A 56,341-nucleotide genomic window follows, 5' to 3' on the forward strand; every position below is an offset into this window, starting at 1 on the left:
GATGAAGCATTAAGCATAAAAAAAGCAATCAAACAAGGCGATATTAAAGCTGCTTTAAAAATTTTAGAAGAAGTCTTACAAAACAAACCAGAAAAAAACAAATGGAATGGAGTAAACAATCAAACTTCTTCTCGTGCCTTCTATGAAATTGGAGGATAGTTTGGAACTTGTTGAAAGTTTTTTAAGCATACAAGGTGAGGGAAAATATAGCGGAAGATTAGCTGTTTTTATGCGTTTTGCTGGATGTAATTTTAATTGTTGGGGTTTTGGTGTTAAAATATCAAAAGAGGGTAAAATTCTTACAGGATGTGATACTATAAGAGCTGTTTTTATCAAAGAATTTAAAAAACATTATGAACATTTAAATGCTAAAGAACTCTTTAATAAAGTTATAAAACTAAAAAAGAATTTTCATCCCATTGTAGTCATCACTGGAGGAGAACCTTTAATCCACCATAAAAATCCTGAATTTATCAATTTTATAAAAAGCTTACTCAAAGAAAAATTTGAAGTGCATTTTGAAAGCAATGGAAGTATAGAAATTGATTTTAAAAAATATCCTTTTTATAAAAAATGCATTTTTGCTTTAAGTGTGAAACTTCAAAATAGTGGGATTGAAAAAGAAAAGCGATTGAATTTTAAAGCCTTGCAAGCATTTAAAACCCACGCAAAAGACAGTTTTTATAAATTTGTTTTAGATTCTAAAACACTGGAAACTTCTTTTTTAGAAATTAAAGAAATCCTAAAAGAGGTCCCTAATCAGATTTTTTGTATGCCTATGGGCGAAAATGAAAAATATTTAAAAAAAAATGCACAAAAAATTGCTGAATTTTGCATTAAAAATGGTTATAATTATTCTGATAGAATTCATATTCGTCTTTGGAATGATAAAGAGAGCGTATGATTATAAGAAAATTATTTGAATTTGAAAATGCACATATTGTTAGATTTTGTTCTTCTAAGCGGTGTAAAAGCAGTATTCATGGACACTCTTATAAGGTAGAAGTTTTACTTGAAAGCAAATTTTTAGACAATGCTGGTATGGTTTATGATTTTGGTCTTTTAAAAACATACATACGCCAAATCATTGATAGTTTTGATCATACCATCACTCTTTTTAAATATGATGATAAAAGATATTTAGAAGAGATGAAAAGATACTCAAGCCGTTGGATTACTTTGCCTGTTAATGTTAGTGCAGAGAATTTTTGCCGTGTTTTTTTCATACTTATTGATGCTTTATTAAAGCAAACTCAAATGGTCAATGGAGAACAAGGTATCAATCTACAAAGCATCATCATCCATGAAACAAGAACAGGCTATGCACAAGGCTTTAGAGAAGATGCCTATAGCCCTAATATGCCAAAAATTTCTTTTGAAGATATAGAATTTTCACATGCTATTAAAGCAGAATGGAATGATATAGAATTTTATGAAAAGCTTAAAAATCAAGAGATTTTTATCAATCCAAAGGAGATTTAATGCAAAAAACTAAAATTTTAATAGTTTCAAGTTTTTTTTTGCTTTTTTTAATCGCTTGCTCTAATGATAAAAACAACACTTCCAAACCTCAAAACACAGATCAAGAAATAGTTCAAGTAGAACAAAATGATGAAAAAACAGAATTAAGCGATTCTAATTTACCCTTGCCTGTGGATGATGAAATTCAAACTTTAAAAAATAAATACGATGCTAATCCTAGCGTCATAAGCTCTTTATACAAACAAAAATGTGCTTCTTGTCATGGAGAAAAAGGAGAATTAAAACCTAACAATAGTGTAGCTATTAAAACTCTTAATAGTCAAATTTTTATACAAAAAATAAAACAAATCGAAGATAAAAACCATAGCTTTTTAAGCGAAGAACAGATTCAAAATTTAGCTGATTTTATGAGTAAAGGAAAATAATGGATCAAAGTTATGAATTTTTTTTGGCTTTACATCTTTATAGCCTTTATGCAAGTGGCTTTTTAATGCTTTTTTATCTTATACTGACACAAGGGAATTTTAAAACTGAATTTATTTTTATCCGTAGAATAAGATTATTTTTGCCAATTTATTATTTATTTTTAGCTTTGATGATTTTTACAGGCTGTTTACTACTAGTAATGAAACAATTACACATGAATTTTAACATTGCTATCATGATTTTTTCATGGATTTTAATCTTTGCTTTAGCCATTTTTCACTTCATTTGCTTTAAAAAAGCAAGAAGATTTAGAAGGTATACAAGCTTTAGGTGGCTTAGTTTTGTAATTTTACTTTGTGAAATCTTTATATTATTTTTACCTTTTTTAGCAAAAAGATATCTGTAAAATGCAATTTTTATACCATAAACAAGCCGGCCAAAACCTCATACAACTTAAAAATGAAAATTTCAATCATTTAAAAGTAAGAAGAGTAAAAGAAAATACAATAATAAAGCTAAGAAATCTAGAAGATAACTTCCTTTATGATTATAAAATCACCGATTTAAAAAGAACTTCTTGTACTTTGAGTTTATTAGATAAAAAATTACAAAGCACTAAACAAAGCCAATTGAATTTAGCCTTAGCTATTATAGATATTAAAATTTTAGAAAAAACCTTACCTTTTTTAAATGAACTTGGAGTAAAGACCTTGCATTTAATCTTTGCAGATTTTTCACAAAGAAATTTTAAAATCGATTTAAAAAGATTAGAAAAAATTATTATCGCTTCTTGCGAACAATGCGGTAGGAGTGCGAAAATGGAATTGATAAGCTACAAAAATACCAAAGAATTTATTCAAAAATTCCCCAATGCTATTATGGTTGATTTTCAAGGCAAGCAAGAAGATAATTTTAGTGAAAAACAGCTATATTTTATAGGCCCAGAAGGAGGATTTAGTGATAATGAAAGATTGCTTTTTGAGAAAAAAATAGGGCTTAAAAGTCCTAATATTTTAAAAAGTCAAAACGCCATTATCGCAATAGCTGCAAAAATTTTGCTTTAATTTTTCTTAAATTAATCTATTTTTTATATTAAATAATTTATAATTTTAGCTTATTGTTTTAATTTTTTAAGGAAAATCTATGAAAAAAGAAATTCATCCAGAATATATAGAATGCAAAGTCAATTGTGCTTGTGGAAATACTTTTACAACAAAGTCAAATAAAGCAGAATTAAAAGTAGATATTTGTTCTAATTGTCATCCTTTCTTTACCGGTAGTGAAAAAATAGTAGATGCAGCAGGCCGTGTAGAGAAATTCAAGAAAAAATACGCAATGTAACAATTATGCTTTATTTCATTCCTACTCCCATAGGAAATTTAAATGACATTTCTTTTAGAGCTTTAGAGCTTTTAAGGACCTGCGAACTTGTATTTTGTGAAGATACAAGAGTGAGTAAGTCTTTAATTGCTTTATTAAATATAAAATTTGGGGCTAATATCCATATTTCTCAATTTATAGCCTTACATTCTCATAATGAAAAAAAAGTTTTAGAAAATCTTGATTTAAATATATTTAAACAAAATGTGGCTTATTTAAGCGATGCAGGTATGCCAGGCATTAGCGATCCTGGAAGATCTTTAATAGAATTTGCCCAAAAACACCAACTCAACTATGAAGTCCTAACAGGAGCTAATGCAGCTTTAGTCGCATTAGTGAGTTCAAGCTTTTGTGAAAAAGAATTTATTTTTATGGGCTTTTTAGCTTCTAAAGGTAAAGAAAGGCAAAAAGACATAGAAAAAGTTCTAAAAAACCCTTATGTAAGCATAATTTATGAATCTCCAAAACGCATTTTATCTTTAATAGAACAAATTGCTGTTTTTGATCCTCAACGCGAAATTTTTGCTATTAAAGAAATCAGTAAGAAATTTGAAAATAAATTTAAGGCCAAAGCACAAGAACTTTTGCCTATTTTAAAAACAATAAATTTAAAAGGAGAATGGGTAGTTGTTATCAAAGCTAAAGAAGAGAATTTCAGTCAATCTTCTCTTTGCGAAGAAGATATTTTAGATCTTGATTTACCTTTAAAAACAAAAGCAAAATTGCTAGCTAAAATAAATGGAAAAAATCCAAAAGAACTTTATCAAAAACTGCTTTTAAGTCAAAATTAGGTAGAATGCAAAAATGATAGTTTATGGAAAGCAAATATTTTTTTACATTTTAGAGCATCATAAAGATCTTGTTAAAGAACTTTATTTAGCCAAAGAATGTGACAAAGCCACTTTTGCAAAAATTGTAAAATCAGGCTTTAAGATTAAAAAACTTGATTTTAAAACTGCCCAAGCTTATGCAAAAGGTGGGAATCATCAAGGCTTTTTGCTTGATATCAAACAAAATTCCTTTGCCGATTTAAATGAAATCAAGAAAAATGATTTTATTGTAATGCTATATGGAATTAGCGATGTTGGAAACATAGGGGCTATTATACGCACAGCTTATGCTTTAGGGGTGGGGGCTTTGATTTTCATTGGAGAAAAATTAGCCATGGAAGGCATTATCCGCACAAGCAGTGGAGCAGCACTTGATTTGCCCATAGTTTTAAGCAATAATGCTTTAAATGTAATAAATGAATTAAAGCAAGTAGGGTTTTATTTCTATGCTAGCGATAGCTCAGGCAAAGAAATTCATAGTATAAAAATAAATGACAATAAAAAAGTTTTAATTTTAGGCAGCGAAGGTTATGGTCTAAGTTCTAAAATTATAAAAAAATGCGACGAATGTGTTGGCATAGCTATGAAAAATAATTTTGATAGTCTTAATGTCAATGCCGCTTTTGCAATACTTTGTGATAGGATAATAAATGCTTAATTGGAAAAAAATACAAGAATTAAATTTAAAAGAAGTTGCAGTAAAAACGCAAATAGAGCTTGATTTTTTAAAAGCTTTAGTAGAGAAAAACTTCACTGTTTTAAGTCGTTTTAATGTTAAGGGTTTTATCAAAATTTTAAGTAGAGAATACGATCTTGATTTTAGTGATTTTAATCAAGAATATGAAGCATATCTTAATGAAAACAATCCTACCCCACAAACAAAATTTAAAATGATAATCCCGCAATTAGACTCTTATAGCCAAAAAACATCTTCTGCATGGCCTTTTTTTATTATTCTTATTATTATAATAATTATAGGAATTATAATATATTATTTTGACACACTTAAAACCTTTTTCAAAGAAGAACAAAACAATACTAGCACGACAGTTATAAATATCATAGGACAAGCACAAGAGAATTTAAAATCTTTAGGAAATAATGTTGTTATCATAGATAATAACAAAGCAAAAGAATCAAATCAAAATGAACAAAACTTAAGTTTATTAGATCAAAATATTCAATTACAAGAAAATGAACAAAACACAAGTATAGAAAACAACGCAAGTCAAAGCGATCAAAACTTAACAAACGATCAAGCTAATATCCAAAGCACACCTAAAAGCGAACTTTTAACTCAAGCACATTTTCAAACCTCTACTAAAATTTGGATAGGACTGATAGATTTAAACAATTTTAAAAAAACAAATTTTATCAAAGAAAAAGATTTTAATATCTCTTTGGATAAAGATCAATTAATCTTAACAGGATCGCCTGCCTTAACTCTTTTTGATGAAGAAAATAAAGAGCAAAAATTCCCTGCAGGCAATGTCAAACGCTTCTTGATTAAAGAAGGCAAGATCACTCCTATCTCGGCCTCTCAATTTATAAAATTAAATAAAGGCAAAGAATGGTAAAAAAAATCATTATGATTGCGTTTTGTGTGAGTGTATGTTTAGCAAACTCGAATTTAGAACTAGCAAAAAATTTAGTTAATAATCCTAGCAAAAATTCCCAACTAGAATTATTATTTTCACACAATCCCTATCTAGATGAGAATGGAAATTCCGATATTGCAAAAATATCTCAAATATTAAAAACCAATTCTTTAATCACCCTAATCTTAGACAATCCTCAAAGCCTAAAATTGAATTTTAAAGCTAAAGCAGATGAAATAATGTTTTTTAAAATTTTATCTGATGTTTTAACCGATGCTGGATATATATATTTTATCCCTACAGATTTGATATTAAGAGAAGGAAATATTGAATATACTATACAAGTTGAATCTCAATATATATTAGATCCTGGTACTCTTTATAAACTCTTAAAAGAAAATTCTGTTCATATAAATAATATTAGACGCATTGGATCTTATGATTATGAGTATGATTTAGATTTTTCAAATGCAGTATTAAAAACCAATACTAATTTAAGTTTAAATACACCAAAATCCTTAGAAAAACCTCTTAAAGATTATGTGTTTAATTTAAAAAACGCTACTAATTTAATCATTGATGCTAATGATTTAGACAATTGGTTTCCTAAAATCTTTTTTTTAGATCAAAATTTAAACTTAATTCAAGCAGTAAAAAGCAAAAGCAAAAGCAATCATTTCTCACAACTTATCCCAAATGGTGCTATATATGCTATTATAAGCGATATGTATAGCTTAGACAATATTCGCAGAGGTTTAAAAATCACTCTGAAAAAATAAAGGAAAAAAATGTTCGATGAAATCCGTTTTAATACCATAGAAAGGCTTCCAAATTACGTTTTTGCAGAGGTAAATGCAATTAAAATGGCAGCAAGACGTGCTGGAGAAGATATCATCGACTTTTCAATGGGAAATCCCGATGGTAAAACTCCACAACACATTATAGACAAGCTTTGCGAAAGTGCTAATAAAGATAAAACTTCAGGCTATTCTACCTCTATGGGAATTTACAAACTTCGCTTAGCAATTTGCAATTGGTATAAAAGAAAATACAATGTCAATTTAGATCCTCAAAGCGAAGTAGTAGCCACTATGGGTTCTAAAGAAGGCTTTGTAAACCTTGCAAGAGCGATCATTAATCCTGGAGATGTAGCTATAGTGCCTACCCCTGCTTATCCTATCCATACCCAAGCTTTTATTATAGCAGGAGGGAATGTAGCAAAAATGCCGCTAACCTACAATGAGAAATTCGAACTCGATGAAAATCATTTTTTTGAAAATTTACACAAAACTTTAAACGAAAGCATCCCACGTCCAAAATATATCGTAGTTAATTTTCCACATAATCCAACAACTATAACCTGTGAAAAAAGTTTTTATGAAAGATTGATTACAACAGCGAAAAAAGAAAGATTTTATATCATTTCAGATATTGCCTATGCGGATTTAACTTATGATGGGTATAAAACCCCTTCAATCTTAGAAATTGAAGGTGCAAAAGATGTTGCAGTAGAAACTTACACCCTTTCAAAGTCTTATAATATGGCAGGTTGGCGTGTGGGTTTTGTCGTAGGAAATCAACGCTTAATCAATGCACTTAAAAAAATAAAATCCTGGTTTGATTATGGTATGTATACTCCTATTCAAGTAGCTGCAACTGTAGCTTTAGACGCAAACCAAAACTGTGTTAATGAAATTCTTTCAACTTATGATAAAAGGATGCATACTTTACTTGAAGCTTTTGATAATGCAGGCTGGAGTTTAAAAAAACCTAGAGCAACTATGTTTGTTTGGGCAAAACTTCCTGAAAATAAAAAGCATTTAAAAAGTTTAGAATTTTCTAAACAGCTTTTGCAACGTGCTAATGTTGCTGTAAGCCCTGGAGTAGGTTTTGGCGAGGCTGGGGATGAGTATGTAAGAATCGCTTTAATCGAAAATGAAAATCGCATACGACAAGCTGCGCGCAATATTAAAAAATATTTAAAAGAATAATTCATGAAAGTAGCAATTCTTGGTTATGGCACAGTAGGAAGTGCAGTTGTTAAATTCCTTCTAGAAAATCAAAAACTCATCCGTGCAAGATGTGGCAAAACAATCACCCCTGTCATAGCCCTTACTAGAAGCCCTAAAAAAAATGCTTTAATCCCTACAACCCAAAGCGTTGATGAAATTTTAAATGCTGATGTGGATGTTTTTGTAGAATTAATGGGTGGAGTAGATGAAACTTTTAAAATAGTCAGCCAAATTCTAAAAAAGAAAAAAGCCGTAGTAACAGCAAATAAAGCCATGCTTGCTTATCATCGCTATGAACTTGAAAACTTAGCTAAAAATATAGCTTTTGGTTATGAGGCAAGCGTAGCAGGGGGGATTCCTATTATTAAAGTTTTAAAAGAAGGTTTAAGTGCGAATAATATCTTAACCATCAAAGGCATATTAAATGGTACAAGCAATTATATTTTAAGCTCTATGACTCAAAAAAATATGAGTTTTAGCCAAGCCTTAGAAAAAGCCCAAAGCTTAGGCTATGCTGAAGCCGATCCAAGCTTTGATATACAAGGCCAAGATGCAGCACACAAACTTCTTGTCTTATCAAGTATAGCCTATAACCTTAAAGCTAAACCCGAAGATATTTTGATTGAAGGCATTAGCCAAATCACACCTGAAGATATATATTTTGCCAATGAATTTGAACTAAGCATTAAACTTTTAGGTATTGCAAAGGTACGTCAAAATAAAGTAGAATTAAGAGTGCATCCTACTATGATAAACAAAGACACAATGCTTGCTAAAGTCGATGGGGTGATGAATGCTATAAGCATTAAAGGAGATTTATTAGGAGAAAGCTTATATTATGGTGCTGGAGCAGGAGGTGAGGCCACAGCTAGTGCGGTGATTTCAGATCTTATGGATATAGCAAAAGATCAAATAAAATCGCCTATGTTAGGTTTTGTCAATACATTAGAATACGAACTTTTAAATAAGGATGAAATTTATACAAAATACTATTTAAGAATAAAAGTCGAAGATAAAATAGGAGTGTTATCTAAAATCACACAATTAATGAGTCAAAATCATATTTCTATTGACAGTTTTTTACAAAAACCTAAAAAAGATGATGAAAAATATAGCACTTTATTTTTTACCACTCATTTCACCTATGAAAAAAGCATACAAAATTTGCTTGGAATTTTACATCAACAAGATTTCATAAAAACACAAACTTTCATGATGCGTATAGAATAATGGGTTTGCAATCTTATTTAGCTGGATTTTTAGGGGAAAATAAAGCTTGTCATTTTTTAAAAAAACAAGGATTTGAACTTATAAAAAGAAATTTTCATTCCAAATTTGGTGAAATTGATATCATAGCGCAAAAAGAAGGAATTTTGCATTTTATAGAAGTGAAATTCACTCAAAAAGATTATGAAGTTTCTCAACGCTTAGACAAGAAAAAGCTTGAAAAAATTTTTAAAACCATAGATTTTTACCATCTTAAATATGGAATGTCTCAGGATTTTCAAGTTGATCTTATTTGCATTAAAAATGATGAGATACAATTTTGTGAAAATATAAATTTTTAAGCTGATATTTAAAAAAATAAAATACAATTAGGGAAAAATTAGAGAAAGGAAAAATTATGGGAAAATATATCGAATTAACAAATGATAATTTCGATCAAGCCAAAGAAGGTGTAGCTTTAGTTGATTTTTGGGCTCCATGGTGCGGACCTTGCAGAATGCTTAGCCCTGTTATAGACGAACTTGCAAATGATTTTGATGGTAAAGCCAAAATTTGTAAAGTAAACACAGATGAACAAGGCGATTTAGCAGCTGAATTTGGCGTGCGATCTATCCCAACACTTATTTTCTTTAAAAATGGTGAAGTAGTAGATCAATTAGTCGGTGCACAATCAAAACAAGCGATCAGCGATAAACTAAACTCTCTCTTATAAAAACCTAAGGCTGGTTACACTAGCCTTGTACTTTAACCTTCATTTTACTAAATAATAATTTTCATTAATTCCTGTTAAGAATAATTTTTATATTATTATCACTAATAAAATCAAAATAAAGGAAAAATAATGTTAGATCTAGCAATTATAGGTGGAGGACCTGCAGGGCTTAGTGCGGGGCTTTATGCAACTAGAGGCGGACTTAAAAATGTTGTCATGTTTGAAAAAGGCATGCCCGGAGGTCAAATCACTTTAAGTTCTGAAATTGAAAACTATCCTGGTGTGGCACAGGTTATGGATGGGATTTCTTTTATGACACCTTGGAATGAACAATGCATGCGTTTTGGTTTAAAACATGAAATGTTAAATATAAAACAAATTTTAAAAAACGATGATGGAAATTTTAGTATAAAAATCGAAGGAGGTGAAATCAAACTCGCTAAAGCAGTGATAGTTTGCACAGGATCATATCCTAAAAAAGCAGGCTTTAAAGGCGAGGATGAGTTTTTTGGCAAAGGCGTAAGCACTTGTGCTACTTGCGATGGATTTTTTTACAAAAATAAAGAAGTTGCGGTTTTAGGAGGAGGAGACACAGCCTTAGAGGAAGCTTTATATTTGGCTAATATTTGTTCTAAAGTACACCTTATCCACCGAAGGGATGAATTTAGAGCAGCACCTTTGATTATTGAAAAAGTAAAAAAGAATGAAAAGATCGAACTTATAACTTGTGCAAGCATTGAGGAAGCTTATGGTGATAAAACAGGACTTATGGGGGTAAAAATAAAAGTAAAAGACGGCAGCATTAAAGATCTAAAAGTACCAGGAATTTTTACTTTTGTAGGTTTAAATGTAAGAAATGAAATTTTAAAACAAGATGATGGAAAATTTTTATGTCAAATGGAAGAAGGTGGACAAGTAAGTGTCGATCTTAAAATGCAAACAAGCGTCAAAGGACTTTTTGCTGCAGGAGATCTTAGAAAAGACGCCCCAAAACAAGTAATTTGTGCTGCAGGAGATGGAGCTGTAGCTGCACTTAGTGCTATATCTTATATAGAAAATCTGCATTAAAAAATTATAGAAGTTAGTTTTACAACTTCTATAATTTGTTTAACTTCCTATAACTCCATTATCAAGTTTTCTTATCATCACTACACTTGATCTAGGCGTTTTCTCATAAGGAAAATACTTCCTTTTAAACCTTCTCCAGGATGTTGTATGCCTACAAACATAGTAGCATAATCCTCATTAAAAGCTATGCCTGTTAACTCGCAAGCAATAGGTCCTGTTAAAAAACGCTTAATCTCTCCTGTTTTTAGATTTGCTGCTAGCATACAATTATTTCCCATACCCTCATATTCCCCTTTATTAGAATAAGATCCATCTGTTTGTATCCAAAGCCTACCATCCCTATCAAATTTCAAACCATCAGGAGAATTAAATTTATTTTCACTTGTAATATTATTTGAGCCCTTATATAAAGATTTTTGATATCAGGATTTCCTGCAAAAATAAAAATTTCCCATTCAAAATCACTTTGTGTATGAGAATGCTTTGGCATCCATTTTATAATCTGTCCATAAACATTTTTCAATCTAGGATTAGCAGATTAGCTTCTTTACGGTTTTTATTATTGGTAAGAGTAGCAAAAACTTCCTTAGATCCACTATACTTATGGCTTGCTATCCACTCACACCTATCCATAGGAGTTGCTCCGACTATACTTGCTGCTATACGAGTATTAATTAACACATCAGCTTGAGATTTAAAACCATTTTTTTCATCCAAACCGTTTTTTCCATACTCTAAAGCCAATCACTTCCCTTTTTCTTTAAAATCTCCTATTTCACCATCAAATCGTGCTACATATAAAATACCTTCATCTAAAATTTTACTTGTATCAAAACCTTTTTTATATTTATGTTTACTTACAAATTTATAAATAAATTCATCTGCTTCATCATCACCCATATAAATAATAACACTTCCATCCTCTTCTACAATAATTTCAGCATTTTCATGTTTAAAACGTCCTAAAGAAGTCCTTTTAATAGGAATGCTATTAGCATCATAAGGATTAATTTCTACTATCCAACCATAATGACTAGTTTTTTTAAAACCATAACGTTTAAGGGCATCATTAAATTCTAAATTTTCATCAGAACTTCCAAAAAAATCATCAAAATTTTCCTCACAAGTAATATAAGTTCCTCAAGATGTTTGTCCATTAGCACAATTAGCAAAAGTTCCATAAACAAACGAATTATTTTTTAAAACTGCTTTTTTAGCTGCCCCACTAACTTCAATTTTAGTATTTGCATCTATTCTACGATTATATTTAGAATCTAAAATCACAGTCCAATCACTTGTATTTTTTTGAATTTCAAATATACTTACACCTACACTAGCTTGCTCATATAAAACATCTTCTTTATTTAAATTTTTACCTTGATGGTTAAACATAATCTCAGGATTCATATATTCATTATTAACCACTAAAATCCCTTTATTTTTAGAAAGCGGAAAAAAACTCATGCCATCATTATTATCACCAAAAACCAAGCAAGCATTTTCAACTGCACTTTTATTGATTATTTTATTCTCATCATAAGGTTTTGGCCTACTAAAAAGCGGATCTCCCCAAGAAATCAAAACTTTAGCTTCATAACCCTCGAGTACTATAACCTCATCTTTTGTACTTGCTTTTACAGCTTTAAAACCTAATAAATCTTTATCTTGAAATATAGTAGCATTCAAATTTGAATTCGCAAAAAAGCTACCATAGAACCTAAAGCAGAACCTTTTAAAAATAATCTTCTTTCCATATTTTACTCCAATATTAAAAATTTTAAAATAATCTCAATTATAAAAATATTTGGAAACTTCTTGGAAACTTTAAAAACTACACCATTTATTAAAACTAAAATATGATTTGGAGCTTATATTATTAATAAAAACGATAAAATACCTAGTATATCATTAATAATTTTATATTTTATAATTAACTTTAATTAAATGAATTTAATGTATTAAGCTTAATATAGTATAATTACTAAAATTTTAACAAGGAAATATTTTGAAAAAATCAGTTTTTTTTATTTTATTGGGAATTTTATTTTGTACTTTAATACAAGCTAAAAATTTAAAAAATGAAAACCCTTCTATACATTTAGTTAGCGTTAGTATAGCACCTCAAGCATTTTTTGTAAAAAAAATAGCTGCAAATACTCTAGACATTAATATTATATTGCCGCCCAATCACAACGAACATAATTTCGAATTTAAACCAAGCATCATGAAAAAACTTGAAAAAAGCGATATTTACTTTACCATAGGTTTAGAATTTGAAAAAGTTTTTAAAGATAAATTCAAACAAAATTTTCCAAAACTTCAAATTGTCAATATGCAAAAAAATATAGCTTTAATCCCGATAAATGAGGATCATAAACACTCCTATGATCATGAAAATTACGATCCGCATACTTGGCTTGATCCTATCTTAGTACAAACTATGGCTTTAAATATTTATGATATTTTAGCCCAAAAATACCCTCAAAACAAAGACTTATACAAAGAAAATTTAGATAAATTTTTAGCCCAACTAGACAGTTTAAATTTGCAAATTGCTTCTAAATTAGAAAAATTAAAAAACAAAGAATTCGTAGTTTATCATCCTTCTTGGACCTATTTTGCCAAACGCTACAATCTCATACAAATTCCTGTAGAAATTCTAGGCAAAGAACCCAAAAGCAAAGATTTAAAAAATTTAATCACCCTAATGAAAAATAAAAATATCAAAATTATTTTTGTACAAAATAATTTTCCTGAAAATGCCGCAAAGACATTGGCAAAAGAATCCAAAGCCCAAATCTATAAAATAGATCATTTATCTTATGATTGGGAAAATGAGCTTTTAAAAACAGCTGATGCTTTATCTAAAAATTTATAACTGGGTTTTTCATGCTTTTTTTTGAACTTTCTCATCTTGATTATGCTTATGGAAACGAAATCGTTTTGCAAAATATCAATCTAAACTACGACAACAAAGATTTTCTTTCCATCATAGGTCCTAATGGTGCAGGTAAATCTACTCTTATCAAACTTATATTAGGACTTTTAAAATCAAAACATGAGATCAAATTTCACGCCTTAGAAAGAAAACAAATTGGCTATGTTCCTCAACACACTTTAGCCAATCCTAATTTCTATCCTAGAGTTATCGAAATCGTTCTTATGGGACTTATAAATAAAAAAATTTTTGGTTTTTATAGTAAAAAAGATAAAGAAAAAGCCATGCAAGCTTTACAAAGCGTAAACATGCAAGATTTTTGGGATAAAACAATTGATTCTTTAAGCGGAGGACAAAGACAACGCGTTTTCATCGCAAGAGCCTTAGCTAGTGAATGCAAAATGCTGATTTTAGACGAACCCACTGCAAGCGTTGATACCAAATCAGCCATACAAATTTTTGAACTCTTAAACTCATTACACCGCGATGGCATGGGAATTTTACTCGTTTGTCATGATATTAATCTTGTGCTTGCTTATAGCGATAAAATTGCGTATTTAAACAAAGAACTTTTCTTACACACTAATACTAAAGAAAAAGATAAAAGCGTATTTTTAAAACATTTATATGAAAATCATTCCCATTTTTGCGATGTAGAAATGAGTTTAAATTCTTGCTTTTGTGATGAAAAAAATTGCGATAATAAAATATTATGCACACAAGAATTTCAAAAAAGAAATTCAAACAAGCCACAATTCCTAAAAGAAAATTCATCTTTTAAACCTTCAAAGGCAAAACATGCTTGAAATTTTGCATTTCACCTTTTTTCAAAATGCCTTATTAGCAGCAATTTTAGTCAGTATAGCTTGTGGAATCATAGGCACTTTGATTATGATAAACCGCTTATTTTCAATGGCTGGTGCGATAACACATGGGGCTTTTGGGGGTATAGGCTTGGCTTTTTATTTTTCTTTGCCTATTTTACTTAGTACGGGAATTTTTACTTTATTTTTGGCTTTTTTGCTAGCTTTTTTAGCTAAACACTTTGAAAACAGAAGCGATAGCATTATTGCTGTAATTTGGGCTTTTGGTATGGCAGTTGGCATTATTTTAATCGATCTTAGTCCTAATTACAATACGGATTTAATGGCTTATCTTTTTGGAAGCATTTTAGCTGTTGGGATAGAGGATTTATGGCTTATGGGTGCGGTTGATGGGATTGTGGTTGTTTTCATGCTTTTATTTTATAGACAATTTGAATCTTTGAGTTTTGATTTTGAATTTACAAAGGTTCGCGGCATCCCTACAACTTTTTTCCATTATCTTTTAATCGCACTTATGGCCTTTTGCATAGTCATTTCTATACGCCTTGTGGGACTTATTTTAGTAATGGCTTTGCTTAGCATTCCTAGTTTTATTGCAGAAAATTTCAGCAAAAGACTTGGCTTTATCATGATTTTAGCAAGTTTTTTAAGTATGATTTTTTGTATTTTAGGGCTTATACTTAGCTATTATCTTAATCTTTCAAGTGGCGCTTGCATTATAGCTGTGGCTTGCTTTAGTTTTTTAATACATCTTTTTAGAAAAAAACGATAAATGGGTAAAAATAGATGAAAAATACACAGGAGAAAACGGAAGGATAACTGATTTCTTGCCTTATGAAAATGAAAATACAGCATCAGGTATTTACAAACTAAAATTTCATACTAAAGATTATTTTGACAAAAACAATGTAAAATCTTTTTACCCTTACATAGAAGTTGGTTTTAAAACCTCAAAAGATCAAAAACACTATCACGTTCCTTTAACCTTATCTCCATACGGATATTCAACTTATAGAGGAAGTTGAAAATAAGGGCAAAAGCCCTTATGAAATTCACCATTGGATAAAGGTTCTAGCCTTTTTTATATTGCTTATTTTTATGATAAGCTCTTCTTTGTTTTCAAGATCTTCTAAGATTATGTCTTCTTCATCCACTCTGATGATTTTAGCTTTGATTTTTTCTTTTTCATTGGTAGTAATTTTGACATTTTCACCCAAACTTTTTGCAAAATGATCTTTAGTGCTAAGCTTTCTTTCAAGTCCTGGAGAAGACACTTCTAAAAAATACTCCCCACTCACAGGGGATTCAACATCAAAAATAGGGGATAAAATCTCACTCAATCTAGCACAATCATCCAAGCTCACCCCACCTTCTTTCATAACATAAATACGATAAATTTTCTTACCATTCTCACTAAGCAATTCTTGATCATAAAAACTAAGTCCTGCTTCTTGACAGAGGGCTTTAAGATTCATTTTTATCCTTTTTTATTTTTTCAAACAAAGCATCCATATGGTTTTGATACTCAAGTCTGTCATCGAATTTAAAATGAAAATTAGGGCATCTATACCAGCCTTGTTCACTCATGCAATAATTTTGCAAAGCCTTACTAGCTTTTTTTAAAGAATTTAGAATTTTTTCTTGCTCATGGAGATTAAAAAACATCTTATCAAGATATACAAAAGCATCGTATCTGCCTTTTTTACATTCTACATCCACTACACAAAGATTTTTTAAATTTTCATCATCTAAATTGGCTAAAGCCTCAGGTATGAGTTCTTTTAAAATACTTTCTGTGCGAAGCTTTTTAATTTCACTTGGATTCATAGGCTAGCTTGTTCTTGTACTTCTTTATAGCTTTCTATATAATCGCCAACTCTCATGTCCTCACACCCTTCTATACCTACACCGCACTCATAGCCTTTAGCTACTTCTTTAGCATCATCTTTGAAACGTTTTAAAGAGCTTACATTACCTTCATAAATCACAATTCCATCGCGGATAAGACGGATTTTAGCCCCACGATTGATCACCCCTTCAGTTACCATACAACCTGCAATTTGCCCAATTTTTGGCACATTAATAACTTGTCTTATTTGTGCTTGTCCAAGCTGTTCTTCTGAAATAATAGGATTCATCATACCGCCTAATAAAGCTTTAATATCATCTAAAAGATTATAAATGACATTATAGGTTTTAATCTCTACGCCTTTATCTTTAGCGCGTTCTTTAACTTCACCTGTAGGACGTATATTAAAGCCTAAAACTATAGAGTTTTCACTTGCACTAGCAAGTTCGATATCACTTTGAGTGATCCCTCCTACTCCACTATGAATGATATTGACCTTAATTTCATCATTTCTAAGCTTCTCTAAGCTTGCTTTTAAAGCCTCTAAAGACCCTTGCACATCTGCTTTTAAAATAAGAGGTAAAGCCTTTAAATTGCCCTCTTTTATCTTAGCACCTAGTTCATCAATACTGACCTTAGTAGATTTGCTTAATTCTTTTTGACGGTTGTATTCATGACGTTTATTAGCATACTCTCTTGCCTCTTTATCAGTTTTTACAGCAATTAAAATTTCTCCCGCATCCGCAACTTCACTAAGCCCTACAATAACCCCGCATTCACCTGGTTTGATTTCTTTTAAAGCCCTGCCTTGATCATCACTCATAGCACGTACTTTTCCATAAGCTTCTCCTGTAACAACAGTATTACCTACACTAAGCGTGCCATTTTGCACTATGACGGTAGCTACCGCACCACGTCCTTTTTGTATAGAACTTTCAATCACGCTTGCTTTAGCAAAACTTTTTGGATTGGCCTTAAGTTCTAAGATATCAGCTTGTAAAAGAACAATTTCAAGCAAATCTTCAACACCCATTCCTGTTTTTGCCGAAACACCTACAAACTCATAACTCCCTCCCCATTCTACTGGCATGATTTGCATTTCTGCAAGTTGAGTTTTTACCATATCTGGATTTGCTGTTTCTTTATCCATTTTATTAATAGCAATAATAATAGGCACACCAGCTGCTTTTGCATGATTTATAGCCTCTTTAGTTTGAGGCTTTACCCCATCATCAGCTGCTACAACTATAATAACAATATCAGTAATGCTTGCCCCCCTTGCACGCATAGCTGTAAAGGCCTCATGACCTGGAGTATCAATAAAAGTAATCTTACGTCCATTTTTCTCTACCATATAAGCACCCACATGCTGAGTAATTCCACCAGCTTCAGCACTTGCAATACGCGATTTTCTAATATAATCTAACAAAGAAGTCTTACCATGATCAACATGCCCCATGATAGTAATTACAGGAGCTCTAGCAACTAATTCTTTTTCATCTACTTCTTCTTCATAGTCTTTTACATAATCAAATTCAGCTGCTTCATTAATAATATTAATCTCTATACCAAATTCAGCTGCTAAAATTTCAATAGCATCCTCATCTAAAAAATCATTTTTGGTTGTCATCATTCCAAGCATAAAAAGTTTTGAAATGACTTCGCTAGTACTTTTTCCTATTTTATCTGCGAATTCATACACGCGAATTTCTTTAGGAATGAAAACACTGCTGATTTCTTCAACTTCTTTTTTTTCAATTTTTTTAGGTGGTTTTTTACGGCTTCTTCTTTGGATACCTCCTTCATTAGCAAAACCTACAGAATTACCCAAAGCCTGGCGTAAAAAATTAGGCGGTTTTTTACTAGTATTTTGTGGTTTTTCTTGCTCTTTAGTGCTAAAATCAGGCAAAACTACCTCATCTTCATCATCTAAAGAAATATCCCCAAAATCGTGCTCATCTAAAAAATTCATTTTTTCAGCACTTTCTTTTTTAGTTGCAATAAAAGGTTTTTTTTCTTTTTTCTTTTTCTTTAAATTTTCATCAGCGTTTGAAAACATAGTTTTTAAACTCAAACGCTCTTCATTATTAAGGAGAATGTCTTTTGAGTTTTTAACTTCTTCTTTTTTGACACTATTTTCTTCTTCATCTTTTTTCTTCTTGACAATAACAAGTCCACGTCTTTTAGCTAAAGTAGCGCTGGCTAGGCTTTGAGTTTTGTCTTGATTTTCTTGTTTGTTTTGTTTTTTTAAATTGTCTTTTTGACTCGTTTTTTCTTCTTTTATAAGTTCTAGTTTAGGTTTTTCTTCTTTTTTGATTTCAGTTTTTTGAGTTTGGTTAAACTCATCTTGCACTTTTAAATTGCCCTTTTTAGGTTTTTTAATCGTAGTAGTTTTGATATTTTTCTTAAATGTTTCAGGAATTTCTCCTGTTTGTATATATTCATAAATAGCTGCAGCAATCTCTGGTTCTACAGCATTTGAAGCTGTTTTTATCCCAAGTGCTAATTCATTTGCTTTTTCAATAATCTCTTTACTGTCATAACCTAATTCTTTTGCAATTTCATGAATTCTAATTTTTGCCATTTAAAAATATCTCCTTAAGTCCTTGCTGAGTGATTTTAGTATTTAAATTTTTACATATTTTAGAAAATGCCCTTTGTAAAATTTTATCTTGCTTTTCAATGCAATTTTGACACAAATATAAACTCCTACCGCATTCTGTTTTAGTACTAATGTCCCCTAAAACGATTTTAAATCTTAATAATACGTTCTTCTCAAAGCGGTTTTTACACACTATGCACATTCTAATTGGTATATGTTTTTTCAAAATTATATCTTTTTTTTATATTTTTTAGCAAATTTCAAAGCCATTATTATCAAATTCTAGATACTGCACACGAAAATCCTTAAATTTGGCTTGCATTTTTAAAAACAAAGCCTTTGCATCATCTTTATAAGCTAAAGAAAAAAAACTCGATCCCGAACCTGAAAGTGTACTCATCAAAGCTTTATTTTCTAAAGCAAATTTTTGCACTTCAAAAAGTTCAGGTAAATTTTTCATACGATTGATTTCATGAAGCTTATCTTTGCTTGCAAATTTTAAAAACTCATATTTTTTTTCTAAAAAACAAGCACTTAAAAAAGAAGCATGAGAAAGATTAAAAACAGCATCATTAAAACTTAAATTTTTAGCCAAAGCTTTACGCGATTGCTCTGTATTCATAGCTAAATTAGGGATCACAATCACAGCTGCTAAATCTTGATCGATTTCTTTTTTAATACTATAGATTTTATTTTTTTCTACCAAAGAACACACAAAACCACCCAAAGTAGCAGGAGCGATATTATCAGGATGATTTTCATAATGCAAAGCCTCATCTAAAATACGTTCTTTTTCAACCTTAAATCCACTCATACAATAAGCACTAACAATAGCACCCACAATCACCGCAGAAGAACTACCCAAACCTCGTGATAAAGGAATATTATTTTGAAAAATAAAACGAAAATTATCTCTTTTTCCGCTTAGTTTTTCATAAATTTCATAAAAAATATTTACAAAAATATTATTTTTTTTTAAAAAAACAATATCACTGCCTTCCCCTGCTATACTAATACTAAAAACACTTGATTTTTGGATTTGTGTTTGGTTAAAAAGCTTTAAACTGAGTCCTAAACAATCAAAACCTGGTCCTAAATTCGCACTTGTAGCAGGAACTAAAATTTTCAAAATTTATCCTAAATTGCATTTAAAAAATAAAAAGGAAGATTATCATTATTTAGTTTAAGATCTTGTAAATTTTTAGGTAAAAAGAACTGTGCTGGGATATTTTGTTCTAAAACAATTTCCTTATCTTTATATACAAAACAAAAATTTTTATTCGCACTAATAGGTTTATAACCATTTAGTTCAAAAGCACTCACAGCAAATAAAGGAATATTTTTTACTATACTTAAAGTTTTCAAGCTTACATAAGAAATTTTAATACCCATATAAGAACCTGGACCATTAGCATAAATTAAACTTGTAAAATTGTATTTGCGTAAAAGTTGATCCAAAATTTTTGGTAAAAATTCGCTGGCTTTTTCCTCGCTTGTATAGCTTTGAACAAGTTTATCATCTTGATAAATTCCAATCATTAAAGGCTTAGATAAAGCATTAAGCAAAAGAGAGGTTTTTATGCAAATACCTTTTCATAAGCTTTTTCATTAACTTGCTCAAGACTTACAATCTCATAAGCATCTTTGTCTTTTAATACTTCTTTAGTCAATAAATGATTTAAATAATGGCTTCCTGCAAAAGAGACATAATCACCAAAAACACGATATCCAAGTAGAGTCAAATCCCCAATAGCATCTAAAATCTTATGCCTTACAAATTCATCTTTAAAACGCAAGCCTTCAGGATTTAAAATACGATTTTCATCTACTACTACAGTATTTTCTAAACTCCCTCCAAGACCTAAATTCATGCTTCTAAGTGCCTGAACATCTTTTAAAAATCCAAAAGTTCTTGCTCTTGCTATATTTTCTATATAATTTTTCTTGCTAAATTCAAAATTATAATTTTGCTCTCCTATAACGGCATTATCAAATTTAATAGTATAATTGATACAAGGATTTTTAGTAGGACTTAAACGCACGAATTTATTACCATCTCTTACTTCTACAGCTTTTTTAATCACCATAATTTTTTTAGGTGCATCAAGCTCTTTTACCCCCGCTTCATCAAGCATCATACAAAAACTAATGCTTGAACCATCCATTACAGGTGCTTCATTAGCGTTTAAAACAACGCGGATATTATCAATCCCATAAGCATTAATCGCACTCATTAAATGCTCTATGGTTGAAACAAAGCCTCTTTCATCACCTAAAACCGTTGCCATTTGCGTATTAATAACATTTTGAGGAATGGCTTTATAACTAGCATTTAAATCACTTCTAAAAAATACTATACCACTATTAGATTCTAAAGGCTCTAAAGTAATTTCTATAGGTTCGCCTTTATGAAGTCCTATACCCACACCTTTTACAGTTTTTGCTAAAGTTAATTGTTTCATTAATTTTTCCCTAAAATTATCTTTCTAGCGTCATTTAAGACATTATAAATATTATTTTCTAGCCATTTTTTATCTTGCCATTGTTCAGGGCGTGTTTCAACGCCTTGAACTAAAATTCCAAAATGCAAATGATCCCCCAATGCCAAACCACTTGTGCCTGTGTTTGCTATAACACTTTGCTTGCTTATTTGCTCACCTTGATCGACATTTTTGGAAGAACAATGCCCATAAAGACTATAAACTCCAAAACCATGATAAATAATTAAATTAAGTCCATAAATCCCATTTTCTTGTGCAAATACAAGCTCACCTGCATTATTACTTATAATAGGTGCTTGTGCCACACTTGCTAAATCAAGTCCCATATGATAAGAATCACTTATAAATTGTCCTTTATAAGAATAATACCTATGATCAGCAAAATCCGCCACTTTCATACCGTTTTTAAGCGGTAAAAATAAATCTAAATTAAAATGACCAAATCTTTCTTCAGGCACCTTAGAAGTAATCTCATGGATCAATTTTTCATTACTATTTCTTAAAGTTTCATTGACAAATTTAAATTTTTCATAACGATTAAAATTATTATCTTTAGGTGCGTATTGATTAGCCAAATCTTCAATCTTTCCATCTAAAAACTTATCCGTAAGATTGATATTAGAAACGCGATATTTGCGATTTGAAAAATAATACCTTATGCGTTCTTTAGAAATATTACCCGCTTTATCGCTAGCAATGACAAAAGCACGAAATTCTTCATCTCTTGCATCCCAAGCAATTAAAGCCGCATAATAGCCTTCCTTGATATAAGGAGTAGCTTTAAAAATTTTTCCTTTGTTAGTTTGTATATATACTTTATCTAAATTGCTATCTTTAGCTTCAAAGACAACAGCTGCAGCACCACCTTGTTCGATTTGATAGGAATTGCTTATGATATTAATTTTTGGTGCAGTAGTGTCTATTAATACAGTAATTTGCTTTCTTGCTTCATTGCCATTAAAGAAATTCCAAAGACTATTATCTTTAGCTACGACTTCTAAAACAAAAGACTTCACATTTTCTTTGTATCCGAATTTAGGCAAGGCAATTTGCAAAGTCAGATCTTTTAAATCAGATATTTTTTCATCAGCTATGACCATAGTATTATTATTGTCTTTATGCAATATGATTTGGACATTTTTAATAGCACTCTCATCGTCTTTGACATGGACTAAAATAGGCTTTTTAAGATTAGTATATATAATATCAGGCATTAAAATTTGTGGTGGATTTTTTTCAAAAATACTTAATTTTAAAATGGAAAAAATTAAAATTATTATCAAAAATACAAACAAAATAAATAAATAAATTTTGCCCTTTTTTCTTATCATCAATACTGCCTTAAAGATTTTGTGTAAATTCTATTATATTCTTAGTAAATATCTAGTAAATTCACAAAATTTCCCTTAAAGTATTAGCCTGTTGCATCCATTGTATTAATTCCTCTTTATTACCGGATAAAATCATTTGTTTACAACGCTGCAATTCTTGCTGAAAAAAATCAATAGAACTTAACAAATTATCTTTGTTTTGCAAAAAAATACTCTCCCACATTTGCGGTGATGATTTTGCAATCCTACTCATACCCTTAAACGACCCACCTGCTAAATGGACAATATTTCTTTTATCTTCCTCTTTCATTACAAAATTAGCTAAAGAAAAGCTAATAACATGAGGTAAATGTGAAATAATAGCTGCGTGATGATCATGAGCTTTACTATCCATAAAAACAATTTTCATCCCTAAATGAGAAAAGATTTCCACAGCCCTTTTTTGATGGCAATGATCTGCTATTTCACTATCACAAAGCACACAAACTGCATCCTTATAAAGTTCTTTAAAAGCCGCCTTTGGACCACTATTTTCTGTACCTGTCATAGGATGTGCAAAAAGGGTTTGTTGGATTAAATTTTTAGGCATACTTTCTATAATTTTCCTTTTTGTGCTTCCAAGTTCTATAATTGTTACACTAGAAGGCAAATTAACGAGTTTTTGTAAAATTTCGATAATAGCATTCACAGGAGTTGCAATAAAAACAATATCACACAAACCCAAATCTTTCAATTCTATTAAATCATGTATAAGCCCTAAATTTAAAGCATCTTGTTCATTTTCTTTATTTAAATCCATACCATAAACACAAGATATAAGCTTATTTTCTTTCAGACAAAGGCCTAAAGATCCTCCCATAAGCCCAAGCCCTATAATTGCTATTTTCATACTTTATCGCCTTATTTTTTATTAAATTTTTTTTGCTATTATACAGCTTTTAATAAAGCTTTAGGTTAAAGATCGATGAAAAAACATTTTATTAGTATTTGTGCTTTAGCTATCATGGCTCATGCAAGCACTATCAAGGATATCAAATTTACAGGATTACATTATTTATCAAATACAAGTGCTCTTAATATTACAGGACTTAAAATAGGAGAAAAAGTCAATCTTGAAAAAATAAATACAGCTATTGTTAATCTTTATAAGCAAAATTATTTTGAAAATATTGCCGTAGAAGAAAAAAATGGAATTTTAGAAATCATTCTTACTGAAAAACCCACTATAGCAAAAATCACTATAACAGGTATTGCTTCTAATGATAGAAAACAGCTTGAAAGTATTTTAGGGATTAAAAGGGGCACTTTATTAGATGAAAAAAGTATAAAAGAAGCCATTGAACGTATCAAAGCTTACTATGAAGCAAAAAGCTATTTTGACACCATTGTAGAATACAAAAAAAAGACTTTAGAAAATACAGAGGGATTAGAATTAGAATTTATAGTAAATCGCGGTGAAAATATTATTATTAACAATGTCCATTTAAGTGGTGCTAAAAACCTTTCTTATTCTGATATAGAACCTGCTGTAGTCAATAAAGAAAAAGAATTTATGGGTTGGATCTGGGGAAGGAATGATGGGAAATTAAAGGTTTTTGAACTAAGTAATGATAGTTCAAGGATTACTGATGAATACATGAAAAAAGGCTATTTAGATGTTCAAGTCTCTCCTGCTTATCTTAAAACCTACACAGATACCTATGAAGCCGATTTAACATATTTTATTAAAGAAGGAAAATCTTATAAAATTAAAAATATAAGCATAGAAAACCCTTTATTTGACGAAAAACAAAATGCGCAAAACGTCAAAGACTTACAATCTAAAATTGGCAAAGTTATTAATATAGAAAATATTAGAAAAGATATTAAAAACATAGAAACGCAAAGTGCGGATTTAGGTTATGCATTTGCAGAAGTGTATCCTGATATCCAAAAAAATGATCAAACCCAAGAAGCCACAGTAACTTTTAAAGTCATTCCTCATGATAAAGTTTACATTAGAAATGTGATTATTTCAGGCAATTCTCGTACAGTTGATCGCGTAATACGCCGAGAATTATACCTAACAGAGGGCAATTTATACAATCGTACGGATTTAAGCGAATCAAAAAATGCCTTAAGAAGAACTTCTTATTTTGATGATGTCAATATCAAAGAAGAAAAGATTGATAATACACATATTGATTTAATCGTTGATGTTAAAGAAGCCTCAACAGGTGCTATTTCAGGGGGTATTGGCTATGGATCTAGTGATGGAATTTTACTTAATGCTTCATTATCAGATACTAATATCTTTGGATCAGGGATAAAAAGCTCTATAAGTGTTGATAAAAGTGATGAAACCTTATCAGGAAGAATCAGTCTTATCAATCCAAGGGTTCTTGATAGTCAATACAGTCTTGGTGGGACACTTTACTCAAATGACTATGAATGGGATAATTACTCAGAAAAAAATTACGGTTTTGATATCACAGTTGGACATCAATTTAAAAGGTATTATAATATAAGCCTAACTTATAATCTTGAACAAAGCGATATTTATCATTTAAGCCCTACGCTTTTAAGAACAGGATATGAACTTGGTAAAAGCATTAAAAGCTCTATAATTCCTACAATTAGTTTTAATAACACGGATGATTATTACTTACCACGATCAGGTATTATAGCTTCAACAAGCCTAGAATACGCTGGATTAGGGGGAGATCAAAAATTTATCTCCTCAAGCTCTAAATTCAATTTTTACCAAGGCTTAGAAGATTTCATAGGGTATGATTTAATTTACCGCTACAAAGCTAGCTTTTATAAAGTATGGGATAAAGGCTATTTACCTATTAACCAAAGAATTTATTTAGGGGGTATACGAACCATCCGTGGCTTTGAAAATAGGACTGTAAGCCCTAAAAACCAATGGGGCGATGAAATAGGAGGAAACATAGCTTTCGCCAACTCTGTGGAACTTAGCTTTCCTTTAATTGATAGAATTAAACTTCGAGGCAGTATATTTTTTGATTACGGTATGATAGGACGCAACAGTTTAAATGAAATTAAAAGAATGAGTACAGGAGTTAGTATAGAATGGATTACTCCTATTGGTCCTTTACAACTCGTTTTTGCCAAACCTCTTAATGATAAAAAAGACGATGATACTAATAGTTTTGAATTCAATCTTGGAACGCGATTTTAAAAATGAAAGAATTCTTAGATGCTTGTTTTGATGCTAATTGGCAAATCTACAAGTATCTTAACAATATCCCTCAAGAAGATCTTGGGTTTTGTTCTAAGCTAGGATATGATAATAATCAAGCTTACAAGCTAGATTTAAATTGTGAAAAAATTTTTATAAAATATCTTAGCCATCTTGGTCAGATCTTTTCTGAAGAAAGTGGTTTCATCGGAAAGACTCACCCTACACAAATCATTCTTGATCCTCTAGATGGAAGTTCAAATTTTGTTTCTAAAATACCCTTTTATGGTACTTCTATAGCACTTATAAAACAAAATCAAGAAAAAAGTGCTTTCGTATGCAATCTCATCACACAAGAAATTTTTGCTTTTAGCAACAACCAAGCTCTAAAATCAAAGCTTTCTAATCCACGCTACTTAGCCTTAAAACCCTATCCTTTTTCTAAGATAGGTATAGTTGAAAAAATAGCCCTTTATCCTGAAATCCTTAGCTTTTTATCAAAAAATCAATTAAAATTCCGCTCTTTAGGTGCAACAGCCCTAAGTCTTGCTTATGCATCTTATTTTAGTTTTGTTTTAATTTGCGGAAAGACACGAATTTTCGATACAGAAGCTGCCTTAATAATCAATCAAAATTTGCATTTGGAAAAAAATGAAAATTTCACTCTTCTAAGCCAAGATAAGAAAATTTTTGATATAATTTTAGGATTTTTAAAAAATAATTAGGTGTAAGATATGAATTTTACAGATATTTTTTCAAAGATAAGAAGAAAACAACCTAGCACAAAAGAAGCTCCAAATCACTGGGTCAAATGCCAAAGCTGCCATGCTTTGATGTATTATAAAGAAATACAAGCTTGCTTTAATGTTTGTCCAAAATGCAACTATCACATGAGAATTTCAGCTAATGATCGCATTCAACTTCTAAGCGATGAAGGGAGTTTTATCGAACATGATGCCAATTTACAAGCCATTGATCCTTTAAAATTTGTAGATAGCAAATCTTATAAAAAACGCCTTAGTGAAGGAGAAAGTAAAACAAGTAGAAAAAGTTCTGTAATCAGCGGAGAATGCACAATTAATGGCCTTAAAATTCAGCTTGTCGTATTTGATTTTTCATTTATGGGGGGTTCTTTAGGATCGGTTGAAGGCGAAAAGATTGTACGCGCCATACAAAGATCTATCACAAACAAAAATCCTCTCATTATAGTAAGTGCAAGTGGTGGAGCTAGAATGCAAGAAAGCACCTATTCTTTAATGCAAATGAGTAAAACTAGTGCCGCACTTAAGCTTTTAAGCAAAGAAAAACTCCCTTATATTAGCGTTTTAACCGATCCTACTATGGGAGGAGTGAGTGCTTCTTTTGCTTGGCTTGGAGATTTAATTATAGCTGAACCTCAAGCTTTAGTAGGATTTGCTGGGGCAAGAGTTATTAAACAAACCATAGGATCAGACTTGCCTGAAGGCTTTCAAAAAGCAGAATTTTTACTAGAGCATGGACTTATAGATGCTATAGTTGAAAGAGGCGAACAAAAACAATATCTTTATGATGTATTGAATTTTTTTAGTGGAAAATAATTTGCAAGTTAATATCTTTTGCATTCAAAAAAATGATGAATTTAGTACTCTAAATGAAAAATATTCTAAACTCATTTGCAAATACGCTACTTTAAAAGAATTTAATATTTTTAATAAAAAAATAGCCCACGCTCAAAAATTAGGTCCCATGCAAGCAAAAAAAAGCTATGAAGAAGCTATTATTCCCTATAAAAAAGGTTATTGTATGGTTCTTGATGAAAGAGGAAAAAATCTCACAAGTAAGGAATTTGCAAAATTAATTCAAGATAAAAACGAAATAAGTTTTTTTATAGGTGGTGCTTATGGTTTGAGTGAGGAATTTGGTTGTAGTTTTGACTTTAAGTTTTCATTAAGCAAGCTTACTTTAGCACATCAATTTGTAAAAGCATTACTTTTAGAACAAATTTATCGTGCTTTTTGTATTAATAATCATCACCCTTATCACAAATAGAAAGTTTCAAAATGAAGAAAAACGAAATACAATATTTTAAAAATATCTTAGAAGAAAGACAAAAAACTATCATAGAAAATTTACAAAGTAATTCCAATGAAATAGAAGCTCTTCACAATAGCGTTCCAAGCGATAGTGTTGATTTTTCTGTTATAGAAACAGGTTCACAAATTGATTTTGCAATCAGCACAAATCTTAAAGAAGAACTTCTAGAAATTAAAAATTCTTTGGAAAAAATCAAAAAAGGCAACTATGGCATTTGTGAAGCTTGTGACGATGAAATCGACACTAAAAGGCTCAAAGTCAAACCACACGCAAAATATTGCATCACTTGCCGTCAAATTGCAGAACAAGGAAAAAAACATGAAAATTAAACTCTTCTTATTTGCAAGTTTCATCTATATAATGCTTATTTTCGCTTTTGCTTGGTATTTAGAACTAGGCTATTATACTTTAAACATCTATACTAAGACTTTTGAACTTCCTGTTATGATATGGTTAATAATTCCTTTATGTATTTATGCAATTTTGAGTGTTTTTCATATGACATTTTATAGCTTTTTACGTTATTTAAAACTAAAGCATTTTTTTAAAGACGCAGCTAAATTTGAAAACTATACTCAAGATTTATTGCTTCAAAAGGATCTTAAAACTACTTTTCAAACAAAAGAATTTCGAACTATAGCTCAGTTTTTTAAGACTCTAAAAACGCATGAAAAAATTCCTCATTTAAATAAAATCAATGAAATTTTAGATCTTCTTGATGGTTTAAATAAAAATGAATATTTCAATCTTAGCAAATTCAAACTTCAAAACAACAATGCCTTATTTTTACAAAACGAAAAAAACCGTCTTAAAAACGACATAAACTATGCTTACACTAAAGTCAAAAACCTTGATGAAATCAAAGACGAATATGAAGAAATCGCCTTTAACACCTTAATCCAAAAAGCGAACTACGAACAGATTAAAAATATAAAAATCGCTAAAAAACCTTGTCATATCCTTACTCTTATTAAACGTTTTAAAGAAGGAAATTTAGAATTAAATGCTGCAGAATACGAGATTTTACTCTCTTATAATAAGCTTAGCGAAGAAGATTATCTTAATATAGCAAAGCTAAGTACTAAGCTATTAAATCCTGATGCACTTATAGGAATTTTTAGCAAAATTAAAAATGAAAAAAGCGAGGCTTTAAAAGCATATTTATATCTTTTAGCTGAATTAGGACTCTTAGATGAGTTAAGAGGACAAATTCACAATGATAAAAAATTTAACGAATTTCAAGCTTTTTTAATACTTCGTGAAAAAAATATTAAAATAGATCTTAATCAACTCATACAATGATAGATTTTAGCAAAAAACCTTTATTTTTAGCGCCTATGGCAGGATTTTCTGATCTGCCTTTTCGCAATGTGGTGAAAAAATTTGGTGCGGATGTAACTTTAAGCGAAATGATAAGCTCAAATGCCCTAGTTTATGAAAGCTCTAAAACCTTACATATGCTAAAACGTGCCCAATTAGAAAGTCCTTATATAGTTCAAATTGCAGGATCAGATAAAGAAGTGATTAAAAAAGCCGTGCATATTCTTAATGAAATGGTTTTCATTGATGGCATTGATTTTAATTGTGGCTGTCCTGTAAATAAAGTTGTTAAACAATGTGCAGGCAGTGCTTTGCTAGAAAATTTAGAACTTTTTAAAACCCTTGTAGGTGTGATTAAAGAAAATAATAAAAAAAGTCTAACAAGCGTGAAATTCCGCCTTGGTTTTAATGAAAAATACCCTGAAAAAATAGCTCAAATTTGCCAAAGCTTAGGAGTAGGTTTCATAAGTATCCATGGACGCACAAGAAAACAACTTTATAGCGGCAAGGCTGATTATGAATCTATAGCTAATGCTAAAGCAAGTGTACAAATCCCTGTCATTGCTAATGGTGATATTAACGCACAAAATGCCAATGAAGTTTATAATATCACCCAATGTGATGGACTCATGATAGGACGTGCAAGCATTGGAAATCCTTGGATCTTTCATGAAATTAAAAGTGGTAAAAAAGTGGATGAAAATTTAAAAAAAGAAATCATACTCACACATTTTGATGAAATGATAAAGCATTATAAAGATCAAGGTGTAAGTATTTTCCGCAAGCATTTGCACGAATATTCTAAAGGATATAAAGACGCTTCAGCTTTTAGAGATGAAATTAATCATATTACTACAGTACAAAAAATGAGAGAAACAATACAACTTTTCTTTTAAAACCATAGTTTTTATCCTAAAGTACGTATAATTAAGCTTTTAGGCAAGTTAAAATGCTCTATAAGCTCTTTTTCTTTTTGTCTCATTTCGCCTTTATCTGTTTCATGATCAAAACCCAATAAATGAAGCATAGCATGAATAAAAAGCAAGCTTAGTTCTTCTTCATAACTATGGCCTAAATCCTTTGCTTTTTGCTTTGCTAAATCTGTATTAATCACAATAGAACCTAAAGGCACATTCTTACCGACATTTTCTAAAGGAAAAGAAAGCACATCTGTAGTTTTGTCTTGTTTTCTTTGAACAAAATTAATCTTTTGCATGCCTTCATTATCAACAAAAACAAGCTCTACATCCTTAGGACTTAAAAAACATGCTATTTCTTCTAAAAAATCGCATTTTTCCTCGCTTAATATCACAAACCCTCCTTAATCAAATGATATAAATTGTGAATTTCTTCATCATTAAAAACCGCACAATTTTTACTCGTATAAAATTGCATCAAACGCTCTTGTGCGAATTCAAAACCCAAAGCACAATAAGAATGAGATGGCAAAAAAGCCCTCACTAAAGTAATATGATTTTGAATTTTTTCATCACAAGCAAAACAGATGAATTCTTTATGCAATCTTCCTTCAAATTCTAAAATTTTAAGATAAGCATCAACAATCACACGTTTTGGGTTTTGTTTTTCAAATCTTTTCACGCATTCTTCAAGCAATTTAAAATAAAAATCATCAAGCTCTTCAACTTCTTTTAAATGCTTATATAAAAGACGGATGAACTCTTGCCAAAGCAACATTTTTTCCCTTTGCATGATCCATAAAAAACCCAAATGTAAAACATCTTTAAGTCTGGGCAAAAAACTAGGATTTTCTTCTAAAGCAAAATCAATTTTATAACCGCTTAAAATACTAGAGTGTCTAAGCCCATAAAAACGATAAGCTTTTATAAGCATTTTAGGACTTAAAATATAAACGATTAAATCCTCATCTTTAACTTTTTGAGTATGCAATATAAAACCTTGCATTAAAGTATTTCAATACCATAAGTTCTTAATATGTCAAAAGCAGATTTTTCTAATTTTTCATCAAAACTTGCACTTAAATTTTGGTGCAAGATAATTCTTGAGTTTGGCTTAGCACTAAAAGCTAAAATGATATTGCAAAATACACAAATATGAGAAACCAAACCTGCAAAATGGATCTCTTCATAAGAACTTTTGTGTATAAAATTTGCCAATTCCAAACTTCCAAAAGTATCTTTTAAAAAAATCCTATAAGCTTTTTGTAAAAAAGGTTCAAAATCTTTAGGCATGTACCAACCAAAACTTCCTTTTATACAGTGCTTTATAGGTAAATTTAAACCCTCTTTAGTTTGAAGGTAATTCTCATCATGCGTATCAAAAGTAAAAAGCAAATGCGTGGTATTAAAATCAATATCTTTTAAAGTTTCAAGAATATTTTTTTTGATTTTTAAAGCTTTTTCAAAGCCCAAACTTCCATCGATAAAATCGTTTTGATAATCTATTAAAACAAAAGCTTTTTTCATATATTATGCCTTTTGCGACCAAAAACTCTCCATATGTAAATTGGCAAAAGCGGTTTTTAAGCTGGTAAAAAGCTTAGGGTATTCTTTCTCTAAATTGCTTAGAATTTGTTTCATCTCTTCTCTTGCATGCGGAAATTTCACATTTTTTTCACTCAATCTCATACCAGGACAAAACTCATTGCCTATAACACTCAGTCTATTTTGTATAGCATTATCTCTTAATTGTCTTTCGCGTACGAAAATTAAAGGGCGTATCACACTCACACCACGTTTACTTTGATAAATAGGCGTTAAAGTCCTTAAAGCTCCATTATGAATAAAATTCATAAAAAAGCTTTCTGCAGCATCATCTAAATGATGTGCTATAGCAAGTTTATTAAAACCTTTTTCAAGTGCATAAGTATATAAAGCCCCACGACGCATTCTTGAAAAATAACTACAAAAACTCGAATTTTCTCTTATAGTATCAGCTGAAATTTCATAAATATTAGAATCAAGCACACTGTGTTTAATACCATGTTCTTTACAATGATCATGAAGTTTAGAATAATCCTCCCCCATACCATAGCTTAAAGTTACAGCCTCAAATTCGAAGTTAAAAGGCACATGCGCTTGCATACGATTTAAAAGATGAGCTAAAGCTAAAGAATCCTTACCTCCACTAAGCCCTAATAAAACACGATCGCCATCTTTAATAAGGCCAAATTTAGCATTAGCTTGCGCTACTTGCCGTATGAGTTTTTTACTAAGATTTATCATAATTTCTCACACATTTTAAGGACAAAATTGGCTGAAATTTTAGCAGAATTATTAACAAATTCATCAAAATCAAATTCTGCTTTTTCTCCTGCTTTATCACTCATTGCTCTTAAAATAAAACAAGGCACTTTTAAAGCATCACATACCAAAGCCACACTCGCACCTTCCATTTCACAAGCATCAGCATTAAAAATTTCTCTGATCTTTGCTTTTTTTACTTCATCACAAATAAATTCATCCCCCGTTGCAATAATCCCTGCACGAAGCTTAATATTTAATTCTTTAGCAACTTCTAAAGCACAATGATTTAATTTTTCATCAGTCTTAATAAAAATTTCATTACCCGGAACAAAACCCAAAGGATGACCAAAAGCAGTGATATCAAGATCGTATTGTACTAATTCATTTGCATACAATAAATCGCCAATTTCAAGCTCAGGATTAAATGCTCCTGCAACACCGGTAAAAAGCAAAACTTGTGCACCAAATTTTTCTATCATCACACTCGCACTTAAAGCAGAGTTCACTTTACCTATTTTAGAATATGCTAGAATAAGTTCATGATTTTTATAGTGTGCAAAATAATAAGTATTGTTAGCATATTCTATTTTTTTATAATCTTTAAGTATTTCAAGCAAAGGAGTAATTTCCTCACTCATGGCACCTAAAATCGCTATTTTCATGATATAACCTTTAAAAATTTATCAATATCATCCATATTTGTCAAAGCATAAGTTTCTTTTGAAGTAATTTTTTTATTTAAACCTTTAAGCACATTAGCACCAAATTCAACAAAACAATCAAGTTCGTTTTCACAGGCTTTAATGCTTTGTTTATAAAGTACAGGTGAAATAAGCTGTGCTTTTAGCAAAACAAGGGCTTCTTCTTTACTTGTATAAGCTTTAGCATTGACATTAGACAACACGGTTTTAAAATTCGGCTTTAATACCTTTTCAAGCTCGGCAAAAAGCTTATTTGAAGCATTTTCTAAAAGCGGACAATGACTGGCTACACTCATATTTAAAAGCATAACTCTTTTAGCGCCTGCGTTTTTAAAAACATTTTCATAATTGATTAAATCAGATTTTAAACCCGCTACAACCACTTGTCCATCACAATTATAATTTGCAGCAAAAATTTGTTTATTTTCTTCTATAGCCTTTTGGCAAAGTTCTTCTACAAGAGTATCATCAAGACCTAAAATCACCATCATACCTGCTTGAATTCTAGCACAATCTTCTTGCATAAATAAGCCTCTTTTATTAACCAAAGAAAGGGCTTGTAAAAAATCAAAAGCACCATTAATAGCCAAAGCACAAAATTCACCCAAAGAATGCCCCAAAGCTAGCTTAGGATTTAAATCAGATTTTTTTTCCAATAAAACACTATAAGCCATTAAAGAATTTAAAACAATAGCAGGTTGGGTAAATTGGCTTTCATTAAGTTGATCATTTTGTTTAAAAAGTAAATGCTTGAAATCAATTTTACAAAAATCGCTTGCGTTTTGAAGAAGTTCTTTAGCTTTTATAGAATTTTCATAAAAGTCTTTTCCCATACCAAGACTTTGCGATCCTTGACCTGGAAATATAAATGCAATATCCATTAGTGACAAGCGCATCCACCGCCACAACAACCACCATTTCCATGATGATGTTCATGTCCACTTGCACAACCACAGCTATGAGCTTGCGCAATAACACCTGTTAAAATTTCATCTTCACTGGCTGCTCTAACATCTACAATATTTAAAGAAAAAAGCAAATCACATCCTGCATAAGGATGATTATAATCTATAGTCACATCATTTTCACCAATTTGTTTTACAGTAACACGCACACTTTCGCCATTTTCACCTTCACCAAAAAGCTCCATACCGATTTTTAAATCAATACCTGCAAATTGCTCTTTTGGCAAAGTCTGCACAGCATTTTCATCATACTCACCTAAAGCTTTTTCTTTTTTAATTATAATATCAGCATTACTTGGACAATCAAGCTTCATTACTTCTTCTTCTAAACTTTCTAAAATTTGACCTTTACCCAAAATAAAAGAAATAGGCTGGGAATGAAGATTTGATTCTAAAATTTCATTGGTATTTGCATTTTTTAACTCATAAAACATTGAAACTACACTATTTTTTTCTATGGCCATTTTATCTCCTTGATTTATTTTCTATTTGGCGAAGCCTTTGCTTCAGGTGAATTAGGATAATTACTCTTTAAAGCTTTATAAAAACCATTAGCCGTTTTTATATCTCCTAATTTATCCAATGCAATAGCAGTATGATATAAAAGCTTTGGAAAATAATCTCCCTTTGTACTTAAAGAAGAACTTTTTTTATAATAAATTATTGCATTATTATAATTTTTTTTCTTATATTCTATTTCACCTAGCCAAAAATGCGATCTTGCAGGCTTATACTGTTTTAGTATAAGAAAATTGAATTTTGCTTTAGCATCTTCAAAAGCATCTTTATCAACATCTTTTATTGCTAATTCTAAAATTTCATTATTTTGTTTCTTTTTCCAAGAATCATCAATTTGCTTTATTTTATCTTCTTGTGTGCTATTATTTTCTACAGTAATATTTTTATCTTGTGTTGTTAAAGCAACAGTAGAAGGATTATTTAAAATACTTAAATTTCCCTCATTAGACTCATTTTTAGGAATATTATTTGCATTAATAGCATCCACTATAGAACTAAGTTCAGCTAAAATTTTTTTCACTTGCTTATTGTTAGCTTCTTGAATTTTTCTGCTTTCTTCAACATAAGCTTTTAATTTTTGAATTTCTGCACTGAGATTATTTTCGACATTTTGACTGTTTTGTTCAAGCTGAGTTAATCTAGCATTTGATTTAGCATATTGGGAATTTATACCCTCTAAAGTACTCTGTAAGCCTTCAACTCTTTGATTGACTTCATTAATCCTTGCATCTACTTGGATGCTTTGATCATTTAAACTGTCTAATTTTTCTTTAAACAACTTTTCATTTGAGGTTAAGCCATAAGAAGAATTACTTGTTAGATCTCCTGCATCAAAAGCAGAACTTTCAGCATAAAGTAGAGTAGCCCCTAAAAAGGCTACTATAAATATTTTTTTCATTAATTATCTTGATAGTTTAAATTCAGCACGACGATTTTGTGCATCGCAAGCTTTAGTTTTTTCTGTACACACAGGATTGGTTTCTCCATAACTTTTAACTGCAATCCTATCAGCACTTACACCTTTAGCAATCAAAGCTTCTTTTACCGCTTTAGCTCTTTTTAAACCTAAAGCTTGATTGTATTCATCTGTTCCCCACTCATCACAGTTTCCTTCAACAGTAATATTAACACCACTTACTTCAGTATTGAAAATTTCTGCATTTGTACTAATAGTGTTTTGCATATCAGAACGAATATTAAATTTATCAAAATCAAAATATACTTTATTTAAAGTATCATTAAGCTGAGAAATTTTAGAATCAATATCCCATCCATCAATCCCACCTGAACCACGATTAGAATCGACACTACTATCGCTACTTACGCTAGTACTTTTCGTACTACAACCGCTAATAACAACCGCAAGAGCTGTAATGGAAGTAAAAAGAATTTTTTTCATTTATGACCCTTTCAAAGTTAATAAATTCTTTAACATTATATCTTAATTTTAATTAATTTTTACCTAAAATTGAAATTTTACCAATCAATTGATTGAATTTTACCAACTTTAAGAGGGAAATAAAAAGTCTTATTTGCATTAACACGAATAACACCTAAAGCACTTTGCATACCAAGGTATTTAATAAATACTATACTCCCACCATCACTAGAAAATCTTGGAAATAAATTCTTTCCATTTGCGGTTAACTGACGTATATAATCACTATGAATTGACATTAAATAAATATTAAACACACCTGCTTGATTAGGTTCACGACTTGAATAAACTAAAAAATCTTTATAAGTAGAAACTGCTGAATTATTCCTACCATGAAAAACAACTTGCTCAATGCTGCCATTATTTAAATCTTTCATAAAAATATTAGGATAACCCAAACGATCACTTACAAACACTATCTTACTATCATCTAAACCAATAAAATTCCCATTGACATCAATACCAGAATAAGTAGTAAGCTGCGTTAAAACTTTAGAATTTAAATCATACAAATAAACATCAGGCTGATCTTTTGGTGCCATAGTAACAAGCAATTTAGTCCCATCTGCATTTACATCACTCGCTACAACCATACCTCCACTGGATAAAATCTTGCTTGCTTTATTAACGTTTAAATCATAACGGTACAAGGTAGGTTTATCATGATCATAAGCTGTATAATAAAATAAAGTTTGTTCTTTATTTCCCCATTTTGGGAATAAATTAAGCCCACCATCAACAATAATTTTTTGATAAGTCAAAGTATAATCAGCCATAATAATCTGACTTTTCTTAGAACTAGAATTCCTTGCAATAAGAATTTTATGATCCATCCAATCAACAGGAGCAAGCCCTAAAACATTTACAAAAGCTTTAACACTTTTATGTGCTAAAAAAGGATATTGCTCTAAGCCGCTTAAAGTATAATTTTGCTCTGATTTTAAAGAAGAACCAACTTTAGTTTTAACATTTAAATTTAAATCATTGCCATTTTTATTTAAAGTATATTCAAAAGTATAATTACTTGCTTCAAATCCCTCGCTAACAATTTCGAAATTTGAACTCACTTTCAAATCATTAACGATAATATTATAAAAACTTTTCTTTAAATCTGCATCATTTAAATTAGAATTATCTTTAACAATAATTTTTGGTAAAATTGCACCAGAATTAACAATATCAATAATAGGATCTTCTGCCCAAAGACTTCCTAAAAAGACCAAAAAAATTACAAATTTTCTTTTCATTTTTTCTCCTCATCGTTTTTAACTTTTACTTCATCTTTTAAATTCATTATAATATTTATATTTTTATTTTGCGGAGGATAAGCAATAAATTTACCTTTTTGATTTTCTAAAAATTCAGCCACTTTAGCATCATATAAAGGATTACCACTTTTTTCAACTGAAGTATAACCAAAATTTCCATTTTCATCAATAAAAATTCTTACCTTAACAGAAATTTTATCGCTACTAGGATAATACTGACTCCATCTTTGAGTAATGATACGCACAACCTTACCTAAAAATTCATCATAAATCCCTTTTTTTTGAACCTTAATACTCTCACCTTGTATTAAACTTTCTTCTTCAAGTAAACTATCATTGAGTTGTTTAACGAGTTCAGATGCTTGAGGTTTTAAAGAATTTAAAGAATCTGATTTAGCACTTGATTGAATTTTTGTTGTTTTTTCTTCTTGCATTTGCTTAATATTTCCAAAAAGTTCATTAAAATCACTTGCTTTTTGATCTATATTTTCAGTTTTAACCGCTTTATTTGTAGTTTGAGCAAAAAGCTTTTCTATATCAACTTGTTGTGATGATTTTTGCATATGTTTGGAAGTGTTTTTTGGACTTGGTTTTGAAAAATCAGCAAGTTCAATATCTATAAAACTGTCTTTAATATCTGTATATTGGGTTGCTAATTCAGACTCATGCACAAGTTTAAAAAAAACAAAAACCACCACACAAAGATAAATTGCCAAAGCAAGTAAAAACGAATTAAAATTACTCAGACCATAATTTTTCATGATTATTCAGTTTGCAAAGCGACTTTAGTAAATCCTAGATTTTTTACACTTCTTAAAACTGAAATTACATCATCATATTTTAAGCTTTTATCAGCACGTATAAAAACTGGATTTTCGGTATTAAAATACGCTTTTTTTTGAGCAAGATTATCAGCAAAACTTACAAAATCATATTTTTCTTGATTTAAAAAAATTTCTTTTTTTGCATTGATAGTAATGATTAAGCTTTTAACAGTGGGTGCACTAGAATTTTTTTGACTCCCTTGTGGGAGATTAACCTTTTCTTCATAAGTAATACTTGGAGCAGTTACCATCAAAATAGCGAGTAAAACAAGCATAATATCCACCAAAGGTGTGATATTTAACTCGGGCTTTTCATCATCAAATGGCATAGTTTAAGCCTTTTATTTTTGAGAATTTAAAACTTTAATCTCACTATCAATAATGCTTAAAAGTTCAAAGGCTTTTCTTTTGATAATAAGATGAAAAGTATAAGCAGGTATGGCTACTAAAATACCGCAAGCTGTTGCAACCAAAGCCTCACTAATTTTAGGTGCAATAATACTTAAAGAATTTTGCGTTCCTAATCCGCCAAAAGTTTCAAGTATAGCAATAATTGTCCCAAAAAGCCCTATAAAAGGCGAAGTAGAAGCAATAATACTTAACCAAGTAAGCCCTACAGAAGCACGACGACTTGCTAAATTCCTATAAATTTCTAAATGCGATGGGGTAATATCACTACATTTGCTTAAAATAGAATCTGTACGACTTAAATCCTTCTCTCCTAAATGCAAAGCTTGTAAGCTTTCCTTTTCTCTACTTTTCCAAGCTGCCAAATAAGTCGACCTAGCAAATAAAACACTAAAAGTCAAAATAAAATATAAAGAAAGCCATAATAAAACTATGTAAGTAATAGCACTTGAACCATTGAAAAAATGAAATACAGCTTCAAAATTCATTAATGTGCCTTTATATTATCAAATTTTGAAAAAGTTGCTGCTAAAGCTACACTATCAGAACTCATAGACTTAATCAAATCCTTTGCTTGCATAAGATTTTTTTCTATCTCGCTTTCATCATCTCCACAAATACAAACCGCACCCTTAGCTAAAACACAAATTTTATCTTCATCTACCTTAGCATGCCCCGCATCAATGGCTATTAATTCATGATTTAAATCGGCTTTTTCAATATCAATCACTCCTGATTTCAAAGAAGAAACCAAAGCAGCATGCCCCTTAAGTACACCAAATTCTCCTTCACTACCGGGTAAAGTTACAGATTTTACTTCTCCTTGATAAATCATACCCATAGGTGTAATTAACTCGAAATTAATCAAATCATTCATTGATTAGCCTTTTAATTTATCAGCTTTTGCAATAGCTTCTTCTATATTTCCTACCATGTAAAAAGCATTTTCTGGTAAATGATCATATTTACCTTCTAAAATCCCTTTAAAACCGGCTATAGTATCTTCAAGAGTGATATATTTACCTGGACTGCCTGTAAAAACTTCAGCAACAAAGAAAGGTTGTGAGAGGAATTTTTCTATTTTTCTTGCTCTTTCTACTACAATTTTATCTTCTTCACTTAGCTCATCCATACCTAAAATAGCAATAATATCTTGAAGATCTTTGTATTTTTGAAGCACTGATTGAACACCACGTGCTACTTTATAGTGCTCTTCACCAATAATATTTGGATCAAGCATTCTTGAGGTAGAATCAAGTGGATCAACTGCAGGATAAATGCCTTTTTCAGCAATAGATCTATTTAAAACTGTTGTAGCATCTAAATGTGCAAAAACAGTTGCAGGAGCAGGATCGGTTAAATCATCAGCTGGAACATAAACGGCTTGAACTGAAGTGATAGATCCTTTCTTAGTCGAAGTAATTCTTTCTTGGAATTTACCCATCTCACTCGCTAAGGTAGGTTGATAACCTACAGCCGAAGGAATACGTCCTAAAAGTGCTGACATTTCAGAACCAGATTGAGAAAATCTAAAAATATTGTCAATGAACATTAACACATCAAGACCCATTTCATCTCTAAAATATTCTGCCATAGTAAGACCTGTTAGGGCAATACGATTTCTTGCTCCTGGTGGTTCATTCATTTGACCATAACACAAAGCAACTTTATCTAAAACATTACTTTCTTTCATTTCATTATAAAGATCATTTCCTTCGCGCGTTCTTTCACCAACACCAGCAAATACTGAATACCCACTATGTTTAAACGCAACATTATGAATAAGCTCCATAATAATAACAGTCTTACCTACACCTGCACCCCCAAAAAGCCCTACTTTTCCTCCTTTAGCATAAGGAGCAAGCAAATCTACAACTTTGATCCCTGTTTCAAAAATTTCACTTTTTGTACTCTGATCTTCAAAAGCTGGTGGATCTCTATGAATAGCCCATTTTTTATCAAAAGTGATTTCTTCACCCTCATCGATTAAATCACCCGTAACATTAAAAATCCTTCCTAAAACCTGTTTACCAACAGGCACACTAATAGCTTCACCTAAAGCCTCGGCTTTTAAACCTCTTACTAAACCCTCTGTCATATCCATAGCAATAGTTCTAACCCTATTATCTCCTAAATGTGCTGCTACTTCCAAAACAAGTTTACGTTTTTTTCCTTCACTTTCAAAATTGACAACAATTGCTTCATTAATTTGAGGTAAATAGTCATTAAAATCTACATCAACGACTGGACCTAATACTTGTGAAATAAACCCTTGCATTATTTATCTTCTCCTTAAAATTTACTATTTCATCGACTCAACACCACTAATAATTTCAATAAGTTCAGTGGTAATGGATTCTTGTCTTGCTTTATTATAAGCTAAATTCAATTGTTTAACTCTTGCTTTAGCATTATTAGTAGCATTGTCCATAGCTTGCATCCTAGCACTATGTTCTGCGGCTAAAGAATCAATTAAAGCATAATACATATTATATTCCAAATATGTTTTCATTAAATCTTGCAAAACCTCACTTCCCTCAGGTTCTAACTCTAAAAGAGAATTATGAATCTTTTCAATACTTTTTGGTTCAACGGGAATAAGATGATTGATTTTAAGTTCTTGAGTTATCATATTTTTATAACCATTGTGTATTAAAATAACCTCATCTGTATTAGCATTTAAAAAATCCTCCACAGCAGCATGGATAATTTCACATGCTTTTTCATAATCTGGATTAGAACTAAGATGGAAATATTTTTCTAATAATTCTATTTTTTGGAAATTAAAATATTCAATCCCACTTTTACCTATAGCTCTAAGACGTACAGTAATGTTTTTTGCTTCATACTCTTTTAATAATTCAGTAATTGTTTTTAAAGTTTTAATATTAAAACCACCGCACAAGCCTTTATCAGCAGTAATAAATATCAAATCCACAGTTTTAATTTGTTCTTTTTTATGGAATAAAGTCAATCTTGCATCGTTTTGATTGTGGATAATTTTATTAATTTGAAATGAAATTTCATTTAAAATTTCATCGATTTTTTGGGCATAAATTCTAGATCTCTTAGCTGCCTCTTCTGCTTTTTTAAGTTTAGCAGTAGAGACTAATTTCATAGCATTAGTTGTTTTTTGCGTGTTATGGACACTTTTAATTTTTCTTTTAATTTCTTTTAAATTAGACATAAAAGACCTTATAAATGATTTGCTTTAAACTCATTAATGGTTTTAGCTAATTTTTCTTCTAATTCAGAATCTAAAGCTTTTTTAGAACGAATTTGATCAAAAATATCTGGGTACTTTGCTTCAATAAAAGGATAAATTCCTTCTTCAAATTCTTTAATCTTGGAAAGTTCAACATCATCTAAGAAACCTTTAGTTCCAGCAAAAATTAAAACCACTTGTTTTTCAATGCTAAGAGGAGAATAAGGGGCTTGTTTTAAAAGTTCAACCATTCTTTGACCCCGTTCAAGCTGCTTTCTGCTTGCTTCATCTAAATCGCTTGCAAACTGTGCAAAAGCCTGAAGTTCTCTATATTGTGCAAGATCAAGTCTTAAAGTTCCTGAAACCTGTTTAGTAGCTTTAATTTGTGCCGCACCACCAACACGTGATACAGACAAACCAACATTAATAGCAGGACGAATACCAGAATTAAATAAATCAGTTTCTAAGAAAATTTGTCCATCTGTAATAGAAATAACATTAGTTGGAATATAAGCAGAAACATCTCCTGCTTGTGTTTCAATGATTGGCAAAGCTGTTAATGAACCTGATCCTAATTCATCATTTAATTTACTCGCTCTTTCTAAAAGCCTTGAATGAAGATAAAAAACATCACCTGGATAAGCTTCACGACCTGGAGGACGACGTAAAATTAAAGACATTTCACGATAAGCTACAGCATGTTTACTTAAATCATCATAAACAATCAAAGCATGTTTAGAATTATCCCTAAAAAACTCACCCATAGTCACACCTGTATAAGGAGCTAAATACTGTAAAGGAGCAGGATCTGAAGCACCCGCATTTACAACAATAGTATATTCCATAGCTCCATGTTCTTCAAGTCTTTTGACAACCTGTGCTACTGTGCTTTGCTTTTGTCCTATTGCAACATATATACAAATCACTCCTTGACCCCTTTGAGAAATGATAGTATCTATAGCAACAGTTGTTTTTCCTGTTTGTCTATCACCAATAATAAGTTCTCTTTGACCACGGCCAATAGGCACAAGCGCATCAATAGCTTTTATACCTGTATATAAAGGTTCATGAACACTTTTTCTAGCCATAATTCCTTTTGCTTTTTCTTCAACATAACGATACTCATTGGCATTAATAGTACCTTTAGCATCAATAGGCTCACCCAAAGCATTCACCACACGACCAATTAAAGATTCTCCTACTGGAACTTTGAGTAGTTTTTTAAGTCTTTTTACAGAAGTGCCTTCTTTTAAACCTTCACCTTTTCCTAGTATAACCACACCCACACTTGACTCTTCGAGATTTAAAGCCATACCTTTATCGCCATTATCAAATTCTACCATTTCACCGGCCATAATATTTTTAAGACCATAAACTTTAGCAACACCATCAGCTACAGAAATAATCTTTCCCGTTTCTTCGATTTCAAGACTTAAATCAAAATTTTCAATTCTTTCTTTAATTATCGAACTGATTTCATCAGCTTTAAATTTCATTTACTTTTTCTCCTTAGATAATTTTCAATATATATTCATTCAATTTATTTTGAAGAGCTTTCATGGAAAAAGAAAGTTCATAACCTAATTCTTCTAATTCTATTTTGACACTATCATCTTGGTTTGTTTTATTATTTAATTTAATATTTGCATTAAACTTTTTATTGAGTTTTACTTGAAGATCTGCAAGATCTTTTGGATCTAATTTTTCTTTAGAATAAATAATACCTTCAAAAATATTCTCTTTAAAAGCTTTTTGTCTTTGAAGCTCTTTAATAATATGCGGAATGCAGCTTAATCTTGAATTTTCGACTAAAAGTTTTAAAAAATTTTGAAAATTAGAATTTTTTGTTTCAAAAAAAGAATTAAGAAATTCTATTTTTTTTTCTTTTTTAACCTGAGTGGACTCTATAATATTTCTAAATTTTGGCAAAGCAAAAGCGGAATTTAAAATACATAAATTTTGATAAAATTCATCTATATCTGCCCTTGAGATTATGGCTTTTGCATATCTTGTCGCAATCATACTTTCCATATTTTTAAGATACCTTTTTCATCATAAGTTCTATAATTTCATTTTGTTTTAATGTCATGTTAGGATCAATAAAAATTTCTTTTAAAACATCTGATACTAATTCTTTTTCCATTTTTCTTAATTCATAATTTTTTTGATCTTCAAAATGTTTTTGAAGTAAATCTAGCTCATCTTGAGTCTCTTTTTTGATATTTTGAACCAAAATCTCAGCTTCTTTTTTTGCTGTAACTAAAGCTGCTGCTGAATTGGCTTTAGCTTCTTCAAGCTTTTTCATTGTGTCTAATTTCTTAGCCTTGCTTTCTAAAAGTTTTTTTTGGATTTCATCAAGTTTAAAAGAAATTTTCAAGATACGATTTTTATAAAAATTTTTAAATGGAGTAGCTGCAAAATAATACAATATAGCTATAAAAATTAAAAAATTAATAGTTCTTGAGACAATATCGTATTCACCATTACCATTAGACGCACTAAAAGCATACAAAGGAAGTAATAATACGATATAATTTAACTTTCTCATCTTTCTCCTTAAATTTTCTTTATACTACTTTTTAAAACTTTCTTAAGTTCTGGCAAATGCATTTGTAAATGTTCTTTTAATTCCTGCTTTTGGGCAGCTAATTCTACATAAAAACTGGCCATTTTTTTTTCTAACTCTTCTTTTTTGCTTTTAATAATTTGTTCTGCTTCTTCTTTAGCAATAGTTATAGCAGCTTGTTTAATTTTATAAATTTCTTCTTTAGTGTTAGCATGGATCGCTTCTAATTGATCATTGACACCTAAGGCCTCTTGAGAATTTTCTTTTACCTTATTTTCATCATTTCTTATAGAATCATTTCTTTCATCCATAAATTTCAAAAGAGGCTTATACAACATGCTATTTAAAATAACTATCATAGCTAAAAAAATAGCCATAGTCGCAAGCATTATAGAAGAATGCATATCTTCAAACATAATTCTCCTTACTAGAAAATTTTTGAAGATCTATTCTATCATAGAAAAACTAAGATTTTGGTTAAAGCTTTCCAAGGATTTGGGTTAATTGCCTAATTTTATCAATATTTTCCAAATAAATTATAAAATCACCATGTTTATTTTTACAATTAAAGCCCAAACGATTTAATATTTGTTTTAATTTTTTTATTTCATTATCAAATTCTTCATCAGTAAAATCACCATTATTTTTTATTTTTTTAACTATTTTTTCAGTGTCTCTAACATTAAGCTTTTGACCTATTATACTATCAACTAACATCTTTTCATGCTTTTTATTTAAACCTACTAAAACCTTGGCATGACCTTGAGAAATTTTACCCAAAGCAATCAATTCTTGAGTCTTAGCATCTAAATTTAAAAGCCTTAAAGTATTTGTTATTTGAGTACGGGATTTATGGATAAGTTCTGCTAAATTTTCTTGAGTGATTTTATAAACTTGCATCAAATCTTTATAAGAATTAGCAAGCTCTATGGGATTTAAATTTTCTCTTTGTATATTCTCTATAAGGGCTAATTCTCTTAGTTTACTCTCATCAATATCAGCAATAAAAGCTAAAATTTCTTTTTCTTCTAATAATTTCATCGCTCTTAAACGACGTTCTCCAGCAACTAAAACAAACTGATCTTTTTTCTTAAATACAATAATAGGTTGTATCAGTCCAAATTCTTTAATAGAATTGGCAAGTTCTTCTAAAGCTTCCTTATCAAAATTTTTTCTTGGTTGGAAAGGATTGGGAAAAATTTTATCAATTCGTATCATAATGCTTTGATTTTTATCAAAACCCAATTCCTTACTATAAACAGTATCCATATCACTAATTAAAGTGCTTAAGCCTCTATCCTTATTTAATCCCATTAAATTATCCTAATATAGAATATGCCAAATTTTGATAGGCTAAAGACCCAGGGGATTTAATATCATAAAGTATGATAGGCTTACCAAAACTTGGGCTTTCAGCAAGCTTCACATTACGAGGAATAACAATAAAATCATCTTCATTACCATTGATAGTAAATAATTGTTTTTTAAAATTTTGTTTTAAATCATCTACCACATCTTTAGATAAATTATTTTGCGAACTATACATCGTTGGTAAAAATCCACGAACTCTAAGTTTAGGATTGAGAGTTTTTTTGATTATTTTAATAGTATTTAAAACCATGGCCACCCCTTCAAGTGCATAAAATTCACACTGTATAGGGATAATAACGCTATCGCTTGCTGCAAATGCATTGATTGTAATACTACCAAGAGCAGGTGGAGAATCAATGATAATAAAATCATAATCATCAAGCACTTCTTGGATTTGATTTTTAAGCAGCATTTTTTTTTCATTATTTTCGCCCTTAGCAAGTTCTTGTTCTATACCTACAAGACCTATATTTGAAGGTGCTAAATGAAGCTGTGGTAATTCTGTTTTTAAAATAATATCAGAAAGCTTTTTTCTTCCTATAAAAACATGATAAATATTATACTCGTAATTATTACGATTAAAACCAAGTCCTGTGGTAGCATTTGCTTGAGGATCTACATCAATTAAAAGCACTTTTTTTTCCGCTACCGCTAAAGAAGCTGCTAAATTTACAGCTGTTGTTGTTTTGCCAACCCCCCCTTTTTGATTAGCTATTGTAATAATTTCACTCATCTTAAACTATACACCCTTTTATCGCCTAATAAAATTGAACCATCCTTATATAAAAAAGAATCTCCAAGTGAAAAAACTCTACCTTCATAATGGACACTAAATTTTCTTGATTTTTCAAATTCTAACATATACTTGCTAAAAATATTCTTCCATGAAATTTTTTTTTCTACTTTTTCTAAAAACTCACATACTAAATCATCAAGCGGGATTTTTATATCACAGAAAGCCGCATTTTTAGGTGCAAATTCAAGATTAAAACCTAAACCTACTATAATAAAATTAGAAATTTTAGCGCTTATAATTCCGCCTGCTTTTTTATCATCTAAATACAAATCATTAGGCCATTTAACCCAAATTTTAGAACCTTTTTCTTGTAAAATCTCTTTAAACAAATAAGCAAAATAAATACTCGCAGAAACTAAAGGCAAATCTTTGGGCAAATCTCTTTTTTCAATACAAAAAGACAAATGCAAATTCCCTTTTAAACCCTGCCAAGAATTTTCTCTACTTCCAACTCCATTGGTTTGCTCTAAAGCATAGATGGCAAAATTGCTCTCAATTTTACCACTACGAATTTGATCACATAAAAAAACATGAGTAGACTCTATACTCTTAACACAAACAATCTTCATTTTTAAGTCTTTTACCGTTTAAATAAGTCCTACCATCAAGAATTTTTTTTCCACTTTCTTGAAGCTTTTTAACGCGTAAAATTCCTTGTTTACAAGAAAGCAAAAAACTCTCTTTTTCAAGTTTTAAAATTTCACCCATTTTAGCATTTTGTTTAAACTCATCCACAAGTTCAAGTTCTAAAAATTTCAAACCACTTTGTAAAAACACTCCAGGCCAAGGCATAAAAGCCAAATATTTTTGATAAAGTTCTCTTGCGTTTTCTAAATTTACAAGCCCATCTTCTTTTTTAATCTTAGTGCAAAATGTGACTAAGTCGGGATCTTGTCTTTTAGGAGTGATCTTATCAAAATTTAAAAGAGTAGAAAGTATAAGTTTAGCAGCCAAATGTGCTAAAAGTTCAAAAACTTCTGTGGAATTTTTATCTTTTATATCACATTCTACACTCTCAAGAATATCACCTGCATCCAAACCCTCTTGCATTAGCATACTACAAACCCCGCTTTTTTCATCGTTATTTAAAATCGCACTTTGAATAGGGCTAGCACCACGATATTTTGGAAGCAAAGAAGCATGCAAATTCACACAAGGAGCAATATCTAAAATAGCTTTAGGTAAAATTTTGCCATAAGCAGCTACCACAATAAAATCGGGTTGAAATTCTCGAATTCGTTCTATAATATTCTCATCTTTTAAAGAAAAAGGAGTAAAGATAGGAATATTAGGATAGTTTTGACTTAAAAAAAGTTTAGTATGGCTTGGAGTTAGAATTTGTTTCCTACCTACAGCTTTATCAGGCTGGGTAAAAAGTGCTAAAAGTTCAAAATTATTATTTTCTATAAGCGCTTTTAAAATACAAGTTGCATAAAATGGAGTTCCCATAAAAATAATTTTTTTCATTTTTTCACTTTATATAAATTAAAAGATGATTAAATAGCCATCGTAACTTTTATTTTAAACATCTCACACTAAAACTCTGTTTTTGCAAGAATCCCTTAAAGCCTTAATCTCTTCTAAAAGCTTGAATTTAAGCTCTTTAAGCCCTGTTCTTTCAAGACTTGAAACCTTGATGAAAAAGCTTTGGGGATTATTATTTTGCTTAAGATAATCTTCTAACTCATTTAAATTTAAAGCCATTTGCTTGGCATAATCTTGACCTAAATTCACACTATCACTTTTTGAAATCATAATACCTAATCTACGTTTGACAAGTTGAGTTGAAAATTGTTCAAGCTCTTTTCTTAAAATAATAAATTGATCTTTTAAAGACATTTCCCTCATAGGATCAAGCACAAAAAGCAAAAAGCTTGTCCTTTCTATATGCTTTAAAAAAGTAAGCCCTAAGCCCTTACCTAAACTAGCTCCTTTAATAATCCCTGGAATATCTGCCATTATAAAAGAATTATACTCATCCCCATCAACAAGTCCAAGTTTTGGAGTAAGAGTGGTAAATTCATAATTTGCAATTTCAGGCTTAGCATTTGAAAGCACACTAATAAGCGTAGACTTTCCTACATTTGGAAAACCCACAAGTCCTACATCAGCAATGAGTTTTAACTCAAGTTTTACTAGACGGCTTTGACCTTTAATACCGCTTTGTGCATAATCAGGACGTTGATTTGTAGAGTGTTTAAAATGCGTATTGCCAAGACCTCCTTTACCACCTTTTAAAAAAAGCTCCCTTTGACCTTGCTGAGTAAGATCAAGTAAAACCTCGTGGCTTTGCGCATCAATAACTTGCGTTCCTTCAGGCACAATAAGTTCTAAATTTTCACCTTTTTTACCATTTTTATTACGACCCATTCCATTAGCACCATTTTTAGCGTGCAATAGTTTTTTGCCTTTAAAATTGACAAGCGTATGCATATTATTATCACAAACAAAGATAACATCCCCGCCATTTCCACCATCGCCACCATCAGGGCCTCCTAAAGGGACATGTTTTTCACGGCGAAAACTTACAGCACCTTTACCACCATCACCTGAAGCTAAAGTAATTTCAACGCTATCAATAAACATTTTGATCGCCTTTAAGTTTAAATTATAAAACTAAAATTAGAATATAAAGAAGTCAAATTAATAAAATTCCAAAAATGCTTTTTGGCATCTTTGGAATTTATGCAGGGTAAACAGAAACTTTTTTTCTCTCTTTATCTTTTCTTTCGAATTTTACAAAACCGTCAATAAGTGCAAAAAGAGTATGGTCTTTTCCCATGCCTACATTATTACCTGCATGAGTTGCAGTGCCTCTTTGACGAATGATGATGTTGCCAGCTCTAACAAACTCACCACCAAATTTTTTAACACCTAAACGACGACCTATAGAGTCACGATTATTTTGAGTTGATCCTTGACCTTTCTTGTGTGCCATTGTTTACTCCTTAAGCTTTGATATCTTTTACTACGACACGAGTAAATTGTCTTCTAAAACCTCGTTTGAGTTTAGAGTCTTTTCTGCGTCTTTTTTTATAAATCACAACTTTTTTATCTTTTCCGTGGTTAATCACTTCTAAAACAACTTTTGCACCTACTACAAAAGGCGCACCTACCTTTAATTCTTTATCATTGATAGCAAGCACTTGACTTACTTCAATACTTGCTTTACTTTGAGCTTCAAAGCGATCAAGTTTTAATTCATCACCTACACTTACTTTGTATTGCTTTGAACCGTATTTGATAATAGCATACATTGCTTTTCCTTAAATAATTTTGGTAGTACCATAAAGCACCACATAGGGATTTGAAAGCTTTAATGGTTTAATAAAACTTTTATTTTATAGAATTTTTCTTTAATTTTTAATGAATTTAAGAAAAGATTTAAAATTTTTAATATCAATACTTCATTGACCGTATAAATAACTCAATTTCACTTTCTAAAAATCACCAGGTTACTGACTTGCTAGATCCTGTTTTATCAATAGTTTGTTCATCTTCCCAATAAACCAAACCCGAATTTAAATCTGTAAGTCTTAATAAAAAGAAATACTCAACTTGAATCTTACCATTGCTAAGTTTTACATTATCTTGCCTTATTTTACCTGTAAGCGAGAAATCAGGAGAAATAAGTGTGCCTTTTTTAGCAATAGTTTTTTGATCAAATTCATCATTATCCCTTAATTTTCTCACATCTTCACTCATACTATCAATCGCACCTCCTGCAGCAACTGCTGAAGTTAGAATAAATTTTCCCGATTTTCTTAAAGCTGAAGTAATTTTAGCAGTAAGTTTATCAGTATCAATTCTTTGTGGGGTATCATTTACAATCCTACCCATAGCAAGAACCTTTCTTGTGCCTGGCTTAATATTTGCAAACGCTTCATCACTAAGCATACTCATTATCATAGTTTGCGCTGTATTTTCAAAATCTTCTCTATCAAGCCCTAAACTTAAAGCATCACCCTTTTTTACTTGAGTAGCTTTTCCATCTGTATATATAGTTTGTGTACAACCGGATAAAAACAAACTTCCTATAAACATTACGCCTAAAATTTTTACTATTTTCATGATCTATCTTTCCTTAAAAATCAATTTTTTGTTTTAAGCTCTATTTTAAAATCCTTAGTCCTTTTATCAAATGCAAGTTTACGAAGGATCACCTCTTTTCCTGCGGGAATTCTTAAAACTTTATAATCTTCATTGATGCTATCTTTTAAAACAAAACCATCTTTATCTAAACAATCGATTTTATAAATTATGTCCTTTGTAAAGCTACTTTTTAAAATAATTTCTAATTCTAAAAAACCATTATCATTGACACGTTTTTGAAAGCTTTTAACCAAACTTTTTGGTAAATTTGTATCTAAAATCTCTACTGAATTGACATTTGACTTAATAGATTGACTTGAGGCACAAGCATTAAGCAAAAGCAATAAAATCGATAAAATAATATTTTTCATTTTCTATCCTTTATTTTTGTATTAACGCAACACTTATAGGCAAATACGTAGCAAAAGATCGCAATATTATAAGAGTATTTTCATACTTGTTTATTTCCTTTTGAAATAAAATATTACCTTGAGGATCTTGTATTTTGATCTTACCTTGATTTTCTACCATTGCAATGCCTATATTTTTAGGCAAACCCCTCCAAGAACGCACATCAGCTTTACTCGTAACAGCAGCGGCCACTGCACTAGCAAAACTTAGCAAACCACCTGTAGAATCATTATTTGCCACAGCTGTATTTAAAGCAATTTTAACCATAGTTTGCGTTAAAGCTTTTGCAATCATACTTGGCATATTGATTTTAAATTCCGTAGCCACAATATCATCTAAATCCACAAAATCACTTGTGTCTTGACCATTGATGTTTAAATTAGCAAAAGAAAGCCCTCTTTTTCTTAAAGTTTGCAAAGCAACACTTACGCTAATAATTTTTTTATCCACTATAAAAGGCAAAGTTAAACCAAATTCATCTTTAATAATACCAAAGCCATTTTCATAAACTATAAAAATATATTTTTTTGGATCTTGAATTTTCATTTTTGTCGCATAGACTTTAAAAATTTCGCCTTGTTTTTCAATCGTTTTATTATTAGGATAAGTAATTACTATTTCTCTAAATAAATCTTGTGCTCTTTTATAGTCTTTATCCATGAAAAAAAATACTGCGGCTAAATAAGTCGCATAAGGATTAATAAAATTTTTTGTCGTATGAAATTCTTTAAATAAATTATCATATTGTGTTTGTATGGTTTGTGAATTTTTGGTGATATTTTTATTATAATTTTTATCTTCTTTAATTTTCTCTAAATCTTGGCGATTTCTTTCGATTTCTTTAGCAAAATATTCCTTTGCTTTATCTTGACGCATTAAAGCACGATTAAATTCCACTCTAGCATTTTCATAATCTTTTTCTTGCATATAATTTAAAGCCTTATATACATTTACCATAATTCTTTCATATAAAGAACCTTCATAATCTACAATATTATCATTTAATAAACTTGTGCTAAGTAATTTAGCCCCTTTAGAAACTGTATTTTGTAAATCTACATCATATTTATAAGATTGCTCAACAGCATCAAAAAATACATTACTACGATTAAAATCACCACAATTTCTAGCAATCAAACCCACATTTAATCCTATATAGATCACATCATTATGGTTATGAATCTTTTCTAAATTTTGATTAAAAAAATCTTCTTTGCAATATTTTTGGGTTAAAGCATTTTCAAATAATGTATTTTGCTTAGCATAATTAGCACAAGCACTTAAAAAAAGACAAATAATACTTAATAAAATCAACCCAACTTTTATTTTCATCAAAAAATCTCTCTTTAAAAGAAAATTAAAATAAATAAGCGTAGTATATAATCAAAAAGCTAATATAAACAAATCCTAGGAAAACCTAGGATTTTTTTAAACAAACAGGGAAGCTAGAATAAAACCTAAAGCCACAGCAATGGCTATAGTTAAAACGCCTGGTATAAAAAAAGAATGGTTAAATATAAACTTACCAATTTTAGTCGTTCCTGTATCATCCATTTGCACTGCACCAAGCAAGGTAGGATAAGTTGGAAGCACAAAAAGAGCTGAAACAGCTGCAAAACAAGCTACAAGCATATAAGAATCATGGGGATTTGCTGTAGAAATTCCTAAAGCAGTAATGATAACAGGTACTATAGCTTTAGCAGTTGCTGCTTGAGAATATAAAAGCATACTAGCAAAGAAAAAGGCTACTGCGAGCATTGCAGGAGTTTGTTTTACCCATTCACCTGCTACTTCTTTGATTGAAGCTTCATGCCCTGCAACAAAAGTATTGCCTAACCAAGCCACACCAAAAACACAAACACAAGCTGTCATACCACTTTTAAACACGCTAGTATCAAGAATTTTACCTGGTTGAACCTTACAAAGCCAAGTGATTAAAGTCGCTGCAGTAAGCAAAAAACTCATAATCGCTGCATCTCTTGGAACAACAACAGGATCAATCCATTTAATATTACTAGAAATTGCAGTAGCATAAAGCACAACCGCTAAAACTGTAAGAAGAAAAATCCCTACTGAAAGTTTAGCACCTGGCTTGTCTTCACCATGTAAAACATCTCCTGCATCTTTAACAAGTCCTACTTTTAAGCGTTCTTGATAAATGAGATCTTTACTAAGATCCATAGGAGTGATTAAACTTACTATAAAAGCTGTAAGCATACAGGCTACAAAAGTAGTACTTATCCAAATTCCAATCAAAGTTGGATAATTCCAACCTAGAGGTTCTAAAACACCACTCATATAAACAACAGCAGCACTAACAGGAGAAGCTGTAATGCCAATTTGCGAAGAAACCACCATCAAAGAAAGCGGAACACTTGGTTTAACATTTTGCGATTTTGCAACATCAACTACAACAGGCATTAAAGAAAACACAGCATTCCCTGTTCCTGCAAGAATAGTCAGCAACCATCCACAAGCAGGAGCTAGGTAATTTATAAATTTGGGATTTGCCCTTAAGATTTTCTCTGTTAATCTTACCATATAATCAAGTCCACCTGCTTCTTGCATGGCTGCAATGGCTGCAATGGCTGCGGCAATTATTAAAATAACATCCCAAGGAATATTCCCTGGCTTCATTCCTAAAACAAGTCCTAATATAAGAACCCCAAGTCCCCCTGCATAACCTATAGCTATACCACCTAAGCGAATACCTATAAAAATCGCCCCAAGAAGGACCAGTACTTGTAAGATTATCATTATATCCATGATTAAATCCTAAAATATTATTTTTTAGCTTCCATATGAGGATTTAGCATATTTGATGGAGTTAAAATTTCATCAATTTGTTCCTTACTCAAAAGCCCTCTTTCAAGTGCAATATCAGCTACTTTTTTACCCGTTGCCATTGCTTCTTTAGCTATGCTAGTAGAGTTCTCATAACCTATATAAGGATTTAAGGCTGTTACTATGCCTACTGAATTATAAACAAAATCTGAACAAATTTTTTCATTTGCACTAATACCGTCAATACATTTATCCGCTAAAGTATACATAGCTTTTTCTAGCATTACAACAGAGTTAAATAAACTATAAGCAATCACAGGTTCAAAAACATTAAGCTGTAATTGCCCACCTTCACTTGCAAAAGTGACAGTCACATCTGCGCCAATAACAGCATAGCAAACTTGATTGACCACCTCAGGAATAACAGGATTTACCTTGCCAGGCATAATAGAACTACCAGGTTGCATTTTTGGTAAATTGATTTCATTAAGACCACATTTTGGACCACTGCTTAAAAGCCTTAAATCATTACATACTTTAGAAAGTTTTGTTGCAACACGTTTTAAAACTCCTGAAATTTGCACATAAGAACCCGTATCTTGAGTCGCTTCGATCAAATCCTCAGCTACAGTATATTCAAAACCTGTTACTTCTCTTATTTTTCTTTCTACTACTTTAGGATAATCAGGATGAGAATTTATCCCTGTTCCTATAGCAGTTCCGCCAAGATTGATTTCTAAAATCAACTTTCTAGCTTCTAAAACTCTTTGGATATCCTCACCTATCATCACAGCAAAAGTTTTAAACTCACGGCCTAAAGTCATAGGAACAGCATCTTGAAGCTGTGTTCTACCCATTTTTAACACATCTTTAAATTCTTCAGCTTTTCTTTCATAAGCTTTTTTCAAATACTCCATAGCTTTAGCTAAATCACTTAAATAATCATGTAAAGCAAGGTGCAAGGCTGTAGGATAAGCATCATTAGTACTTTGACTTAAATTAACATGATCGTTTGGATGAAGGTATTGATACTGTCCTTTTTTATAACCCATAAGCTCAAGGCCAATATTAGCTATAACTTCGTTTGCATTCATATTAGTACTTGTTCCAGCACCCCCTTGTATCATATCCACTACAAATTGATCATAATACCCGCCTTCTAAAATTTTATCGCAAGCTTTAATAATAGCATCTTGGATATTTTTATCTAATAATCCTAATTCATAATTTGCCATAGCAGCAGCTTTTTTCACCCTGGCTAAAGCCCTGACAAAACGAGGAAAATCTTTTAATCTATCATGAGAAATATCAAAATTTTCAATAGCTCTAAAAGTTTGTACTCCATAATAAACCTCATCAGAGATTTCCAATTCCCCGATAAAGTCATGTTCTTTTCTTGTTCCCATTTAAAACCTTTCATCAAAGTATTTTTAATTTAAATCAATACAACAATCGATTTAAATCATTAATAATGATATTGCATTTTTAGTTAATAATTGATTAATAAATAAATTAGTTTCAAAATACATTAAATCAAGTATTTATATATTTACATTTAATTTTCATTAATATAATTATTTTTATTTATTTCAAAAAAAAATTAATATATTTTTACTAACTTTTTTGTTAAAATATCAAAGTTTTTATAAGCAAATATATTTTGGAAAAATCATGAAAGAAATCACAATAAACATAGATAAAATAAAAATGAATAATGATTGGAAAGAATTCTTAAAGGATGAATTTAAAAAAAAATATTTTTTAGATCTTAAAAAACGATATATAAATGCTTTAAATCAACATAGCATTATTTATCCGCCTGCTAATTCAATCTTTAATGCTTTTAATTTATGTCCTTTAGAAAAATTAAAAATCATCATACTAGGTCAAGACCCCTATCACCAACCTAACCAAGCCATGGGGCTTAGCTTTTCAGTTCCTAAAGGGATAGAAATTCCCCCAAGCCTTAAAAATATTTATAAAGAATTGCAAAATGATTTAAATATCACTCCATCAAAAAGCGGGGATTTAAGCTCTTGGGCAACACAAGGTATTTTACTCTTAAATTCCATCCTTAGCGTAGAAGCAAACAAAGCAGCAAGCCACAGTTCATGGGGTTGGCAAGAATTTAGTGATGCAGTAATCTCAAAACTCAGCAAAGAAAAATCAGGTCTTATTTTTATGCTTTGGGGGAATTATGCAAAAAGTAAAAAAGCCTTCATTGATACTGAAAAACATTTAGTATTAGAAGCAGCCCATCCTAGTCCTTTAGCAAAAACTGGCTTTTTAGGTTGCAAACACTTCTCAAAAGCAAATGAATTTTTAAAAAAGCTGGGTAAAAGTCCTATTAATTGGCAAATACCTTAATATATAATAACGATAATAAAAAGCATAAAGCTGCTAAGGATTTAA

General features: G+C 30.5%; 68 protein-coding genes and 2 pseudogenes (1 of these 70 only partly in view). 28 read left to right on the top strand and 42 right to left on the bottom strand.

Annotation, left to right across the window (positions count from 1 at the left end):
- The 16 genes from moaA to trxB form a co-directional block, all read left to right on the top strand.
- Positions 1-159, top strand: the 3' portion of a protein-coding gene (gene moaA, locus GRQ01_RS00330) for a GTP 3',8-cyclase MoaA (protein ID WP_158333868.1). The gene continues 804 nt to the left of window position 1, outside the view; the window shows 159 of its 963 coding nt (coding positions 805-963); its start codon lies off the left edge, out of view; it ends in the stop codon at positions 157-159.
- A 1-nt stretch (position 160) separates the two neighbouring features.
- On the top strand, positions 161-904 hold the full coding sequence (locus GRQ01_RS00335) for a 7-carboxy-7-deazaguanine synthase QueE (RefSeq protein WP_158333869.1): 744 nt from the start codon (positions 161-163) through the stop codon (positions 902-904).
- Positions 901-1,482, top strand: a complete 582-nt coding sequence (locus tag GRQ01_RS00340; protein ID WP_158333870.1) for a 6-pyruvoyl trahydropterin synthase family protein — start codon at positions 901-903, stop codon at positions 1,480-1,482. Before GRQ01_RS00335 ends, GRQ01_RS00340 begins: the two co-directional genes overlap by 4 nt.
- Positions 1,482-1,907 (top strand): c-type cytochrome, encoded by a 426-nt coding sequence (locus GRQ01_RS00345; RefSeq protein ID WP_158333871.1) that lies wholly within the window; start codon positions 1,482-1,484, stop codon positions 1,905-1,907. The genes GRQ01_RS00340 and GRQ01_RS00345 overlap by 1 nt, the downstream gene beginning before the upstream one ends.
- Positions 1,907-2,314, top strand: coding sequence for a hypothetical protein (locus GRQ01_RS00350; protein ID WP_158333872.1), 408 nt, complete (start codon positions 1,907-1,909; stop codon positions 2,312-2,314). Before GRQ01_RS00345 ends, GRQ01_RS00350 begins: the two co-directional genes overlap by 1 nt.
- 1 nt (position 2,315) lies before the next feature.
- Positions 2,316-2,972: a 16S rRNA (uracil(1498)-N(3))-methyltransferase gene (locus tag GRQ01_RS00355; protein WP_158333873.1), complete on the top strand. Its 657-nt coding sequence runs from the start codon at positions 2,316-2,318 to the stop codon at positions 2,970-2,972.
- Positions 2,973-3,051: 79 nt separating this feature from the next.
- A complete protein-coding gene (gene rpmE, locus GRQ01_RS00360; RefSeq protein ID WP_158333874.1) occupies positions 3,052-3,249 on the top strand; it encodes a 50S ribosomal protein L31 in 198 nt (65 codons plus the stop codon).
- A gap of 5 nt (positions 3,250-3,254) precedes the next feature.
- Entirely contained in the window at positions 3,255-4,079 is an 825-nt protein-coding gene (gene rsmI / locus GRQ01_RS00365; protein WP_158333875.1) for a 16S rRNA (cytidine(1402)-2'-O)-methyltransferase, read from the top strand.
- Between the two features lie 13 nt (positions 4,080-4,092).
- Positions 4,093-4,776 carry a 23S rRNA (guanosine(2251)-2'-O)-methyltransferase RlmB gene (rlmB, locus tag GRQ01_RS00370; RefSeq protein ID WP_158333876.1) on the top strand — a complete coding sequence of 228 codons (684 nt, stop codon included), beginning with the start codon at positions 4,093-4,095 and terminating at the stop codon, positions 4,774-4,776.
- Positions 4,769-5,695 (top strand): hypothetical protein, encoded by a 927-nt coding sequence (locus GRQ01_RS00375; protein WP_158333877.1) that lies wholly within the window; start codon positions 4,769-4,771, stop codon positions 5,693-5,695. Before rlmB ends, GRQ01_RS00375 begins: the two co-directional genes overlap by 8 nt.
- Positions 5,689-6,495 carry a hypothetical protein gene (locus GRQ01_RS00380; RefSeq protein WP_158333878.1) on the top strand — a complete coding sequence of 269 codons (807 nt, stop codon included), beginning with the start codon at positions 5,689-5,691 and terminating at the stop codon, positions 6,493-6,495. Before GRQ01_RS00375 ends, GRQ01_RS00380 begins: the two co-directional genes overlap by 7 nt.
- A gap of 9 nt (positions 6,496-6,504) precedes the next feature.
- Complete coding sequence (locus GRQ01_RS00385; protein ID WP_158333879.1) at positions 6,505-7,707, top strand: LL-diaminopimelate aminotransferase; 1,203 nt, start codon at positions 6,505-6,507, stop codon at positions 7,705-7,707.
- A gap of 3 nt (positions 7,708-7,710) precedes the next feature.
- Positions 7,711-8,958, top strand: coding sequence for a homoserine dehydrogenase (locus tag GRQ01_RS00390; RefSeq protein ID WP_158333880.1), 1,248 nt, complete (start codon positions 7,711-7,713; stop codon positions 8,956-8,958).
- Positions 8,958-9,296 (top strand): YraN family protein, encoded by a 339-nt coding sequence (locus GRQ01_RS00395; protein WP_158333881.1) that lies wholly within the window; start codon positions 8,958-8,960, stop codon positions 9,294-9,296. The genes GRQ01_RS00390 and GRQ01_RS00395 overlap by 1 nt, the downstream gene beginning before the upstream one ends.
- Positions 9,297-9,352: 56 nt before the next feature.
- On the top strand, positions 9,353-9,667 hold the full coding sequence (gene trxA, locus GRQ01_RS00400; protein WP_158333882.1) for a thioredoxin: 315 nt from the start codon (positions 9,353-9,355) through the stop codon (positions 9,665-9,667).
- A 129-nt stretch (positions 9,668-9,796) separates the two neighbouring features.
- On the top strand, positions 9,797-10,735 hold the full coding sequence (gene trxB / locus GRQ01_RS00405) for a thioredoxin-disulfide reductase (RefSeq protein WP_158333883.1): 939 nt from the start codon (positions 9,797-9,799) through the stop codon (positions 10,733-10,735).
- Positions 10,736-10,774: 39 nt separating this feature from the next.
- Here trxB and GRQ01_RS00410 read toward each other — a convergent pair.
- Positions 10,775-12,489: pseudogene (locus tag GRQ01_RS00410) on the bottom strand (PhoX family protein).
- A 251-nt stretch (positions 12,490-12,740) separates the two neighbouring features.
- Between GRQ01_RS00410 and GRQ01_RS00415 the strand changes: the two are divergent.
- From GRQ01_RS00415 to uraH, 4 genes and pseudogenes are all read left to right on the top strand, one after another.
- The gene (locus GRQ01_RS00415) at positions 12,741-13,613 is read left to right on the top strand and encodes a metal ABC transporter solute-binding protein, Zn/Mn family (RefSeq protein WP_158333884.1); all 873 of its coding nucleotides are present in this window, start codon (positions 12,741-12,743) and stop codon (positions 13,611-13,613) included.
- Between the two features lie 11 nt (positions 13,614-13,624).
- Positions 13,625-14,479: an ABC transporter ATP-binding protein gene (locus GRQ01_RS00420; RefSeq protein ID WP_158333885.1), complete on the top strand. Its 855-nt coding sequence runs from the start codon at positions 13,625-13,627 to the stop codon at positions 14,477-14,479.
- On the top strand, positions 14,472-15,269 hold the full coding sequence (locus GRQ01_RS00425) for a metal ABC transporter permease (protein WP_158333886.1): 798 nt from the start codon (positions 14,472-14,474) through the stop codon (positions 15,267-15,269). Before GRQ01_RS00420 ends, GRQ01_RS00425 begins: the two co-directional genes overlap by 8 nt.
- A pseudogene (uraH, locus tag GRQ01_RS00430) lies at positions 15,253-15,522 on the top strand (hydroxyisourate hydrolase); the annotation flags it as partial. The gene GRQ01_RS00425 and the pseudogene uraH, both read left to right, overlap by 17 nt.
- A gap of 27 nt (positions 15,523-15,549) precedes the next feature.
- On the opposite strand, the gene rimP reads toward uraH, so the two are convergent.
- The 9 genes from rimP to GRQ01_RS00475 form a co-directional block, all read right to left on the bottom strand.
- Positions 15,550-15,972, bottom strand: a complete 423-nt coding sequence (gene rimP / locus GRQ01_RS00435; RefSeq protein WP_158333887.1) for a ribosome maturation factor RimP — start codon at positions 15,970-15,972, stop codon at positions 15,550-15,552.
- On the bottom strand, positions 15,962-16,324 hold the full coding sequence (rbfA, locus tag GRQ01_RS00440) for a 30S ribosome-binding factor RbfA (protein ID WP_158333888.1): 363 nt from the start codon (positions 16,322-16,324) through the stop codon (positions 15,962-15,964). Before rbfA ends, rimP begins: the two co-directional genes overlap by 11 nt.
- On the bottom strand, positions 16,321-18,930 hold the full coding sequence (gene infB, locus GRQ01_RS00445) for a translation initiation factor IF-2 (RefSeq protein ID WP_158333889.1): 2,610 nt from the start codon (positions 18,928-18,930) through the stop codon (positions 16,321-16,323). Before infB ends, rbfA begins: the two co-directional genes overlap by 4 nt.
- Positions 18,917-19,174: a DUF448 domain-containing protein gene (locus GRQ01_RS00450; protein WP_158333890.1), complete on the bottom strand. Its 258-nt coding sequence runs from the start codon at positions 19,172-19,174 to the stop codon at positions 18,917-18,919. Before GRQ01_RS00450 ends, infB begins: the two co-directional genes overlap by 14 nt.
- A gap of 24 nt (positions 19,175-19,198) precedes the next feature.
- Positions 19,199-20,077 (bottom strand): homoserine kinase, encoded by an 879-nt coding sequence (gene thrB, locus GRQ01_RS00455; RefSeq protein ID WP_158333891.1) that lies wholly within the window; start codon positions 20,075-20,077, stop codon positions 19,199-19,201.
- 8 nt (positions 20,078-20,085) lie between these two features.
- A complete protein-coding gene (locus tag GRQ01_RS00460; RefSeq protein ID WP_158333892.1) occupies positions 20,086-20,487 on the bottom strand; it encodes a tRNA threonylcarbamoyladenosine biosynthesis protein TsaB in 402 nt (133 codons plus the stop codon).
- Positions 20,488-20,525: 38 nt separating this feature from the next.
- Positions 20,526-21,410, bottom strand: a complete 885-nt coding sequence (lpxC, locus tag GRQ01_RS00465) for a UDP-3-O-acyl-N-acetylglucosamine deacetylase (RefSeq protein WP_158333893.1) — start codon at positions 21,408-21,410, stop codon at positions 20,526-20,528.
- Positions 21,410-22,780 (bottom strand): peptidoglycan metallopeptidase Pgp6, encoded by a 1,371-nt coding sequence (gene pgp6 / locus GRQ01_RS00470; RefSeq protein WP_158333894.1) that lies wholly within the window; start codon positions 22,778-22,780, stop codon positions 21,410-21,412. The genes lpxC and pgp6 overlap by 1 nt, the downstream gene beginning before the upstream one ends.
- A 61-nt stretch (positions 22,781-22,841) precedes the next feature.
- Positions 22,842-23,669 (bottom strand): prephenate dehydrogenase, encoded by an 828-nt coding sequence (locus GRQ01_RS00475; protein ID WP_158333895.1) that lies wholly within the window; start codon positions 23,667-23,669, stop codon positions 22,842-22,844.
- A gap of 75 nt (positions 23,670-23,744) precedes the next feature.
- On the opposite strand from GRQ01_RS00475, the gene bamA reads away from it, so the two are divergent.
- Genes bamA through GRQ01_RS00510 form a run of 7 tightly spaced genes read left to right on the top strand, consistent with a single transcriptional unit; the run spans position 23,745 to position 30,253 of the window.
- Positions 23,745-25,964, top strand: coding sequence for an outer membrane protein assembly factor BamA (gene bamA / locus GRQ01_RS00480; RefSeq protein WP_158333896.1), 2,220 nt, complete (start codon positions 23,745-23,747; stop codon positions 25,962-25,964).
- Between the two features lie 2 nt (positions 25,965-25,966).
- The gene (locus tag GRQ01_RS00485; RefSeq protein WP_158333897.1) at positions 25,967-26,689 is read left to right on the top strand and encodes an inositol monophosphatase family protein; all 723 of its coding nucleotides are present in this window, start codon (positions 25,967-25,969) and stop codon (positions 26,687-26,689) included.
- Between the two features lie 9 nt (positions 26,690-26,698).
- A complete protein-coding gene (accD, locus tag GRQ01_RS00490) occupies positions 26,699-27,541 on the top strand; it encodes an acetyl-CoA carboxylase, carboxyltransferase subunit beta (RefSeq protein WP_158333898.1) in 843 nt (280 codons plus the stop codon).
- Between the two features lies 1 nt (position 27,542).
- The gene (locus tag GRQ01_RS00495) at positions 27,543-27,992 is read left to right on the top strand and encodes a 23S rRNA (pseudouridine(1915)-N(3))-methyltransferase RlmH (protein ID WP_158333899.1); all 450 of its coding nucleotides are present in this window, start codon (positions 27,543-27,545) and stop codon (positions 27,990-27,992) included.
- A gap of 11 nt (positions 27,993-28,003) precedes the next feature.
- The gene (gene dksA, locus GRQ01_RS00500) at positions 28,004-28,366 is read left to right on the top strand and encodes an RNA polymerase-binding protein DksA (RefSeq protein ID WP_158333900.1); all 363 of its coding nucleotides are present in this window, start codon (positions 28,004-28,006) and stop codon (positions 28,364-28,366) included.
- A complete protein-coding gene (locus tag GRQ01_RS00505; RefSeq protein WP_158333901.1) occupies positions 28,356-29,339 on the top strand; it encodes a hypothetical protein in 984 nt (327 codons plus the stop codon). The genes dksA and GRQ01_RS00505 overlap by 11 nt, the downstream gene beginning before the upstream one ends.
- On the top strand, positions 29,336-30,253 hold the full coding sequence (locus GRQ01_RS00510) for a tRNA dihydrouridine synthase (RefSeq protein ID WP_158333902.1): 918 nt from the start codon (positions 29,336-29,338) through the stop codon (positions 30,251-30,253). The genes GRQ01_RS00505 and GRQ01_RS00510 overlap by 4 nt, the downstream gene beginning before the upstream one ends.
- An 11-nt stretch (positions 30,254-30,264) precedes the next feature.
- On the opposite strand, the gene ybeY is transcribed toward GRQ01_RS00510, so the two are convergent.
- The 32 genes from ybeY to aspA all read right to left on the bottom strand — a co-directional run bounded on the left by ybeY (position 30,265) and on the right by aspA (position 55,335).
- The gene (gene ybeY / locus GRQ01_RS00515) at positions 30,265-30,669 is read right to left on the bottom strand and encodes an rRNA maturation RNase YbeY (protein WP_203121091.1); all 405 of its coding nucleotides are present in this window, start codon (positions 30,667-30,669) and stop codon (positions 30,265-30,267) included.
- Positions 30,666-31,280 carry a recombination protein RecO gene (gene recO / locus GRQ01_RS00520; RefSeq protein WP_158333903.1) on the bottom strand — a complete coding sequence of 205 codons (615 nt, stop codon included), beginning with the start codon at positions 31,278-31,280 and terminating at the stop codon, positions 30,666-30,668. Before recO ends, ybeY begins: the two co-directional genes overlap by 4 nt.
- Entirely contained in the window at positions 31,280-31,801 is a 522-nt protein-coding gene (locus GRQ01_RS00525; protein ID WP_158333904.1) for a cysteine hydrolase family protein, read from the bottom strand. Before GRQ01_RS00525 ends, recO begins: the two co-directional genes overlap by 1 nt.
- Before the next feature lie 3 nt (positions 31,802-31,804).
- Positions 31,805-32,560 carry a PP-loop family protein gene (locus tag GRQ01_RS00530; RefSeq protein ID WP_158333905.1) on the bottom strand — a complete coding sequence of 252 codons (756 nt, stop codon included), beginning with the start codon at positions 32,558-32,560 and terminating at the stop codon, positions 31,805-31,807.
- Positions 32,557-33,246, bottom strand: coding sequence for a 5'-methylthioadenosine/adenosylhomocysteine nucleosidase (locus tag GRQ01_RS00535; RefSeq protein WP_203121109.1), 690 nt, complete (start codon positions 33,244-33,246; stop codon positions 32,557-32,559). The genes GRQ01_RS00530 and GRQ01_RS00535 overlap by 4 nt, the downstream gene beginning before the upstream one ends.
- Positions 33,240-34,163: an ACP S-malonyltransferase gene (gene fabD / locus GRQ01_RS00540; protein WP_158333967.1), complete on the bottom strand. Its 924-nt coding sequence runs from the start codon at positions 34,161-34,163 to the stop codon at positions 33,240-33,242. The genes GRQ01_RS00535 and fabD overlap by 7 nt, the downstream gene beginning before the upstream one ends.
- Positions 34,163-34,711, bottom strand: a complete 549-nt coding sequence (locus GRQ01_RS00545) for an FKBP-type peptidyl-prolyl cis-trans isomerase (protein ID WP_158333907.1) — start codon at positions 34,709-34,711, stop codon at positions 34,163-34,165. Before GRQ01_RS00545 ends, fabD begins: the two co-directional genes overlap by 1 nt.
- A 14-nt stretch (positions 34,712-34,725) precedes the next feature.
- Positions 34,726-35,664 (bottom strand): tetratricopeptide repeat protein, encoded by a 939-nt coding sequence (locus GRQ01_RS00550; protein ID WP_158333908.1) that lies wholly within the window; start codon positions 35,662-35,664, stop codon positions 34,726-34,728.
- Between the two features lie 3 nt (positions 35,665-35,667).
- On the bottom strand, positions 35,668-36,165 hold the full coding sequence (pal, locus tag GRQ01_RS00555; RefSeq protein WP_158333909.1) for a peptidoglycan-associated lipoprotein Pal: 498 nt from the start codon (positions 36,163-36,165) through the stop codon (positions 35,668-35,670).
- A 77-nt stretch (positions 36,166-36,242) separates the two neighbouring features.
- Positions 36,243-37,451: a Tol-Pal system protein TolB gene (gene tolB, locus GRQ01_RS00560; protein ID WP_158333910.1), complete on the bottom strand. Its 1,209-nt coding sequence runs from the start codon at positions 37,449-37,451 to the stop codon at positions 36,243-36,245.
- Entirely contained in the window at positions 37,448-38,233 is a 786-nt protein-coding gene (locus GRQ01_RS00565; RefSeq protein ID WP_158333911.1) for a TonB C-terminal domain-containing protein, read from the bottom strand. The genes tolB and GRQ01_RS00565 overlap by 4 nt, the downstream gene beginning before the upstream one ends.
- Before the next feature lie 2 nt (positions 38,234-38,235).
- Positions 38,236-38,625, bottom strand: coding sequence for an ExbD/TolR family protein (locus GRQ01_RS00570; RefSeq protein ID WP_158333912.1), 390 nt, complete (start codon positions 38,623-38,625; stop codon positions 38,236-38,238).
- 12 nt (positions 38,626-38,637) lie between these two features.
- Complete coding sequence (locus tag GRQ01_RS00575; RefSeq protein WP_158333913.1) at positions 38,638-39,192, bottom strand: MotA/TolQ/ExbB proton channel family protein; 555 nt, start codon at positions 39,190-39,192, stop codon at positions 38,638-38,640.
- Entirely contained in the window at positions 39,192-39,581 is a 390-nt protein-coding gene (gene atpC, locus GRQ01_RS00580; protein ID WP_158333914.1) for an ATP synthase F1 subunit epsilon, read from the bottom strand. The genes GRQ01_RS00575 and atpC overlap by 1 nt, the downstream gene beginning before the upstream one ends.
- Positions 39,582-39,584: 3 nt before the next feature.
- Positions 39,585-40,982 (bottom strand): F0F1 ATP synthase subunit beta, encoded by a 1,398-nt coding sequence (gene atpD, locus GRQ01_RS00585; protein WP_158333915.1) that lies wholly within the window; start codon positions 40,980-40,982, stop codon positions 39,585-39,587.
- A gap of 24 nt (positions 40,983-41,006) precedes the next feature.
- On the bottom strand, positions 41,007-41,891 hold the full coding sequence (atpG, locus tag GRQ01_RS00590; RefSeq protein ID WP_158333916.1) for an ATP synthase F1 subunit gamma: 885 nt from the start codon (positions 41,889-41,891) through the stop codon (positions 41,007-41,009).
- 8 nt (positions 41,892-41,899) lie between these two features.
- A complete protein-coding gene (gene atpA, locus GRQ01_RS00595) occupies positions 41,900-43,405 on the bottom strand; it encodes a F0F1 ATP synthase subunit alpha (protein WP_158333917.1) in 1,506 nt (501 codons plus the stop codon).
- A 13-nt stretch (positions 43,406-43,418) separates the two neighbouring features.
- Positions 43,419-43,940 (bottom strand): F0F1 ATP synthase subunit delta, encoded by a 522-nt coding sequence (locus tag GRQ01_RS00600; protein WP_158333918.1) that lies wholly within the window; start codon positions 43,938-43,940, stop codon positions 43,419-43,421.
- A gap of 4 nt (positions 43,941-43,944) precedes the next feature.
- The gene (locus tag GRQ01_RS00605; RefSeq protein ID WP_158333919.1) at positions 43,945-44,457 is read right to left on the bottom strand and encodes a F0F1 ATP synthase subunit B; all 513 of its coding nucleotides are present in this window, start codon (positions 44,455-44,457) and stop codon (positions 43,945-43,947) included.
- Between the two features lie 8 nt (positions 44,458-44,465).
- Entirely contained in the window at positions 44,466-44,891 is a 426-nt protein-coding gene (locus GRQ01_RS00610) for a FoF1 ATP synthase subunit B' (protein WP_158333920.1), read from the bottom strand.
- Positions 44,892-44,952: 61 nt separating this feature from the next.
- A complete protein-coding gene (locus GRQ01_RS00615) occupies positions 44,953-45,789 on the bottom strand; it encodes a ParB/RepB/Spo0J family partition protein (protein WP_158333921.1) in 837 nt (278 codons plus the stop codon).
- 4 nt (positions 45,790-45,793) lie between these two features.
- Positions 45,794-46,579, bottom strand: coding sequence for a ParA family protein (locus tag GRQ01_RS00620; protein WP_158333922.1), 786 nt, complete (start codon positions 46,577-46,579; stop codon positions 45,794-45,796).
- Complete coding sequence (locus GRQ01_RS00625; protein ID WP_158333923.1) at positions 46,576-47,211, bottom strand: biotin--[acetyl-CoA-carboxylase] ligase; 636 nt, start codon at positions 47,209-47,211, stop codon at positions 46,576-46,578. The genes GRQ01_RS00620 and GRQ01_RS00625 overlap by 4 nt, the downstream gene beginning before the upstream one ends.
- Positions 47,192-48,109, bottom strand: a complete 918-nt coding sequence (gene fmt / locus GRQ01_RS00630) for a methionyl-tRNA formyltransferase (protein WP_158333924.1) — start codon at positions 48,107-48,109, stop codon at positions 47,192-47,194. Before fmt ends, GRQ01_RS00625 begins: the two co-directional genes overlap by 20 nt.
- A 63-nt stretch (positions 48,110-48,172) precedes the next feature.
- On the bottom strand, positions 48,173-49,228 hold the full coding sequence (gene obgE, locus GRQ01_RS00635; protein WP_158333925.1) for a GTPase ObgE: 1,056 nt from the start codon (positions 49,226-49,228) through the stop codon (positions 48,173-48,175).
- A 97-nt stretch (positions 49,229-49,325) separates the two neighbouring features.
- A complete protein-coding gene (gene rpmA, locus GRQ01_RS00640) occupies positions 49,326-49,580 on the bottom strand; it encodes a 50S ribosomal protein L27 (RefSeq protein WP_158333926.1) in 255 nt (84 codons plus the stop codon).
- Between the two features lie 10 nt (positions 49,581-49,590).
- Positions 49,591-49,899, bottom strand: coding sequence for a 50S ribosomal protein L21 (gene rplU, locus GRQ01_RS00645; protein WP_158333927.1), 309 nt, complete (start codon positions 49,897-49,899; stop codon positions 49,591-49,593).
- Between the two features lie 190 nt (positions 49,900-50,089).
- Positions 50,090-50,713 (bottom strand): penicillin-binding protein activator LpoB, encoded by a 624-nt coding sequence (gene lpoB, locus GRQ01_RS00650; protein WP_158333928.1) that lies wholly within the window; start codon positions 50,711-50,713, stop codon positions 50,090-50,092.
- Between the two features lie 20 nt (positions 50,714-50,733).
- The gene (locus GRQ01_RS00655) at positions 50,734-51,105 is read right to left on the bottom strand and encodes a YcfL family putative periplasmic lipoprotein (RefSeq protein WP_158333929.1); all 372 of its coding nucleotides are present in this window, start codon (positions 51,103-51,105) and stop codon (positions 50,734-50,736) included.
- Between the two features lie 10 nt (positions 51,106-51,115).
- Complete coding sequence (locus GRQ01_RS00660) at positions 51,116-52,477, bottom strand: COG3014 family protein (RefSeq protein ID WP_158333930.1); 1,362 nt, start codon at positions 52,475-52,477, stop codon at positions 51,116-51,118.
- Between the two features lie 96 nt (positions 52,478-52,573).
- On the bottom strand, positions 52,574-53,911 hold the full coding sequence (locus GRQ01_RS00665; protein WP_158333931.1) for an anaerobic C4-dicarboxylate transporter: 1,338 nt from the start codon (positions 53,909-53,911) through the stop codon (positions 52,574-52,576).
- Between the two features lie 17 nt (positions 53,912-53,928).
- A complete protein-coding gene (gene aspA / locus GRQ01_RS00670) occupies positions 53,929-55,335 on the bottom strand; it encodes an aspartate ammonia-lyase (protein WP_158333932.1) in 1,407 nt (468 codons plus the stop codon).
- Between the two features lie 265 nt (positions 55,336-55,600).
- On the opposite strand from aspA, the gene ung reads away from it, so the two are divergent.
- Positions 55,601-56,296: a uracil-DNA glycosylase gene (ung, locus tag GRQ01_RS00675; RefSeq protein ID WP_158333933.1), complete on the top strand. Its 696-nt coding sequence runs from the start codon at positions 55,601-55,603 to the stop codon at positions 56,294-56,296.
- Positions 56,297-56,341 lie beyond the last annotated feature (45 nt).

The sequence above is a fragment of the Campylobacter bilis genome (assembly GCF_016806695.1).
GTDB classification, from domain to species: Bacteria; Campylobacterota; Campylobacteria; order Campylobacterales; family Campylobacteraceae; genus Campylobacter_D; species Campylobacter_D bilis.

Coding starts and splice junctions, on each gene's coding strand:
- lpxC (WP_158333893.1), bottom strand. CDS start 21,410: ATGAAACAATTAACTTTAGCAAAAACTGTAAAAGGTGTGGGTATAGGA.
- GRQ01_RS00350 (WP_158333872.1), top strand. CDS start 1,907: ATGGATCAAAGTTATGAATTTTTTTTGGCTTTACATCTTTATAGCCTT.
- atpG (WP_158333916.1), bottom strand. CDS start 41,891: ATGTCTAATTTAAAAGAAATTAAAAGAAAAATTAAAAGTGTCCATAAC.
- GRQ01_RS00550 (WP_158333908.1), bottom strand. CDS start 35,664: ATGAAAAAAATATTTATAGTAGCCTTTTTAGGGGCTACTCTACTTTAT.
- GRQ01_RS00620 (WP_158333922.1), bottom strand. CDS start 46,579: ATGAGTGAAATTATTACAATAGCTAATCAAAAAGGGGGGGTTGGCAAA.
- accD (WP_158333898.1), top strand. CDS start 26,699: ATGAATTTTACAGATATTTTTTCAAAGATAAGAAGAAAACAACCTAGC.
- trxA (WP_158333882.1), top strand. CDS start 9,353: ATGGGAAAATATATCGAATTAACAAATGATAATTTCGATCAAGCCAAA.
- obgE (WP_158333925.1), bottom strand. CDS start 49,228: ATGTTTATTGATAGCGTTGAAATTACTTTAGCTTCAGGTGATGGTGGT.
- GRQ01_RS00530 (WP_158333905.1), bottom strand. CDS start 32,560: ATGATAAATCTTAGTAAAAAACTCATACGGCAAGTAGCGCAAGCTAAT.
- atpA (WP_158333917.1), bottom strand. CDS start 43,405: ATGAAATTTAAAGCTGATGAAATCAGTTCGATAATTAAAGAAAGAATT.
- recO (WP_158333903.1), bottom strand. CDS start 31,280: ATGCAAGGTTTTATATTGCATACTCAAAAAGTTAAAGATGAGGATTTA.
- GRQ01_RS00525 (WP_158333904.1), bottom strand. CDS start 31,801: ATGAAAAAAGCTTTTGTTTTAATAGATTATCAAAACGATTTTATCGAT.
- aspA (WP_158333932.1), bottom strand. CDS start 55,335: ATGGGAACAAGAAAAGAACATGACTTTATCGGGGAATTGGAAATCTCT.
- dksA (WP_158333900.1), top strand. CDS start 28,004: ATGAAGAAAAACGAAATACAATATTTTAAAAATATCTTAGAAGAAAGA.
- trxB (WP_158333883.1), top strand. CDS start 9,797: ATGTTAGATCTAGCAATTATAGGTGGAGGACCTGCAGGGCTTAGTGCG.
- rsmI (WP_158333875.1), top strand. CDS start 3,255: ATGCTTTATTTCATTCCTACTCCCATAGGAAATTTAAATGACATTTCT.
- fabD (WP_158333967.1), bottom strand. CDS start 34,163: ATGGATATTGCATTTATATTTCCAGGTCAAGGATCGCAAAGTCTTGGT.
- rpmA (WP_158333926.1), bottom strand. CDS start 49,580: ATGGCACACAAGAAAGGTCAAGGATCAACTCAAAATAATCGTGACTCT.
- atpC (WP_158333914.1), bottom strand. CDS start 39,581: ATGAATGATTTGATTAATTTCGAGTTAATTACACCTATGGGTATGATT.
- GRQ01_RS00610 (WP_158333920.1), bottom strand. CDS start 44,891: ATGTTTGAAGATATGCATTCTTCTATAATGCTTGCGACTATGGCTATT.
- rpmE (WP_158333874.1), top strand. CDS start 3,052: ATGAAAAAAGAAATTCATCCAGAATATATAGAATGCAAAGTCAATTGT.
- GRQ01_RS00625 (WP_158333923.1), bottom strand. CDS start 47,211: ATGAAGATTGTTTGTGTTAAGAGTATAGAGTCTACTCATGTTTTTTTA.
- GRQ01_RS00355 (WP_158333873.1), top strand. CDS start 2,316: ATGCAATTTTTATACCATAAACAAGCCGGCCAAAACCTCATACAACTT.
- rimP (WP_158333887.1), bottom strand. CDS start 15,972: ATGAATCTTAAAGCCCTCTGTCAAGAAGCAGGACTTAGTTTTTATGAT.
- rlmB (WP_158333876.1), top strand. CDS start 4,093: ATGATAGTTTATGGAAAGCAAATATTTTTTTACATTTTAGAGCATCAT.
- GRQ01_RS00375 (WP_158333877.1), top strand. CDS start 4,769: ATGCTTAATTGGAAAAAAATACAAGAATTAAATTTAAAAGAAGTTGCA.
- rbfA (WP_158333888.1), bottom strand. CDS start 16,324: ATGAATCCAAGTGAAATTAAAAAGCTTCGCACAGAAAGTATTTTAAAA.
- GRQ01_RS00395 (WP_158333881.1), top strand. CDS start 8,958: ATGGGTTTGCAATCTTATTTAGCTGGATTTTTAGGGGAAAATAAAGCT.
- GRQ01_RS00570 (WP_158333912.1), bottom strand. CDS start 38,625: ATGCCATTTGATGATGAAAAGCCCGAGTTAAATATCACACCTTTGGTG.
- tolB (WP_158333910.1), bottom strand. CDS start 37,451: ATGAAAAGAAAATTTGTAATTTTTTTGGTCTTTTTAGGAAGTCTTTGG.
- GRQ01_RS00660 (WP_158333930.1), bottom strand. CDS start 52,477: ATGAAAATAAAAGTTGGGTTGATTTTATTAAGTATTATTTGTCTTTTT.
- GRQ01_RS00385 (WP_158333879.1), top strand. CDS start 6,505: ATGTTCGATGAAATCCGTTTTAATACCATAGAAAGGCTTCCAAATTAC.
- GRQ01_RS00390 (WP_158333880.1), top strand. CDS start 7,711: ATGAAAGTAGCAATTCTTGGTTATGGCACAGTAGGAAGTGCAGTTGTT.
- GRQ01_RS00575 (WP_158333913.1), bottom strand. CDS start 39,192: ATGAATTTTGAAGCTGTATTTCATTTTTTCAATGGTTCAAGTGCTATT.
- GRQ01_RS00545 (WP_158333907.1), bottom strand. CDS start 34,711: ATGGCCATAGAAAAAAATAGTGTAGTTTCAATGTTTTATGAGTTAAAA.
- fmt (WP_158333924.1), bottom strand. CDS start 48,109: ATGAAAAAAATTATTTTTATGGGAACTCCATTTTATGCAACTTGTATT.
- ung (WP_158333933.1), top strand. CDS start 55,601: ATGAAAGAAATCACAATAAACATAGATAAAATAAAAATGAATAATGAT.
- GRQ01_RS00665 (WP_158333931.1), bottom strand. CDS start 53,911: ATGGATATAATGATAATCTTACAAGTACTGGTCCTTCTTGGGGCGATT.
- GRQ01_RS00345 (WP_158333871.1), top strand. CDS start 1,482: ATGCAAAAAACTAAAATTTTAATAGTTTCAAGTTTTTTTTTGCTTTTT.
- bamA (WP_158333896.1), top strand. CDS start 23,745: ATGAAAAAACATTTTATTAGTATTTGTGCTTTAGCTATCATGGCTCAT.
- GRQ01_RS00605 (WP_158333919.1), bottom strand. CDS start 44,457: ATGAGAAAGTTAAATTATATCGTATTATTACTTCCTTTGTATGCTTTT.
- GRQ01_RS00475 (WP_158333895.1), bottom strand. CDS start 23,669: ATGAAAATAGCAATTATAGGGCTTGGGCTTATGGGAGGATCTTTAGGC.
- GRQ01_RS00425 (WP_158333886.1), top strand. CDS start 14,472: ATGCTTGAAATTTTGCATTTCACCTTTTTTCAAAATGCCTTATTAGCA.
- GRQ01_RS00340 (WP_158333870.1), top strand. CDS start 901: ATGATTATAAGAAAATTATTTGAATTTGAAAATGCACATATTGTTAGA.
- GRQ01_RS00380 (WP_158333878.1), top strand. CDS start 5,689: ATGGTAAAAAAAATCATTATGATTGCGTTTTGTGTGAGTGTATGTTTA.
- atpD (WP_158333915.1), bottom strand. CDS start 40,982: ATGCAAGGGTTTATTTCACAAGTATTAGGTCCAGTCGTTGATGTAGAT.
- GRQ01_RS00600 (WP_158333918.1), bottom strand. CDS start 43,940: ATGGAAAGTATGATTGCGACAAGATATGCAAAAGCCATAATCTCAAGG.
- GRQ01_RS00460 (WP_158333892.1), bottom strand. CDS start 20,487: ATGATTGGAATTTATCAAGATGATAAACTTGTTCAAAGCTATACAAGC.
- pal (WP_158333909.1), bottom strand. CDS start 36,165: ATGAAAAAAATTCTTTTTACTTCCATTACAGCTCTTGCGGTTGTTATT.
- GRQ01_RS00655 (WP_158333929.1), bottom strand. CDS start 51,105: ATGAAAAATATTATTTTATCGATTTTATTGCTTTTGCTTAATGCTTGT.
- GRQ01_RS00505 (WP_158333901.1), top strand. CDS start 28,356: ATGAAAATTAAACTCTTCTTATTTGCAAGTTTCATCTATATAATGCTT.
- GRQ01_RS00565 (WP_158333911.1), bottom strand. CDS start 38,233: ATGAAAAATTATGGTCTGAGTAATTTTAATTCGTTTTTACTTGCTTTG.
- rplU (WP_158333927.1), bottom strand. CDS start 49,899: ATGTATGCTATTATCAAATACGGTTCAAAGCAATACAAAGTAAGTGTA.
- GRQ01_RS00510 (WP_158333902.1), top strand. CDS start 29,336: ATGATAGATTTTAGCAAAAAACCTTTATTTTTAGCGCCTATGGCAGGA.
- lpoB (WP_158333928.1), bottom strand. CDS start 50,713: ATGAAAATAGTAAAAATTTTAGGCGTAATGTTTATAGGAAGTTTGTTT.
- GRQ01_RS00420 (WP_158333885.1), top strand. CDS start 13,625: ATGCTTTTTTTTGAACTTTCTCATCTTGATTATGCTTATGGAAACGAA.
- GRQ01_RS00485 (WP_158333897.1), top strand. CDS start 25,967: ATGAAAGAATTCTTAGATGCTTGTTTTGATGCTAATTGGCAAATCTAC.
- GRQ01_RS00615 (WP_158333921.1), bottom strand. CDS start 45,789: ATGGGATTAAATAAGGATAGAGGCTTAAGCACTTTAATTAGTGATATG.
- infB (WP_158333889.1), bottom strand. CDS start 18,930: ATGGCAAAAATTAGAATTCATGAAATTGCAAAAGAATTAGGTTATGAC.
- pgp6 (WP_158333894.1), bottom strand. CDS start 22,780: ATGATAAGAAAAAAGGGCAAAATTTATTTATTTATTTTGTTTGTATTT.